Below are 55,664 nucleotides of genomic sequence, written 5' to 3' on the forward strand. Positions count from 1 at the left end.
GGCGGGGGGGGGTGTGGGCAGTCGCGCGTTTGGGGTAGGGTAGTGATCCGGTATCTTGAGGGCCGCCGGGGTGCTGTGGGTTGGGGGGCGGCCGTCGTACGGTGCGGGGCCGGTCAGTGCCCACCGGTGAGTTCGCCGCTGAGCCTGGTGTGCAGACGGGTGCCCGCCTGATCGAGTCCGGTGATCTCGACGGTCTTGCCGCGCTGGGCGTACTTGCTCTCCACGGTGTCGAGCACGGCGACCGAGGAGGCGTCCCAGACACGGGCGTCGGAGAGGTCGATGACGATCCGGTCGGGGTCGCCGGCGTAGTCGAACCGGCCGGCCAGGTCGTCGGAGGAGGCGAAGAACAGCTCCCCGGTCACCCGGTAGACGGCGGCGCCGTCGGTGCCGGTGGCGGCCGTGACCGTGGTGCGGTGGGCGACCCGCCGGGCGAAGACGGCCAGGGCGGTGACGGATCCGACGACGACACCGACGGCGAGGTTGTGGGTGGCGACCACGCACACGACGGTGACAGCCATGACGGCGATCTCACCGGCCGGCATCCGCCGCAGCGTCCCCGGGGCGATCGAGTGCCAGTCGAAGGTCGCGAACGACACCATGACCATGACGGCCACCAGGGCCGCCATCGGGATGTCGGAGACGACCGGACCGAACACGACGCACAGCACCATGAGGAACGCGCCGGCCAGGAAGGTCGACAGCCGGGTACGGGCCCCGGAAACCTTCACGTTGATCATCGTCTGGCCGATCATGGCGCAGCCGCCCATGCCGCCGAAGAATCCGGTGACGATGTTGGCGATGCCCTGACCGACGGACTCACGGGTCTTGTTCGAGCGGGTGTCGGTGATGTCGTCGACCAGCTTCGCGGTCATCAGCGACTCCATCAGACCGACGAGCGCCATGGCGAGGGCGTACGGGGCGACGGTCACCAGGGTGTCGAGGGTGAACGGCACGTCGGGGAGGCCCGGCACCGGCAGCGCGGAGGGCAGGGCGCCCTTGTCGCCGACGGTGGGTACGGCGATCCCGGCGGCCAGTGTGATCACGGTGAGGACGACGATCGAGACGAGCGGAGCCGGGACCACGGTGGTGACCCTGGGGAAGAACACCATGAGGGCGAGGCCCCCGGCGATCAGCGGGTACACGGCCCACGGCACGTTCCGCATCTCGGGCACCTGCGCCATGAAGATCAGGACGGCGAGTGAGTTGACGAAGCCGACCATGACCGAGCGCGGGACGAACCGCATCAGTCTCGCCACCCCGAGCGCGCCCAGGATCACCTGGAGGACCCCGGCGAGGATGACGGCCGCGATCAGATGACCGAGCCCGTGCTCCCGGTTGAGCGGGGCGATCACCAGGGCCACGGCCCCGGTCGCCGCGGAGATCATCGCCCGTCGGCCGCCGACCACCGAGATGACCACGGCCATCGTGAACGAGGCGAACAGTCCGAGCACCGGATCGACCCCGGCGATGACCGAGAACGAGATCGCCTCGGGTATCAGCGCCAGCGCGACCACCAGGCCGGCCAGCACCTCCGTGCGCCACACCTTCGGATCGGTCAGCCAGTCGGGCTTCAGACCGCGCAGGCGCGCGGCCGGGGAGAGAGCGGAGGCGGAGGACACGGGAGAGGGAACCTGTCGTCTCGGGCACGCCCAACGGCGGGCCGGGGCCTACGGGAGGACGCGGAGAAGCCGGGTCGGCTCCCCGCGGGCGGCCCGGGGAGCGGGCCGGAGGTATCGGTCGGAGGGCGCGGCGCCGCGCCCGGAGTCCGGTTACGGAGGCGGGGCCTCACGGCGGGCAGGGGGCGGCGGCGGGCGTCCTGGGCTCGCGCACGCGGTTCTCCTGCAAGAATCGGATCTTCGCCAGGGGCGTGGTGGCCCCGACACGGCAGCGGCGGGAGCCCCCTGAAGGGCCCTCGCCGTCAGCAACTCTACCCTAACGTTAGGGTAGAGATCGGCGGGCGTCGCGCGGGCGCGGCTCCGCCGGGAGGACGAGGGCCCGGAGGAGCACAGGCGTGGACGGCAAGCACATGCAGATCGGCGAGGTCGCCGCGCGGACCGAGCTCTCCCTGCGCACGATCCGGCACTACGAGGAGACCGGCCTGGTCGTCCCCTCCGCCCGCTCCCAGGGCGGGTTCCGGCTCTACACGGAGAAGGACGTCGCCCGTCTGATGGTGATCCGCCGGATGAAGCCGCTCGGTTTCACCCTGGAGCAGATGGGCGATCTGCTGGACGCCACCGACCGGCTGGACGCCGACGGCGGGCTGCCCGAGGGGGAACACCGGGAACTGGTCGAGCGGGTCCGCGCCTTCGAGCAGGCCGCCGCCGAGCGCGTCGCCGATCTGCGCAAGCAGTTGGGCCGCGCCGAGGACTTCGCCGCCACTTTGCGCACACGGCTGGAGCGTGCCGCGGACACCCGGCCCTGACCCGGCCCTTCGCCGGTTCTTCACCTTCGGCCGGGCCGCCGCGGCCCGGCCGGAGCTGTCAGTCCCGCAGGTGGCGGCGTACGACCGGCCCCAGATAGTCCGCCCGGGGCCCGTCGAGGCCGGCCGGCCCGGCCTCGGAACGGATCAGGGCGATCCGCTCCAGCTCCGGCTCCCGGCCCAGGGCACGCTCCGCCGCCGCCATGGCCGCGAACCGTTCGTACAGCAGCGCGGCGGGGCGGCGCGGGGCACGGAAGTGGAAGCCGATACTTCCGTTCTCGCCACGGGTGACCAGCCAGAGGGTCAGCTCCTCGGAGGGCGCGCCGAGGCCCGTCTCCTCGACCAGCTCGCGGGCGGCGTGGCGCCGGAGCGCGGCCAGGTCGAGCGGTTCTCCGGGCGGTGGCGGTTCCATGGAGCCGCCGGGAAGCTGGAGCCGGCCGGGAGAGGCAGTCCACGGCGCCATCCGGCCCACCATCAGCCGTCCGTCGTCCGCCGCCTGGACGACACAGACGAAGACGGAGGAGACCCGGGGCGCGCCCGGGATCCGGCGCAGGACACGGCGGCGGTACGTCGACCGCGCCCAGGTGAGGACCAGGCCGTCCGGCCCGTCCCGGTCCAGCCCCGCGCCCGCCACCGTGGGACCGTCGAAGAGGTGCGGGTTGGCCAGGACCGCCTCGGCCCAGCGCTCGTCCATGGCCAGCCGTTCGGCCGCCGACAGGACGGGCAGGACGGTTTCGACGCAGCGCAGCCGGCCCGGTTCGAAGAGCTCCGGGGTGCGCTGCGAGATCATTCCCAGACCGCGATGTTGCGCCGTACCGGGATCGCGCCCGAGTCCGTGGCGAAGAGTTCGGGCGAGCGGGCCCGGATGCGTTCGACGTCGTCGAAGACGGCGCGCAGGTGGGTGCGCATGGCGGTGCGGGCCAGGGAGACGTCCCCGGCGAGCACCGCTTCGAAGATCTCGACGTGCTGGGTGGCGAAGCCGGCCGGTGAGGCGGTGTCGTAGAGGCCCAGACGGCGCGCGCGGTCGAGGTGGCCCTTGGCCGAGACCACGGTGGCCCAGGCGCTGCCGTGCCCGCTCAGCCGCAGGATGGCCTGGTGGAACGCCTCGTCGAGCTCGAAGAACTCCTCCAGGGCGAGGCCGGGGCGCTGCTGCTCGGCCAGGTTCTCGCGCAGGACGTCGACGAGTTGCGGGTCGAGTTCCGCCGGGAGGTCGTCCAGGGAGGCCAGTTCGACGGCCTCCCTGAGGAACTGGGCGTCGGCCACCTTGGCCGGGTCGACGCGTGAGACGAAGGACCCCACCTGCGGGAAGACCTGGACCAGACCCTCGTGGGAGAGCAGGATCAGACTCTCCCTGACGGGCGTGCGGCTGACTCCGAGGGAGGCCGCCAGCTCGTTCTCGGACAGCGCCGCTCCCGGGGGGAGCTCAAGGGTCAGCACCTTGTGCCGCAGCGTCTCGTAGACAGCGCGGCGACTGGTCCGCTGCCGGTTCGATCGGGCCATGCGCTCATCGTATCGGGCGCTGACACGGCCTGTGCCCGGTCGATGGCGCTGTGCCGTGACGAGGGTGTCGTCCGATGTGGCACGAGTATTGCATCACTGGCCGACCAGTGCTTGTATACCAGCCGTGTCGGCCAGTTGTCCGGGGTGTGAACCGGCGGGCCGGCCGCGTACGGACCTTCGAAGGAGCAGGACTGTGAGCACGACCCGAACCGCCGGGGTGTACGACGCCCTCGCACCGCGGATCCCGGCCGCCCCGCGCGTCACGGCGACGGGCCGGGCCATGGGCGCCTGACCCTGGTCCCCACCCCCGCCCATCCGCTTGCTCGCCCGCCTCGGCGGGAGCCCCGTACTCCCGCCACCCCTCCCCGACAGCACCCCCCAGCACTTCCCCGAACAACGGAGTTCCCATGACGGACACCGCTCGGACGGAGCCCACGGGCCCCGCGACGAGAACGACGCGTGATCTCACCAAGGCCGCCGTATCAGGCTGGCTGGGTACGGCGATGGAGTTCATGGACTTCCAGCTCTACTCGCTGGCGGCGGCCATCGTCTTCAACAAGATCTTCTTCCCCGATGTCAGCCCGGCGATCGGTCTGATCGCCGCCATGGCGACCTACGGCGTCGGCTACGTCGCCCGGCTCGCCGGAGCCGTCTACTTCGGGCGGATGGGCGACCGGATCGGGCGCAAGAAGGTCCTGTTCCTCACCATCCTGCTGATGGGCGCCTCGACCACGCTGATCGGCGCCCTGCCGACCTACGCGCAGATCGGAATCCTCGCCCCGATCCTGCTGGTCGCCCTGCGGCTCGTCCAGGGCTTCGGGGCCGGCGCCGAGATCGCCGGGGCCACCGTCATGCTCGCCGAGTACGCCCCCGCCAGACGCCGGGGCCTGGTCTCCTCGCTGGTGTCGCTCGGCACCAACTCCGGCACCCTGGCCGCGTCCGGGCTGTGGGCGATCCTGCTCGGCGTGCTCAGCGAGGAGCAGCTCCTCTCGTGGGGCTGGCGCCTCCCCTTCCTGCTGAGCTTCCTGCTGATGATCTTCGCGGTGTGGCTGCGCGGCAACCTCAAGGAAAGCCCGGTGTTCGAGGAGCGGCCCGACGTGGTGGACGGCGTCGCCATGACCCGTACCGAGGTCGAGTCCGCCCTGGTCGACTCCTCGCTGGACCGGAAGCAGGAGGGAGTCCTGGAGGCCGGGATCCGCCAGCGCAAGGGCAAGGCGTTCTTCCTCGCCCTCGGGCTGCGGTTCGGTCAGGCGGGCAACTCGGGGCTGATCCAGACCTTCCTCGTCGGCTACATCGCCACGACGCTGCACGCCGAACGCTCGGTGCCGACCGACGCGATCGTGTACGGCTCGCTGCTGGGCTTCCTGACCGTGCCGCTGGTCGGGCTGCTCGGCGACCGCTTCGGACGCCGCCCGATGTACATCGCGCTCACCCTGCTGACGATGGCCTTCGCGTTCCCGATGATGCTGCTCATCACCTCGGGCACCACCTCGGCGCTGATGCTCGGCATGGTCGTCGGCCTCAACGTCGGTGTCCTCGGTCTGTTCTCGCTGGAGAGCGTCACGATGGCCGAACTGTTCGGCTCACGGACCCGCTTCACCCAGCTCGCCCTCTCCAAGGAGATCGGCGGCATCCTCGCCACCGCCATCGGTCCGGTCGTCGCGGCGACCCTCACCGCCGTCACCGGGAGCTGGTGGCCGATCGCCGCGATGCTCGTCGTCTACTCGCTGATCACCCTGGTGTCCGCGTACCTCGCCCCCGAGACCCGTGGGCGCGACCTGGTCCGGCTGGAGGACGCCGTATGAGGGCCGTCGTCGTCCACGGCGCGGGTGATCTGCGGATCGACGAGCGCCCCGATCCCGTACCGGGCGAGGGGGAGGTCCTGCTCGCCCTGGAGTGGGGCGGGATCTGCGGCTCCGACGTCGCCTACTGGAAGCACGGGGCGTCCGGGACCGCCGCGCTCTCGCATCCCCTGGTGCTCGGCCACGAGGTCGCCGGCCGGATCGCCGCGACCGGCAAGGGCGTGGACGGTGCCCGGATCGGCCAGGCGGTCACCGTGCACCCGGCCGAACCGGTCGGCAACGGTCCGCTGCCCGACCGGATCGCCGGACGCACCAACCTCCACCCGCGGATCCGGTACTTCGGCTCCGCGGCCTTCGACCCGCACACCGACGGCGGGTTCAGCGAGTACCGGGTGGTGCGCGCCGCCCAGATACGGCCGCTGCCCGACGGCGTGGACACCGAGCGCGGCGCCCTCGCGGAACCGCTCGCCGTGGCGCTGCACGCCGTGCACCGCGCCGGGGACATCCGGGGCAGGACGGTGCTGGTCAACGGCTGCGGCCCGATCGGGGCGCTGGTCGTCGCCGCGGCGCGGCACCGGGGCGCCGCCGCGGTGATCGCCTCCGACCTCTCCGCGGCCTCGCTCGCCGTCGCCCGCTCCATGGGCGCCGACGAGACCCGCGACCTCGGCTCCGGCGCCACGCTCCCCGACGATGTCGAGGTGGCCTTCGAGGCGTCCGGCGCCCCGGCGGCGCTCGGCCCCGTTCTGCGGGCCACGGCGCGCGGCGGCACGCTCGTCCAGGTAGGGAACCTGCCGGGCGCCGCCGTCTCCGCGGCCCTCGGCGACCTGGTCACCCGGGAGATCAACTGGGTCGGCTCGTACCGCTTCGTGGAGGAGATCGACGACGCGCTGCTGGCGATGCGGGACGGTCTGGACGTCTCCCCCGTGATCAGTCACCGCTTCGACCTCGACCGGGCCGGGGAGGCGTTGGCCGTCGCCGCGGATCGCGCGAGCGGCAGCAGCAAGGTGATGCTCAGACTCGGCGGAAACGGATGACCGGAGCATAATCGAGGGGGCGCGCCGCGGTGCGACCCCGCGCGGCCTCGGAGCGCGCCGGCCGGTCTCCTTCCGGCCGGTTCCCTTCTGCAGAAGCGGCGGCGCGATGACGGACGAAGTGAGTTCCCCCGGAACGCCCCGGGTCGAGGTGACCCCCGCGGCGGCCGAGTTGATCCGGCGGCTGCGGGCGGACCACGGGCCGTTGATGTTCCATCAGTCGGGCGGCTGTTGCGACGGCAGCGCGCCCATGTGCTACCTGGACGGCGAGTTCCGTACCGGCGGCTCCGACGTGCTGCTCCAGTCGCTGGAGGTCGAAGGCGTCGCCGAAGCCGTCCCGTTCTGGATGTCGGTGAGCCAGTACGAGGCGTGGCGCCACACCCGGCTCATCGTCGATGTGGTGGAGGGGCGCGGCAGCGGTTTCTCGCTGGAGGCACCCGAGGGGGTGCGCTTCCTGATCCGTTCGCGGCTGGCCGGGGCGTGAGCGCGCCGCGCCGCCCCGTCAGGGGTTGAGGCTGCTGACCACGCCGGCGGTGGTGGAGATCCCGTTGGCGATGGTCGGCGCCATGCTCGTACCCGCGAGGAAGAATCCGAGCAGGGCGCAGACCAGCGCGTGCGAGAACTTCAGCCCGCCGCTGCGCAGGAAGACCACCGCGAGGATCGCCAGAAGCAGCACCACTGAAATCGAAATGGCCATCGCCAAACCTCCTCCGCCGCACGGGAATCGCGGCTTTCGGCCGCCAGTGTGGCGGAGGAGGGGGCCGGTTCGGCCGACTGGCGTGTCCGCCGTACGGGTGGTTGACGCGGGGTTACGGACGCGCGGTACGCAGAAAGCGTTCGAGGCCGGCGAGGTCGTCCGTGTTGAGGTGGTCCACCCCGGCGGCGAGGAGTTCGGTCCAGAGGGCGTCCCGCGCGGGCCCCGGGGTGTCCGGGGTGGACCAGAAACGCAGCCGCTGCCCGTGTGCATGGGTGGTGTCCGCGATCCGGCGCAGCTCGGCGCGTTCGGCCGCGGGGATCGGTCCCACGCCCTGCCAGGTGAAACTCTGGGTCCAGTTGCCGCTGATGAGCGGTACGAAGGAGGCGGGCGCGGCGGTGCCGAGGTCGTCGAGCCGCCCGTCGTAGAAGGCGTACCGCACGCGCTGCGCCTCCATCGGTTCGCGGGCCGCGCGGTCGCCGGAGATGACCGGGGTGATCGCGCCGGGGCGTACCGAGCCGTGGGCGTAGGTGGTCAGCATCGGTCGGTAGCGGGTGAGTTGGCGGTGGAGTTCGGCGTAGGTGGCGGCGCCGTCCGTCTTGATGTCGATGAGCAGTTGCACCGGCCGGCGGTGACCGCGGTACACGGAGCCGCGGTGGGCGCGCACCCGGGCGGCGAGCGGGTCGAGGTAGAGCGAGGCGAGGGTGCGGGACGGGTCCAGCTCGGTGGCCTCGTGGGCGACCAGCAGTTCGCCGTCGACCAGGAAGATGTCGGCCTCGACGCTGGTGAATCCGTGCGCCAGCGCGTCGAGGAGCGGGCGCGGGTGCAGGTAGTCGTTGTGCGCGTGTGCGTGGCGCAGCGGACGGGGGGTGTGGCCGCCCCCGGACCTGGAGTCGGCCCGCGCGTACGCGGGGGCCGCGACGACCCCCGCGAGCGCGGCGGTGAGCGTGGCGACGGCTCTGCGGCGGGTGGTGAGGGCCATGATGCCTCCGGGGCGGGACGCGACGGGCACGGTCCTGGCGAGTATCGCCCTGTCAGGGGCGGATCAGGGCCGTGCCGCGCAGTGTTCGTCCGCCCGCCATCCGCGATTCAGCCATGTCCGGAGGGGGCTTTTCCGGGCGCCGCCGGGGTCACTCCGGTCCTGGCAGCTCCGTGAGTCCGGCCAGGCGCTCGCGGTGGAGGCCGGGTGAACCGAGCGCGCTCTCGTCGGACTTGGCTCGTTTGAGGTACAGGTGCGCGGGGTGCTCCCAGGTCATCCCGATCCCGCCGTGGAGCTGGACGCACTCCTCGGCGGCGTGGACGGCGACGCGCCCGCAGTACGCCTGGGCGACGGCCACGGCGAGCGGCGCCCCGGGGTCGCCGGTGGCCAGGGCGTCGGCGGCGTTGCGGGCGGCGGCACGGGCCGAGACGACCTCCAGCCAGAGCTGCGCCATACGGTGCTTGAGCGCCTGGAAGGAGCCGACGGGGCGGTTGAACTGGTGGCGTTCGCGGGTGTGCCGGACGGTCTCCTCCAGGCACCACGCGGCGATGCCGAGCTGTTCGGAGGCGAGCAGCCCGGCCCCGGCCAGCAGTCCGCGGCGTACGGCGCTCTCCGCCGTGGCCGCGTCGGCGATCCGGACGCCGCTGCCGGCCGCGACCGTGACGGTGGCGAGTGGGCGGGTCAGGTCGAGCGGTGTCAGCGGCTCGACGGTGACGGCGGGCGACGCGGTCTCGACGGCGTACAGGCCGTCGGCGCGCGGGACGAGCAGTACGTCGGCGCGTACGGCGTCGGCGACGGCGCTCACCGTGACCGCCGTCTCCTGCGCGTGCCCGGTTCCGGCCGGGTCCTCCGCGAAGGGGAGCGGGGCGTCGGGGGCGGTGGTGAGGGGCAGCGCGAGGACGGCGGTGCGAAGTCCGCTCGCCAACGCGGTGAGGAGCCCCGCGACATCCGTGGAGTCGGTGGACTCCCCGTCGCAGCCGAGCAGGGTCTCGGTCGCCACCACCGCGCTGGTGAGGTAGGGCGCGGGGGTGACGGCCCGGCCCAGTTCCTCCAGGACGACGGCGGCCTCGCGGTGGCTCGCGCCCTGGCCGCCCAGCTTCTCCGGGACGAGCAGACCCGCCGCGCCGATCCCGGCGGTGAGCGAGGTCCACAGGGCGGGATCGTAGGGGTCGCCGGACTCGGCGCGGGCGAGGGCGGCCGGGAGGTCGGCCCGGTCGGTGAGCAACGACCGTACGGCGGAGCGCAGTTCTTCCTCGGTGTCCGAGTAGAGCAGGTCGGGGGCGGTCCCGGAGGGGCCGGCCGGTGCGGGCCGGGGAGCGGGGGCGGGCTGGGTGGTCACCGAGTCAGGTCCTTCCAGGGGACGTCCTTGTCGTTGCGCGGCTCCGAGGGCAGGCCCAGGACGCGTTCGGCGACGATGTTCAGCAGGATCTCGCTGGTGCCGCCCTCGATGGAGTTGCCCTTCGAGCGGAGGTAGCGGTATCCGGCGTCGCGCCCGGTGAAGTCGACCAGTTCGGGCCTGCGCAGGGTCCAGTCGGAGTACAACAGGCCCTCCTCGCCGAGGAGTTCCACCTCCAGGCCGCTGATCTCCTGGTTGAGCCGGGCGAAGGCGAGCTTCATCCCGCTGCCCTCGGGACCGGGTTGGCCCGCGACGAGCTGCTGGCGCAGCCGTTCGCCGGTGAGCCGGGCGACCTCGGCCTCCACCCAGAGGGTGAGCAGCCGCTGGTGCAGATCGTGGGTGCGCAGCTCCGGCCGCTCGCGCCAGGTGGCCGACACCGGGCCGATCATGCCGCCTTCGCGGGGCAGGCGGGCGCCGCCGATGGAGACCCGTTCGTTCATCAGGGTGGTCTGCGCGACCTTCCAGCCCTCGCCGATCGCGCCGAGCCGGTGGGCGTCGGGGATACGGACGTCGGTGAGGAAGACCTCGTTGAACTCCGCCTCGCCGGTGATCTGGCGCAGGGGCCGCACCTCGACGCCGGGGGCGGTCATGTCGCAGAGGAAGTAGCTGATGCCCTGGTGTTTGGGCAGGCCGGGGTCGGTGCGGGCGATGAGGATGGCCCAGCGGGCGAGATGGGCGCTGGACGTCCACACCTTCTGGCCGTTGACGATCCAGTCGCCGGAGTCCGGTGCGGCGCCCGCGGCGGCGTTCTCGCGCACGGCCCGGGTGGAGAGCGCCGCCAGGTCGGAGCCGGCTCCGGGTTCGCTGAAGAGCTGGCACCACACCTCCTCGCCGACCCACAGGGGCCGCAGGAAGCGCTCCTGTTGTGCGCGCGTGCCGTACCGCAGGATGGTCGGCGCGGCCATGCCGAGGCCGATGCCGATGCGCCGCGGATCGTTGTCGGGTGCGCCGGCGGCGGCGAGTTCGGCGTCCACGACGGCCTGGAGGGCGCGGGGCGCGTCGAGTCCGCCGAGCCCGGCCGGGTAGTGCACCCAGGCGAGTCCCGCGTCGAAGCGCGCGGTGAGGAATTCGGTGCGTCCGGTGGTGGCCGGCGGATGTTCGGCGAGCAGTTTCCGGGTACGGGAGCGGAGTTCGGCGGCGTCGTTCGTGGCGTCGGTCATCAGGAGGCACCCTCGGGCAGGACGACGATCCGGCCGGTGGTGGTGCCGTCGGCCACCCGCTGCACGGCGTCGGCGCCGCCCTTCATCGCGACGCGCTCGCTGATGAGCGGCCTGATCGCGCCCCGGGCCGCGAGCGCCGTCAGCTCCTCGTGGCAACGCTTCACCGACGCGGGGTCCTTGGCGTGGTAGAGCCCCCAATGGAGCCCCATGATGGTGTAGTTCTTCACCAGCGCGTGGTTGAGGGCGGGGCTCGGGATCGTCCCGCTCGCGAAGCCCACCACGACGATCCGGCCCTCGAAGGCGACGCTCCTGGCGGAGGCGGTGTACGCGTCGCCGCCCACCGGGTCGTAGACGACGTCCGCGCCCCGGCCGCCGGTGGCCTCCTTGACCGCCGCGACGATGTCGTCGGTACGGCGGTCGATCACCACGTCGCACCCCATCTCCTTGGCCACCGCGGTCTTGTTGCGTCCGCCGGCGACCCCGATGACGGTGGCCCCCGCCGCCTTGCCGAGCTGGACGGCGGCGCTGCCCACGCCACCGGCCGCGGCGTGCACGAGCAGGGTCTCCCCCGGCCGGATCGCGGCCCGGCGGTGCAGGGCGAACCAGCCCGTCTGATAGCCGATGTGCAGGGCGGCGGCCTCGGCGTCATCAAGGGTCTCCGGGGCGGGCAGCAGCGCGTCCTCGGCGGCCACGACGTACTCGGCCAGACCGCCGTGGGGCAGCTCGGGCGTGGCGATGACACGGCGGCCGTCCTCGGTCTCGCCGCAGATCTCCACGCCCGGGGTGAAGGGCAGCGGCGGCCGTACCTGGTACTGGCCCCGGCAGAGCAGGGCGTCCGGGAAGTTGATGTTCGCCGCCCTGACCCGCAGGCCGACCTGTCCGGCGCCCGGAACCGGCCGCTCCGTCTCCTCCAGCCGCATCACCTCCGCGGGCTCGCCGTTCCTGTGCACGCGCCATGCCAGCATTCGGGCCTCCACACACGGGGTCGGTACCACGTCCCTGGGCATACTAAGCGGTCGCTTGTGGCGCTGGGAACACCCGCTCAGGACGTCTTGGGCCGGGCCCGTACATGCATGCGCTCCCCCTGCGGACCGAAGAGGCTCAGGAACTCCACCGGCGCGTCCCCTGCCGGGCCGAACCAGTGCGGGACCCGCGTGTCGAACTCGGCCGCCTCCCCCGGGCCCATCACCATGTCGTGGTCGCCGAGCCGCAGCCGCAGCCGCCCGGAGAGGACGTACAGCCACTCGTACCCCTCATGGGTCCGCTGCTCGTCGTCGCAGTGGTCGGGGGAGCTCTCCGCCACCATCTTGTACGCCTGGAGGCCGCCCGGTTGACGGGTGAGCGGCAGCATCGTACGGCCGCCCCGCACGATCGGCTTGGAGCGGATCCGGGGGTCCCCCACCTCGGGCGCGCCGACCAGTTCGTCCAGCGGTACCCGGTGCGCGCGGGCGATGGGCAGCAGCAGTTCGAGACTGGGCCTGCGGCGCCCCGACTCCAGCCGGGACAGGGTGCTCACGGAGATGCCGGTGGCGGCGGACAGAGCGCCCAGGGTGGCCCCGCGCTCGCGCCTGATCCGGCGCAGCCGGGGTCCCACCTGGTCCAGCACGTCGTCGAGCGGAGAGTCTTCGTCCATCCGTACATTGCAGAAACAGCACAGCGGTTTGTCAATCCGGCACCGCTCGCCCGGAGCCGCTCACCTCTTCGCGGAGGCCCGGCGCGTCCTCACGGAGGTCCGGCGCCTCTTCACGGAGGCCCGGCGCGGCGCTCTCCGCCCGCTCGGGGAAGAGAGGGACGGGCCGGATCCTGCGCAGATACGCCTCCGCCTGCCAGATCGCCTCGCGGGCGGTGCGCTGCCCCATCAGGACGCAGAGCGTGTACGCCACATCCTCGAACCGTCTGCGGGTGGTCTCGTCCAGCGGTTCGGCGAGCACCAGCCGTTCCCAGGCCCGGTAGCGGGCCAGGAGATCGGCGACCAGATGTCTGTCGGGCAGCAGCATGTCCACCACCTCCGCTTCCGCGGGACCGCGCCACGCGGGCAGCGTCGCACGGTCCCCTGTCCCCCATTCTCCCCCCGGCACGGCGCGTCCGCGCGACGAGCCCCGCGCGCTCAGTCCTCGCCGCGCGCCAGGGTCAGCAGCCGGTCCAGGACACGGGGCCCGCCGGCGCGCACCCCGTCGTGCTCGAACTCGTCGGTGACCCAGGTGCGCAGGCCGCGGATCGCGCGCGCCGTGCGCAGCGAGTGCTCCGTGTCGACGTACATGTCGTCGTGGTAGACGGCCGCGGCGACGGGCACCTCGTTGGCGGCGAGCCGGGCCGTGTCGTACAAGGCGGGCCAGTCGGTGCGGGCGGCGAACAGCTCCGCGGTCTCCCGCAGGGGGCGCAGCGCCGGGTCGTTGTCGAAGTGCCAGGGGTGGACGGACTCGCCGGTGAAGTAGAGCGGGCCCTCCCCGGCGAGGGTCTTGGCGGCGTCGAACCGGGCGAACTCGCCCTGTACCCGCTCGGCGGCCCAGTCGGTGGCCCGGCCGCCCTGCGCGTAGATCGCCTCGTGGACCAGGGCGTACAGCGGGTGTCCCGCGAAGGAGAGCGAGGAGGCCACGTTCTCCTGGAAGGCGTCGGAGAGGGCGGGGCCCTTGGGCGTACGGACGAAGGCGTTCTCCAGCAGGTAGTGGAGCTGATGGCTGCCGTCGCCGGCGCCGAGCACGATGCCGAGGGACTGGAACGCCTCGGGCGTGAGGGTGTAACCGCCGGGCAGGACGGGCCGGTGCTCGGCCACGTACCGCGCGACGGCGCGGGCCCGCTCGATGTCCTGGGGGTAACGCGCGTAGTGCGCCTCCACCTTGCGCGCGATCCGCGGGTACGCGGCGCGGTAGACCTCGTCCGCGGTGGCGTCCAGGGACGGCAGTCCGCCGGTGATCAGTACGGTGTCCAGGCCCTCGGGCGCGGCGCAGAGGTAGTGCGTGGCGCAGAAGCCGCCGAAGCTCTGGCCCAGTACGGTCCAGGGCGCGCCGCCGGTGAGCAGGGGGCGGATGGTCTCGCAGTCGCGGACGATGGAGTCGGCGCGGAAGTGGGCGAGGTGGTCGGCCTGTTGCCGGGGGCCGCCGTGGAGCGGGAGGGTCTGCCGGTTGACGGGCGTGGAGAGGCCGGTGCCGCGCTGGTCGAGCAGGAGCACCCGGAACTCCTGGAGGGCGCGGCCGAGCCATGCCTGTCTGCCGACGAACCGGCGGGCGCCGAAGCCGGGTCCGCCCTCCAGGTACAGCAGCCAGGGCAGGTCCGCGCCGGCCCGCGCGCTCGACACGACCTCGCGTGCGAACAGTTCGATCCGCTCGCCCCCGGGATCGCCGTGGTCCAGCGGGACCGTGAAGCGGTGGTCGGTGAGGACGACGCCGGGCTGACGGTAGCTGGTCAAGGTGGCTCCTGTTCTCGATCGCCCCCGTGCGGGGCGGTCTCACACCGCCGGGGGCAGGCACGCCGGACATTTCAGCACACGAATGACGGGCGTCCCGCCCCGCCCCGGTGGATACGGACCGGACACGGGGCGTGTTCAGCCGGGGACGGCCCCGGACGGTCGCGGCCCGGTGTGCGCGCGGCCCCGGCCGGTCCTACGTTGAGGACATGATCCGGTTCGAGCAGGTCGGCAAGGTCTACCCGGACGGTACGGCCGCCGTGGACGACCTGTCCTTCGAGGTGCGCGAGGGTGAGCTGGTGACGCTGGTGGGGCCCTCGGGGTGCGGCAAGACGACCACGATGATGATGGTGAACCGGCTGATCGAGCCGACCTCGGGGCGGATCTTCGTCGAGGGCCGGGACATCTCCGGGGTCGACCCGGTCGCGCTGCGCCGCCGGATCGGTTACGTCATCCAGCAGGTCGGGCTCTTCCCGCACCGTACGGTGCTCGACAACACCGCGACCGTCCCCGCGCTGATCGGCTGGAAGAAGGCGCGGGCGCGCGAGCGGGCCGCGGAACTGCTCGACCTGGTGGGGCTCGACCCGGCGACGTACGGTCCGCGCTACCCCGCGCAGCTCTCCGGCGGGCAGCGCCAGCGGGTCGGGGTGGCGCGCGCCCTGGCCGCCGATCCGCCGGTACTGCTGATGGACGAGCCGTTCGGCGCGGTGGACCCGGTGGTGCGCGAGCGGTTGCAGAACGAGTTCCTGAAGCTCCAGGCGACGGTGCGCAAGACGGTGCTGCTGGTGACGCATGACATCGAGGAGGCGGTACGGATGGGCGACCGTATCGCGGTGTACGGGGAGGGGCGCATCGAGCAGTTCGACAGTCCCGGCGCGGTCCTGGGCACCCCGGCGACGCCGTACGTGGCCCGGTTCGTCGGCGCCGACCGCGGCCTCAAGCGGCTCTCGGTGACCACGGTCGAGCCGGCCGACCTGGAGCAGCCGCCGGTCGCCAGGACCGGTGAGCCCGCGCGGGACGCGGCGGCGCGGATGCGCGCGGAGGGGGCCCGCTGGGCGGTGGTGCTGAACGAGGACGGCGAGCTGCACGGCTGGATCGCGGCCGACGCGCCGGCCCGCGCGGGGGTGGCCGGCTCGGAGCCCGGTTCGGTGGGCGACCACGCCCGGCGGATGGAGGCGTGGGTGCCGCTCGGCTCGCCGCTGAAGCAGGCGTTCAGCGAGATGCTCCAGCACGACGCGGGGTGGGTGGCGGTGCTGGACGGGGCGCGCTTCGTGGGGGTGCTGACCCCGGCGAAGCTCCACGAGGCGCTGCGCCGCTCGGTGGACGCGGACGCGCAGGGCATCGGGCGGGGCGAGGTCGACTTCGACTCGGTCTCGGACGCCTAGGGCCGTTCCCGACCCGGTCTCGCACGCCCGGTGTCGACCTCGCCCCGGTCCCGGACGCCCGGGGTCGTTTCGTCCGGATCTCGGCGGGCCCCCGGTCGGCGGCGCGCGCTCGGCGGATTCGCGGTCTTCTACGGTTCGGCCTCCGGTCGTACCGTGTGATCGCCGTTGTCCCTGAGCGATTCAGCCGACCGAGGTGGTCCCGCATGCCCCAGCCCGATCTCCCCCTCGACCAGCTCCGTACCTACCGGAGCACGTCCGAGGAGCCCGAGGACTTCGACCAGTTCTGGGCGAAGACCCTCGCCGAGGCACGCGGCCACGCCCTCGACGTACGGTTCGAACCGGTCGCCACCGGACTGACGACGCTGGACGTCCTCGACGTGACCTTCGCCGGGTTCGGCGGCCATCCGGTCAAGGGCTGGCTGGTGCTGCCCGCGTCCGCCCATGAGCCGCTCCCGGTGGTGGTGGAGTACGTCGGGTACGGCGGCGGGCGCGGTCTGCCGCACAGCCATCTGCTCTGGGGTTCGGCCGGGTTCGCGCACTTCGTGATGGACACCCGGGGGCAGGGGGCCGGCTGGAACGGCGGCGACACCCCCGACCCGGTGGGCAGCGCCTCCTCCTACCCCGGCTTCCTGACCCGGGGCGTCGAGGACCCGCACGACTACTACTACCGGCGGCTGTTCACCGACGCGGTTCGCGCCGTCGAGGCCGCGCGGGCGCACCCGCTGGTCGACGCCGGGCGCACGGCGGTGGTCGGCGCCAGCCAGGGCGGCGGGATCGCCCTGGCGGCGGCCGGTCTGATACCGGATCTGGTGGCGGTGGCGCCGGACGTGCCGTTCCTCTGCGACTTCCCCCGGGCGACGACCATCAGCGCCCGTCATCCGTACCGCGAGGTGGGTCTCTATCTGAAGACCTACCGGGGCCGTACGGAGCGGGTGTGGCGGACGCTCGGCTACTTCGACGGGGTGCACTTCGCGGCGCGCGGCAGCGCCCCCGCGCTGTTCTCGGTGGCCCTGGAGGACGAGACCTGCCCGCCGTCGACGGTGTTCGGGGCCTTCAACGCGTACGCCCATGAGGACAAGGCGATCGAGGTGTACGACTTCAACGACCACGAGGGCGGCGGCGCGTACCAGCAGGCCGCCCAACTGTCCTGGCTGCCGGAGCGGTTGACGGGCGGCCGGCGCGCGGGCTGACGCGGCGGCGGGGCGCCCCGGCCGGCCGGCAGCAGGCCCCGTGACTCCAGATAGCCCCTGGCGACGTCCTCGGGCAGCCGCCGCCAGCCGTCCACCCGCTGGTTCAGCGCGGCCAGGTCCGCGGTCGTCAGTACGGTGTTCAGCCGGTCCAGGGCTTCGGTGACCCCTTTGGCGCCGGCCCTGGCCCGGTTGACGACGGGCACGATGTTGTCGGCGTTCTGGAGGTGCTTGTCGTCCGCGAGCAGCACCAGACCGAACTGGCCGAGCGTCGCGTCGGTGGTCGTGGTGAGCACCATCTGGTCCTGGCCCCGCTGGACGGCCTGTTTGGCCGGTGTGGTGCCGACGCCCTTGGGGTCGATGCCGGTGATGTCGATCCCGTACGTCTTCCTCAGCCCCGGCGCGCAGTACGGGCGCCGTACGCACTCGTCCCCGGCGGCGAGCCGTACCGGCAGCCCGGAGCGGCCCAGGTCGCTCAGGGTCCTGAGGTGGTGTTTCCCGGCGTAGCCGGCGGCGACCGCGAAGGCGTTCTGGTCGACCGCCCGGCCGGGGTCGAGGACGGTGAGCCCGCGCGCCGAGGCGAGGGTGCGCAGCGCCTTCATGGTGGTGGCGAGGTCGGGCGAGCCGACCGGCCGGGCGTCGGGGCCGTGGGCCTTGGCGTTCAGCCAGTCGGCGAAGGTCGCCGCGTACTCCGGTACGACGTCGATACGGCCGCTCTCCAGGGCCGGTTCGTACAGCTCGCGGTTGGTGACCGAGAGGATCCGGGTGTGGTACCCGGCCCGTTCCAGCAGGAGCGCGTACATCTGGGCCAGCAGGTCGCTCTCGGTGAAGCCCGCGGTCCCGATGGTGAGGTGCTTGCTGTCGCCGGGCGGGGCGGTGACGGCTTCGCGGTTCTCCAGGGACGGTCCCGTGGTGCAGGTGGCGGTCGCCAGGAGCAGGACGCCGCAGACGGCGGCGGTACGCAGCGGCCTCATCCCGCGCCGCCCCTCACCCACCGAGGTCCCAGCCGCAGCGCCACCTCGAACGCCCCCTCCACCAGCAGCGCGAGCACGGCGACCAGGAAGGCGCCCGCCACCACCTGGGCCGTGTCGGCGAGGTTGAACCCGGCGGTGATGATCCGGCCGAGTCCGCCGCCGCCGATCAGGGCGGCCAGCGTGGCGGTCGCCACGAGCTGGACGGCGGCGATCCGTACGCCGGTGAGGATCAGCGGCAGCGCGAGCGGCACCTCGACCCGGCCCAGGCACTGGCGCGCGGTCATCCCCATGCCCCGGGCGGCCCTGACGACATCGGGGTCGACGCCCCGCATCCCCACGTAGGCGTTGGTGAGCAGGGGCGGGATCGCGAAGAGGACCAGCGCGATGACCGTCGGCCACTGTCCGTACGCGCCGAGGGGGGTGAGGAGCAGCAGGACCAGGACGGCGAAGGTGGGGACGGCGCGGCCCGCGTTGGAGAGGTTGACGGCGAGGGCGCCCCCCTTGCCGAGGTGGCCGAGGACCAGGGCGACGGGCAGGGCGAGCGCGCAGCTCAGGGCGAGGCAGACGACGGTGAGGTAGAGGTGTTCGGCGAGCCGGTTGGCGATGCCGTCGGTGCCCGGCCAGTGGGCGGGGCTGATGAGCCAGGCCCAGGCGGCGGTGAGGGTGTTCACGCGGGGGCCCGGCGGGTCCAGGGGGTGAGCCGGCGCTGGAGGAGCAGGAGCGCCAGGTCGGCGGCGACGGCGATGACGACGCACAGGACGGAGGCGGTGAGCACCTGCGCCTTGAAGAAGGTGTTCATCCCGGCGTAGATGAGGTTGCCGAGTCCGCCGTGTCCGACGATGGCGCCGATGGTGACGAGGGAGACGGCGGAGACGGTCGCGATGCGCAGCCCGGCCAGCGCGGCGGGCAGGGCGAGCGGCAGTTCGACGGTGAGCAGCAGCCGCAGCGGCCCGTATCCCATGCCGCGGGCGGCCTGCCGGGTCTCCTCGGGGACGCCGCGCAGTCCGGCGAGGATGTTCCGTACGAGCAGGGTCAGCGAGTAGAGCACGAGCCCGGCGACGACGAGCGAGGCGGACAGTCCGTAGACCGGCAGCAGCAGCGAGAACATGGCGAGCGACGGGATGGTGTAGAGGACCGTCGTGACGCCGAGCACGGGGGCCGCCGCCGTCTTCCAGCGCCGGGCCGCGAGCGCGAGGGGCACGGCGATGACCAGGCCGATCAGGACGGCGGCGAAGGTGAGCTGGAGGTGTTCGAGCACCGCGTCCCACAGGATCGTGCGCCTGCTGGAGAGATAGGCGCCGCAGATCCACTCGTTGCGCGCGAGGCAGTCGTCCGGAGGCGCGGTCACCCGTCCATTGCAGCGCCGCCGGGCGCCGGGCGCGCGCCGTGCTGGACCGTACGGGTGGACGCGGGGCGCCGGGGCGGAGCGCGCGGAACCGCCCCGTGACGGCCGCCCGGAAACCTCCGGTTCGATGGCGCATGGACCCAATTTGCGTGAATGATAAGGATGTTGCGTGTGATCACCCGGAAATAGCTCTTACGGGTGAACTGCGCGGAATTACTTGCGTACGGCGTCGATCATCATGGCATGCTCCGATCAAACAGGACCGCTCGCCATCCGTCCCCTTCCACGAGGAGGTACCGCGATGACTCCTTCGGACTCCGTACGCACCTGCCCGGTCCGCCATGACAACGCCCTGGAACCCGATCCCTTCATGACCCGGATGCGGACCGAGGCGCCGGTCGCCCGGGTCCGTATGCCCTACGGGGAGGGCGACTGCTGGCTGGTCACCCGGTACGCGGACGTCCAGACCGTCACCTCGGACCGGCGGTTCAGCCGTGCCGCGCTGATCGGCAGGGACTTCCCGCGCATCACCCCCGCGCCCATCGCCCAGTCCGAGGCGATCAACCTCATGGACCCGCCCACCCTCAACCGGGTGCGCCGGCTGATCATCAAGGCGTTCACCACCCGCCAGGTCGAGGAGCTGCGGCCCTGGACCCAGCGGAGCGTGGACGGGCTGCTCGACGCGATGGAGGAGCGGGGCGCGCCGGGTGACGTGGTCGCCGCCCTCGCCGACCGGTTACCCCTGATGTCGATCTGCGAGCTGCTCGACATACCGGTGGCGGACCGGCGCCAGTTGCGCGACTGGGCCATGGCGATGATGTCGATGAACGCCGCGGACCGCGACTCCGCGGTGGGTGCGAAGGCCGGGCTGCGCGCGTACTTCACCGAGCTGACGGCGGAGCGCCGGCGCGCGCCGGGGGACGATCTCATCAGCGCGCTCGCCACCGCCCGGGTGGGGGACGAGATGCTGGACGAGGCGGAACTGGCCGTCCTGGCGATGCTCCTGGTCGTCACCGGTCACGACACCACCACGTACGACATCAGCAACATCGTCTTCACCCTGCTCACCCACCCCGCGCAGCTTGCGCAGTTGCGGGCCCGCCCCGCACTGCTGCCCCAGGCGATCGAGGAGCTGCTGCGGTACATCCCCTTCCGTCAGGGCGTCGGGATCCCGCGCGTGGCCCTGGAGGACGTCGACTTCGACGGTGTGACCGTCAAGGCGGGCGACACCGTCCATGTCTCGTATCTGACGGCCAACCGCGACGATCTCGTCTACGAGCGCCCCGACGAGCTGGACTTCGAACGGGAGAGCCCGCCCGCCCACATGGCGTTCGGGTACGGCAGCCACCACTGCCTGGGGTCCCATCTGGCACGGATGACCCTCCAGGTCTCCGTCGGCACGCTGTTCACCCGGTTCCCCGCGCTGCGGCTGGCCGTGCCCGAGGACGAGGTGCGGTGGAACACCGACTCCATCTGGCGTTATCCGCTCGCCCTTCCGGTCGCCTGGTGAGGAGCTGACATGGCAACCCTGTGCAGACCTGCGATCGCCGTGCCCGAACATGTCATCACCCGGGAACAGACCCTGGAGTTCGCGCGCACCCTGCACGCCGGACATCCGCAACTGCCGCTGGCCCTGCGGCTGATCGGCAACACCGGGGTGCAGACCCGGCATCTCGTCCAGCCGATCGAGGACACCCTGCGGCACCCCGGCTTCACGGCCCGCAACGCCCTCTACGAATCCGAGGCCAAGGCCCGGCTGCCCGAGGTCATCGAGCGGGCGCTGGCCCACGCGGAACTGACACCCCGCGACATCGACATGATCGTGTACGTCTCGTGCACCGGCTTCATGATGCCCTCGATGACCGCCTGGCTGATCAACACCATGGGGTTCAGGACCGTCACCCGCCAACTGCCCATCGCCCAGCTCGGCTGCGCCGCCGGGGGCACCGCCATCAACCGGGCGCACGACTTCTGCCTGGCGTATCCGCGGGCGAACGTGCTCATCGTCTCCTGCGAGTTCTGTTCGCTCTGCTACCAGCCGGAGGATCTGGGCGTCGGCAATCTGCTCTCCAACGGGCTCTTCGGGGACGCCGTCGCCGCGGCCGTCGTCCGGGGCGAGGGCGGAGCGGGGGTGCGGCTCGCGCAGAACGGCTCGCATCTCGTGCCCGGCACCGAGGAGTGGATCTCGTACGCCGTCCGGGACACCGGATTCCACTTCATGCTCGACAGGCGGGTCCCCGGCACGATGTCCATGCTCGCCCCCGCGATGCGGGACATGGCGCAGCCGTTCGGCTGGGACATCTCCGACCTGGACTTCTACATCGTCCACGCGGGCGGGCCCAGGATCCTGGACGACCTGAGCAAGTATCTGATGCTGCCGTCGGAGACCTTCCGCTACAGCAGGGCCACCCTCACCGAACGCGGGAACATCGCCAGCGCGGTCATCTTCGACGCGCTGGACCGGCTCTTCGAGGAGGGCGGCGTGGCGACGGGGGCCCGCGGGCTCATCGCGGGCTTCGGGCCCGGCATCACCGCGGAGATCTCCCTCGGCCGCTGGACCCGGCCGGAGCCGGCGCCGCTCGCCCCCCGCCTCGACAGCGTCCCCAGCCGCGCGGCGTGAGCGCCCGGGAGAGCCGGCCCGTCCCGTACGGCCCCCGGCTCTCCCGGGCCCGCCCCACCTGTGCCGGTGGCCGGGCCCCGCGGTGATCACAGCCTGGTCCCGGGCGGCCACGGTCGCCTAGGCTGTCCGCCCGTCCGTGTCGCTCCGCGGCCACCCGGCCCGCGGCGGCGCACGCGGCGGACCCGGTCACCCACACAGGAGCTCCCATGACGGCACACCCGCCGCCCCGGCCACGGATCGACACCAGCAAGGCCCACCCGGCCCGCGTGTACGACTGGCTTCTCGGCGGCAAGGACAACTACGCGGTCGACCAGGTGGTCGGCGAGCGAATACCCCCTGAGGCCAAGGGCAACGCGTTACGGAACCGGGCGTACATGCGGCGTGCCGTCGCCTGGGCCGCGCGGCAGGGCATCGACCAGTACCTCGACATCGGTACGGGGATCCCCACCGAGCCGAATCTCCATCAGATCGTCCAGGAGATCATCCCCGCGGCCCGGATCGTGTACGCCGACAACGACCCCATCGTGCTGCGCCACGCCGAGGCCCGGCTCACCAGCACACCGCAGGGCGCCACCGACTACATCCAGGCGGACGTCCGGCAGCCGGAGGCCATCCTCGACCACGCCCGCACGCTGCTGGACTTCGACCGGCCCGTCGCGCTCTGCCTCATCGCGCTGCTGCACTTCGTCCCCGACGAGGACGACCCGTACGGGATCACCCGCACCCTGGTGGACGCCCTGCCCTCCGGCAGCTATCTGATCTTCTCGCACACCACCTTCGACGAACACCCGCAGTACAAGGACGTCGTCACGACCGCGTACAAGGAGGGCGAGATCCCGCTGCGGATGCGGGACCGCGCCGAGGTCGCCCGCTTCTTCGACGGGCTCGACCTGGTGGAACCCGGGCTGGTGACGGCCGCCCACTGGTACAGGGACGGCCCGGCCCCCGAGCCCGAGCCGAGCGGGTTCTACGCGGGTGTCGCGCGCGTACCGTAACCCCGCGCGCCCGCCCCGGACCTGCCACCCGCCCCGAACCCCCCGACGGACCGGGCGACCCCCGGTCCGTCGGGGAACAGGCCCTAGTGGGAGAAGCGGGGCAGCCACTTCACCTGGTAGTCCCGGTGATGGGCGTGTTCCGCGGCCATCTGACGGACGACGAAGCCCAGCCCCACCGCGCGCCCGGAGGCGAACCCGTCGTCGGGGCGGTCCACGTCCAGGGCCGCGACCTCCGCGTACTCGTCGAGCAGTACGCGGCTCGTCTCGACGCGCCGAAGGGTGCACGCCGGATCCTGACGGGCGATGTGGCGGTCGTAGCCGTGGGTGCGCAGGCTGAACGCGATGCTGCCGGTACGGTCGTGGATCTCACCGGGCTGCTCGGGCGGGCACCGCCAGGAATCGCCGCCGGCTTCGCGCGCGATCCGCTCCTCCTCGTCGAGGCGTGCCCGCACGAACGCCATCAGTCCAGCGTTGTGGTCTGTCATCTGGTTCCGGTCCTTCTGGCCATGACGGATCCGCTCCGGGGCGTGCCCGTGCCGGGTCCGTTCCACTCGTCCCGCAGAGCATGCCCCACTTCAGGGGCCGTTCGCTGCGCCGTCCACCCCGGGCGCGCGCCCGGCACGGATCCGGCGGCCTGAAAGTCCCCCGGGGCGGCCCGTCACGTCAGCGGGAAGGCCCGGTCATCACCCGTACGTGGTCGGCCGAAACCGGTGACCGGCCCGCGCCACGGGTAGCCACCTGGAGTACGCGGATCGTGACTCGACGGTGGCCGTGGCGGGCCCCGGGGCTGGAGCGTGATGGACACACGGGAGAGCGGCGGCGGCACCCTGGCCGTGCCGGGGGCCAGGCTCCACTACGAGGTGCGCGGCAAGGGGCCGCTGCTGATACTCATGGCGGGCGGCAACTCGGACGCGGACGTGTTCGGGGGCCTGGCCGCCGTGCTCTCCTCCGGCCACCGCGTCGTCTCGTACGATCCGCGCGGCAACTCGCGCAGCGTGCTCGACGGACCGTCGGCCGACCAGCGGATCGAGGTCCACGCGGACGACGCCTGCCGGCTGCTGGACGCGGTGGCCACGCCGGGCGAGCGGGCGTCGGTGTTCGGAAGCTGCTCGGGCGGGCTCACCGCGCTCGAACTGCTGCGCAGGCACCCGGACAGGGTCGGGGCCGTGGTCGTCCACGAGCCGCCGTCGCTGAGCCTGCTGCCGGACGCCGAGGACCGTCTCGCGTTCATCGACGAGGTCCACGCGCTGTTCCGCGGGGAAGGGGTCGCGGGCGCGATGGCGAAGTTCAGCTCCCTCTTCGGCGGCCGGTCCGCGCCCGTGCTGCCCGAGGCGCAGGACAACAGCGCGTTCTTCCTGGCGCACACCATGCGGCCGTTCACCCGTTTCGTACCCGATGTGGCGGCGCTCGCGCCGATGGCGGCGCGGATCGCGGTGGCGGGCGGACGGGAGTCGCGGACCCATGTGGCGCGCAGGCCCGCGGTGGTGCTCGCCGAGCGGCTGGGGCGGGAGCTGGTGGAGTTCCCCGGCGGGCACTCCGGTTACGCGAAGTGGCCGCAGGAGTTCGCCCGGCTGCTCCTCGCGGTGTTCGACGCGCTGCCCACCGGCCAGGGGCGGGCCCCGTGCGGATCGTGATGGGGGCGCAGAACTGCGGCTTCGGCCCGGCGGCCGAACTCGTCGCGGTCTCCCGGCTGCTGCCCGGCCATCACCGGGTGTTCGTGGGGGACGGCGTGGCGGCCTCGTTCGCCTGCCGCAACGCGGACGCCTTCGACGTCATCCATGTGATGTCCCGCTCGGAGCCGGTCCAGGCCGCCGCTCTCGACGCCCTGCTGGCCTCGTGCGACCAGGTGGTCTCGGTCATGGACGCAGAACTGGCGCTGCGGGCCGTCGTGGCGGGCCGGCCCGTCGTCATGGTGGACAGCCTCTTCGGGTTCTGGCGGGCGGAGCGTCCGCTCGCCGCGATCGGCGCCCTGTGCGCGGGGCTGCCCCGCTCCTCCTTCGCCGCCGCCGACCGGCATCTCGCCCCGCTCTCCGCGCACGAGCGTGTGCTCGCGGCCCATCTGCTCGCCCGGCACGGCATCGTCCAGAACTTCCCCGGCGTCACCGACCGCACGGCCGCGTTCGCGGCGCTGGGCACCGGCCCGGTGACCCATCTGTCCGGACCGCTCATCGATCTGGCCGGGGTGGGCGACGTACCGCGCGGCGGCGCTCCGGAGTACGACCTGCTGATCAACATCGGCGGGTTCAGGAACTTCCTGCTGGACTTCGACGTCAACAACGACTATCTGCGCCTGCTCGACCGGTGGATCCCCGACCTGCTGCGCGACTGGCCCCGCTTCCCGCGCGTCCTGGTCTGCGGCGGACCCTTCGGCGGACGCCGCGAGCGGAGCTACGAGACCGCGGGAAGGCGGGCCGACTGCCGTCTCCTGCCGCAGCGCGCCCTGCTGCGGCAGGTCGCGAGCGTCCCCCACTATCTGCTGGCACCGGGGCTCACCGCCCTCCATGAGGCGCTGGCGCTCGGCCGGCTGCCGCTCGGGCTGCACGAGCAGCACTACGCGCACCTCTTCACCGTACGGGGCCTCGGCGCCACACTCTTCGGGCGCGCGGCCGGACGGTTCGCGGATGTGCTGCCGGGCCGGCGGATTCCCGAGGACGATGTCGCGGGGACCGCGGCCCTCGTACGGACCGCCGCCCGGGTCCGCGCCGACGACACGCTCTACGCCCTGTTCCGGCGCACGCTCAACGAGCGGATCGAGGACCACGTCGCGCTCACCGCGGCCCAGCGGGACCACGGCGTCGAGGAGTTGCGGGGCGTCCTCGGCGGTCCGCCGCTCCCCTCGGTGCTCGCCACGGTCTTCGGGAAGACGGCCGACGGCGCGCGGGTGGGGTAATTCCTTTGCGCCCCGCGGCGCGCGGTCCCAGACTGTGCCGGTGCTGATCCGACGTGAGACCCCCGCAGACCACGCCGCCGTGCGGGCCGTCACCACGGCCGCCTTCGCGACGCCGGAACGACCGGAGACCGTGGAGGCTCCGCTGCTCGACGCCTTGCGCGAGTGCGCCGACTGGCTGCCCGCGCTCTCCCTCGTCGCCGTCCGGAACGGGAGCGGGGACGGGAACGCGGAGAAGGACGGCGGCGGGCGACCGGGGCGGGTCCTCGGGCACGTGGTGTGCACACGGGGGCGGGTCGACGGCGCCCCGGCCCTGCTCCTCGGCCCGCTCGGCGTGCACCCCGACCATCAGGGACGGGGCGTCGGGTCGGCGCTCGTGCACTCCGTGCTCGGCGCGGCGGACGCGCTCGGCGAACCCCTCGTCGCGCTGCTGGGCAGCCCCGCGTACTACGGCCGGTACGGCTTCCGCACCAGCACGGAGTACGGGATCCTGCCGCCCGACCCGTCGTGGGGCGAGCACTTCCAGGTCCGGACGCTCAGCGCGTACCGGGGAACACCGCGGGGCACCTTCCGGCTCGCCGAGCCGTTCGACCACCTCTGATCCCGGCGCCGCTCAGGCCGGCGCGGGCGGGGGCGTCCTGGAACACCGGCCGCCGCCACAATCGGGCCTGGCTTGGCTGGACTTCACCGCAACCCTCCCGGTGGGGCGCTGATCACCGACCGCCCCCGACCCGCGCGCCCCCCTGTCCGCCCCCTTCACCCACCCCCCTCCAACAGCGCCTGAAACGTGGCGCGTTCCTCACGCCGCCCACGGGCCGACCGCCACCTCCGGAGTTCGGGCCCACGCCCCGCACACCGCCGCTGACCACGTACGACGCCGGATCGGACGAGCGGAACGGACGGCCGGGACCACCGGCCGCCCCAACCCCCGGCGCGGTCAACTGCGCCCGGGGCAGGGCGCGTCCACGCGGAAGCATCCGTTCCGGCAGAGGGGCCCCGACCGCGTGCACCGCCGTACGGACGGACCGCCGCCCGGCCCGACGGAAGGCCGTATTCCGGCCGTTGCCGCAGGTTGACACGGAAGGAGACGCCCCAGCAGCATGCGTGATGCCACCGAGCCCCCTGCCGGTGTGCGACCAATCACTCCGGTCCGGCCCCCGCCTTGGCCTGCCCCGCTCCAGCGCGCGGCGGGCCACCCCCTGTGGTGCGCCACACGAGGCGCGGGACCGGATCACGCGCGGCACCAAGCGACAAGATGGAGAAACGTATGGCCAGAACGAGACGTGTCACCGCGTTGCGCCTCCTCGGGGTCGGCGCCGCCGCCCTGGCCTTCACCACCGTGGCGGCCGGCTCCGCGTGGGCCACCGACTGCCCCGGCGGCAAGGGCTGGGACAAGGGCAACCACGGGGGCTACAAGCCCGGAACGGGCGCGGGCACGCCGGTCACCACCGCCGACAAGTGTGAGTTCTCGCTGGACGGCCGCGACTGGTTCTCCCAGATCAAGGTCGACGACATCAGTCTCAAGGCGGCCGACGACGGCAAGGTCCACGTCAAGGTCCGCACCGCCTCCGACGCGGCGAACTGCACGGTCTCGCTCGCCTCGTACCGTACCCACGGCCCCACCTGGGAGACCTCGGGCGAGCAGGTCTTCCACGACTTCGACACCGTCGACATCAAGCAGGGCGGCCAGGACACACTGGACGTGGCCTTCCCCGACGTCGGCTGCTTCGCGCAGGTCGACCTCTACCGCGGCAAGGTCAAGTACGACGGTCTCAAGGACGCCAAGGACGGTTTCGAGCACGGTGATCTGCCGATCGGACCCAGCCGCTCGGTCATCAAGGACAAGCTGATCGCCGCCTGGAACGGCGGCACGAAGAACTGCACCGCGCAGGAGATCCCGCCGGTCCCGACGCCGTCCACGGGCGAGTCCACGCCCGAGGAGCCGCCGGCCGAGGCGACGCCCCCCGCCGCCACACCGTCGGAGCCGGCGACGCCCGGCTCGGACACCCCGGCCCCCGCCACCAGCGAGCCGGGCACCCCCGGGTCGGACACCCCCACGCCGGAGGCCTCCGAGCCGGCGTCGGACACCTCCACGCCGCCGAACACGCCGAGCCAGGCGTCCACCGGTGGCGGTGGCGACCTCGCGGAGACCGGTGGCGGCAATGTCGTCCCGCTCGCCGCGGGCGCGGCCGTGCTGCTGGCCGCCGGTGGCGCGGTCGTGATCGTCACCCGTCGCCGTAAGGCCGTCGCGGGCAACTGACCCGCACGCGCCGTCTTCTTCCCGGCCCCCGCCTCCTCCCGCCCGGTCCCCGGGCCGGGAAGGGGCGGGGGTCGCGCCATGGGCGCCGGGGGTCCGCGCGTCACTCCGCCCGGGGCGGCGCGGCCGTGGTCGTACGGATGACGGGACGCGGGCCACCACGGTCTCCCGGCCGGGACGCCCTCGATCCGGCCCACCGCCCGTGCAACGGTCTCCAGGGTGAGGCGCGGGACGTCCTGGCCGACGGCCCGCCGGGAACGGCCGCACCGGGCGCGCCCCGGCGGTCACCGGCGACGACGCCCGCGCGGCGCTGTCCACCGCCCGCGCGGCGATCGAGTCCGTCACCACCGGCGGGCCGGTCCGGTCGGCGCGGCCGGTGCGGTGATCAGGGGCGGGCGACCCAGTCGTACCAGGCGGCCATCCCCTCGCCGGTGGTCGCCGAGACGGTGAGCACCCGCAGCTCGGGATTGACCGAACGGGCGTACGTGGCGCACTGCTCGACGTCGAAGTCGACGTACGGGAGCAGGTCGGTCTTGTTGATGATCACCAGGTCGGCGGCGGCGAACATGTAGGGGTACTTGAGCGGCTTGTCCGTGCCCTCGGTGACCGAGATGATCACCGCCCGGCTGCGTTCGCCGAGGTCGAAGAGGGCGGGGCAGACCAGGTTGCCCACGTTCTCGACCAGGATCAGCGAGCCCGGCTCCGGCTCCAGCGCGGTGAGCGCGTCGCGCATCATCTCCGCGTCGAGATGGCACCCGGCGCCGGTGTTGACCTGGACGACGGCGCCGCCCGCCCGGCGGATCCGCTCGGCGTCGAGCGCCGTCTCCTGGTCGCCCTCGATCACCGCGACCGGACGGCGCCCCGCGAAGTCCCTGAGGGTCCGTTCGAGGAGGGTGGTCTTGCCCGCGCCGGGCGAACTCATCATGTTCACGGCCACGATGCCCCGTTCCGCGAGCCACGCGCGGTTGCCCGCGGCCAGGTCGTCGTTCTTGCCGAGGACCTTCTGTTCGAGGGTGATGGTCTCACCGGCGCCGGCGTTCCCCCCGACGGCCGACGGGTGGTCCCGTACGGCGGTGTGGTCATGGCCGTGACCCGGACGCAGCCGTTCGTGGCCGTGCGGGTGGGTGTGCGGTACGGCGATCCTCGTCCCGCCGTCCTCTCCGCTTCCGCCGACGCAACCGCAAGTACCGCACATGTGGTCAGCCCACTCTCATCGAGACGATCTGCAGCTCCCGCCCCGACGTGACATCCACGTCGGCGCTGCCGCACGGACACAGCAATACAAGATCGGCCAGGGTGAAGTCCCGCTCACACGCCCGGCAGTGCGCCGTTCCGGGGGGCTGGTCGATCTCCAGCACCGCGCCCTCCGCGACCGTGCCCGCGGTGGTGAGGTCGAAGCAGAACCGCATCGCGTCGGGCACCACGGCGGTCAGCGCGCCCACACGGATCCGGACGGTGCGCACGGGTCGTCCCGCGGCGCGTTCGCACACCGCGTCGACCACGCTCCGGGTGATTGACAATTCATGCATCAAAGGCCAGCTTTCCGTACTCACCCATTCGCACCGGTCCGGCCGAGGCGAAAGGATGGTCACCCGAAACAATCTCGTGTTGACAGAACAACCGGGCGGATTCTAGATGGTAGCAAGGTGAGTGTCGCCACCCTCACTGGAATCGGGCGGTCCCATCCCGGAAGGCAGCGGGCTATGCCGACAGAAGAAGCCGTGAAAGCGGAGAACACTCTCATCCATGTCCTGTGGATCAACGCGGGACTGAGTTGCGACGGGGATTCCGTGGCGCTCACCGCCGCGACGCAGCCCAGCATCGAGGAAATCGCGCTCGGCGCGCTGCCGGGTCTGCCGCAGATCGCCGTGCACTGGCCGCTCATCGACTTCGAGTGCGGCCCCACCGGCGGCGCCGACGACTTCCTGGAGTGGTTCTTCAAGGCCGACCGGGGCGAACTCGAACCGTTCGTCCTGGTGGTCGAGGGGTCGATCCCCAACGAGAAACTGCACGAGGAGGGGTACTGGTCGGGCTTCGGCAACGACCCGGCGACCGGGCAGCCGATGACCACCAGTGAGTGGCTCGACCGGCTCGCGCCCAAGGCCACGGCGATCGTCGCGGTCGGTACGTGCGCCACGTACGGCGGTATCCACGCCATGGCGGGCAACCCCACCGGCGCCATGGGCGTGCCGGACTACCTGGGCTGGGAGTGGAAGTCGAAGGCGGGCATCCCGATCGTGTGCGTCCCCGGCTGCCCCATCCAGCCGGACAACCTGTCGGAGACGCTCACCTATCTCCTCTACATGGCCACCGGCCAGGCACCGATGATCCCCCTCGACGAGTCGCTCCGTCCGACGTGGCTGTTCGGCCGTACGGTGCACGAGGGGTGCGACCGGGCGGGCTACTACGAGCAGGGCGACTTCGCGACGGAGTACGGGCAGCCCGAGTGCATCGTCAAACTGGGCTGCTGGGGTCCGACCGTGAAATGCAATGTGCCCAAGCGCGGCTGGATGAACGGTATCGGCGGCTGCCCCAACGTCGGCGGAATCTGCATCGGCTGCACCATGCCGGGATTCCCCGACAAATTCATGCCGTTCATGGACGAGCCGCCGGGTGGAAAGCTCTCCACGAATGCCGTCGGACTGTACGGCTCGACGATGCGCCGCCTGCGGAGCATCACCACGCACACCCTCGACCGCGAACCCAAATGGCGTACCCGCGGCCGGAAACTGACCACCGGCGCCACCCGCACCTGGTAACGCACCGAAAAGGAGAAAGAGGCGGCCTCATGACGACGACGAGCCAGGGCAGAGACGATCTGGTGGAGATGGCGTGGGACCCCATCACCCGTATCGTCGGGAGTCTGGGCATCTACACGAAGATCGACTTCAAGCAGAAGACCGTCGCCGAGTGCCACAGCACCAGCTCGATCTTCCGCGGCTACTCGGTCTTCATGAAGGGCAAGGACCCGCGCGACGCCCACTTCATCACCAGCAGGATCTGCGGGATCTGCGGTGACAACCACGCCACCTGCTCCTGCTACGCGCAGAACATGGCGTACGGCGTGAAGCCCCCGCACATCGGCGAGTGGATCGTGAACCTCGGCGAGGCCGCCGAGTACATGTTCGACCACAACATCTTCCAGGAGAACCTGGTCGGGGTCGACTACTGCGAGAAGATGGTCGCCGAGACCAACCCCGGCGTCCTCGAACAGGCCAACCGCACCCCCGCGCCGCACGCGGACGCCCACGGGCACCGGACCATCGGCGACATCATGCGCGCGCTGAACCCGTTCACCGGCGAGTTCTACCGCGAGGCCCTTCAGGTCAGCCGGATGACCCGCGAGATGTTCTGCCTGATGGAGGGGCGCCACGTCCACCCCTCCACGCTCTACCCCGGCGGTGTGGGCACGGTCGCGACCATCCAGCTCATGACGGACTACCTCACCCGTCTCCAGCGCTACGTGGAGTTCATGAAGAAGGTCGTGCCGCTGCACGACGACCTCTTCGACTTCTTCTACGAGGCGCTGCCCGGCTACGAGCAGGTGGGCAACCGCCGGATCCTGCTGGGGTGCTGGGGCTCCTTCCAGGACCCGGAGCACTGCAACTTCGCCTACCGGGACATGACCGACTGGGGCCGGAAGATGTACGTGACCCCGGGCGTCGTCGTGGACGGCAAGCTGGTCACCACCGACCTCGTGGAGATCAACCTGGGCATCCGCATCCTGCTCGGCTCGTCGTACTACAACGACTGGGAGGAGCAGGAGATGTTCGTGACCCACGATCCGCTCGGCAACCCGGTCGACCGGCGGCACCCGTGGAACCAGCACACCAACCCGCAGCCCCAGAAGCGCGATCTGGGCGACAAGTACAGCTGGGTGATGTCGCCGCGCTGGTTCGACGGCAAGGAGTACCTCGCGCTCGACACCGGCGGCGGACCGCTCGCCCGGCTGTGGACGACCGCCCTGGCGGGCCTGGTCGACATCGGCTACATCAAGGCCACGGGCAGGAGCGTGCGGATCAACCTCCCCAAGACCGCCACCAAGGGCCCCGTCGAGTTCGAGTGGCACGTCCCGCGCTGGAGCAACACCATCGAGCGCAACCGGGCGCGCACCTACTTCCAGGCGTACGCGGCGGCCTGCGCGCTGCACTTCGCGGAGAAGGCGCTCGTGGAGATCCGGGCCGGCCGCACCAAGACGTGGGAGAAGTTCGAGGTACCGGAGGAGGGCATCGGCTGCGGCTTCACCGAGGCCGTACGCGGGGTGCTCTCGCACCACATGGTGATCAGGGACGGCAAGATCGCCAACTACCACCCGTACCCGCCGACCCCGTGGAACGCGAGCCCGCGCGACAGCTACGGGACGCCCGGGCCCTACGAGGACGCGGTGCAGGGCCAGCCCATCTTCGAGGAGAACGACCGGGAGAACTTCAAGGGCATCGACATCATGCGCACCGTGCGCAGCTTCGACCCCTGTCTGCCCTGCGGGGTGCACATGTACCTCGGTGAGGGCAAGAAGCTGGAGCTGCTGCACTCGCCCACGCAGTCCGCGGGCAGTGAGTGACGTGGTGGAGGAGCAGACGGAGCGGCGGGGGACGCGCGAGCCGGCGCCGTCCGAGAGCTGGCGGACGACCGGGGAGCGTATCGACGCCCTGATCTCCGCCGGCGCGGCGGGCGGCCCGGCGGCACGCGAACGCGGTGAGGAACTGGTCCGCCTGGTCACCGACTTCTACGGCGCCGGACTGGAGCGGCTGCTCGATCTCGTCCACGAGCACGGCGGTCTCGGCGAGACGGTGCTGGCCGCGCTGGCCGGTGACGAACTGGTCTCCGGTGTGCTGCTGGTGCACGGGCTCCACCCGTACACCGTGGAGACCCGGATCGAGAACGCGCTGGAGAGCGTACGGCCGTATCTCGGCTCGCACGGCGGCGACGTGGAGCTGATCGGCGTCACGGAGGACGGGGTGGTACGGCTGCGGCTGCTGGGCAGTTGCGACGGCTGCCCGTCCTCGTCGGCCACACTCGCGCTCGCCGTACGGGGCGCGGTGGAGGCGGCGGCGCCGGAGATCACCACGATCGAGGTGGAGGAGGCGGCGGGGACCCCGGACGCACCGGGTCCGCTGCTGCCGGTGGAGACGCTGTTCGCGCGGCTGCGCGAGCCGGGTGAGGACAGCGCGGACGCCGGTGGCGGCGACGCCGCGGACTCCGGATCCGGTGCGGACTCCGGCGGTACGGCGGCCAGTTGGCAGCCCGTCCCGGAGCTGCTCGCCCTGGAGTCCGGCGGGGTCGAGCGTCTGAGCGCCGCCGGGTTCCCGGTGGTGGCCTGCCGGATCGGCGCCGATGTGTTCGCCTTCCGCGACCGGTGCGCCCGGTGCGAACAGCCGATGAGGGGCGCGACGCTGGCCCGGCGGCTGGGCGGCGGCGCGGAGGACGGAGTGCTGCGCTGCTCGGCGTGTCGCGCGCACTACGACGTACGGCGGGCCGGTGCCTGTCTCGACCCGGACGCCGACGGCGCGCATCTGGACCCCCTGCCCGTGCTGGCGGACGGGGCCTCGGTCTCGGTCGCCGTGCCGTGCGCGCCCGCGGTCGCGCCATGAGCGCGCCCACGGGCCCTTCCCGGTCCCCGGCCGCCACCCTGCTGCGGCTCACCCGCGACCGCCCGGCGCCCGTCACCGGCGAACGGTGCGACATGTGCGCCGCGCCGGTCGGCGAGGAGCACCAGCACGTGGTGAACCTGGAGAGCCGGGGCCTGATGTGCTGCTGCCGCGCCTGCTACCTGCTGTTCACGGAGGACGGGGCGCGGCTGCGCTACCGCGCCGTGCCCGAGCGGTATCTGAGCTTCGACGGGCTCCCGCTCTCCGCGCGGACCTGGGACGAGTTCGGGATCCCGGTGGGGCTGGCCTTCCTGTTCCGCAACTCCGCGCAGGAGCGCACCGTCGCGTTCTACCCGGGGCCTGCCGGCGCCACGGAGTCCGAACTGCCGCTCGACGGCTGGACCACGCTGGTGGCCGCCGTTCCCGAACTGGCGGTGGTGCGCCCCGATGTGGAGGCGCTGCTCGTACGCCGTCCCGGACCGGGCGAGGGCGAGGAGCGGGCCTCGTGCCATCTGGTGCCCATCGACGCGTGTTACGAACTGGTCGGCCGGCTGCGCACGTTGTGGCGCGGCTTCGACGGCGGCCAGGAGGCGCACGGCGCCATCGACGCGTTCTTCGAGCGGGTCGGGGCGCGCAGCAGGCCCGCGCGCCCCGAGCCGGCCGCCGCGGAGGGGTCCTCATGAGCCTTCCCGATCCGCCCGGCCTGGAGTTCTCCGTACGCAACATCGTCGCCGAGCCGTACAGCGCGGCCCCGCAGCTCACCGTACGGCTGCGGATCGAGGACGGCTCCGGCGAGCCGGTCCACGCGATCGTGCTGCGCTGCCAGGTCCGCGTCGAACCGCAGCGCCGCCCGTACGACCAGGCCGAACAGGACGGTCTGCGGGGCCTGTTCGGCGAGCGAGAGCGGTGGTCGGACACACTGCGGCCGTTCCTGTGGATGCAGTGCAACACGACGGTCCAGGGGTTCACCGGTGCCACCGAGGTGGATCTCGCGCTGCCCTGCACCTACGACTTCGACGTCGTCGGCTCCCGCTATCTGCACGCGCTCGGCGCGGACGGGACGGTACCGGTCAGTCTGCTGTTCTCGGGCACCGTCTTCGCCCGTGGCGCCGAAGGCGGTTCGGGGCTCGGGGTGCGTCAGGTGCCCTGGGACCGTGAGGCGCGCTACGACCTGCCGGTCGCGGTGTGGCGGCGGCTGATCGGGTACCACTTCCCGCACTCCGGCTGGATCAGGCTGGATCACGACATGCTCGCCGCGCTCGCGGACTTCCGTGAGCGACGCGGGCTGATCAGTTGGGACGAGACGGTGGGTACGTTGCTGGCCGGCGCGGGGGCGGAGACGGGCGCGGGAGTGTGCGCCGCTGCCGCCTCCGGAGATCTCGACGAGGTGGTCCGGTGACCGGGACGGCTCCGGTAGGCCTCGACCGGGTGCGTGAGGTCGCCGACGCGGTGCTGTACGAGGGCTACCTGCTGTACCCGTACCGCGCCAGCGCCCACAAGAACCGCTCCCGCTGGCAGTTCGGTGTGCTCGGGCCGCCCTCCGCGACGCCCGGGAGCTTCGCCGAGGAGCCCGGCATGGCGATGGAGTGCCTGCTCGCGGTCCCGGACGGCGCGCCGGGACCGGCGGAGGTGACGGTGCGGCTGCGCTTCCTCCAGCACCAGGTGCGCGAGGTGCGCCGGCTGGCCGAGGACGGCCGTCATGTCCCCGTCGGTGAACTCGTCGTGGCCGGTACGGCGGTGCTGAGCTGGGACGAGGCGGTCGAGCGGGAGATCGACCTGGGGTCGCTCCCGCTGACCGGGGAGAGCGATCAGCTCCGTAGGGTTCCCGGGGGCGAGGAGACCGAGCCCCTGACGGACCCGGACGGGGTGACGGTCGGCTCCCTCGTACGGCGCCGTGAGCCGCTGGCGGCCCGGGTCCGTACCCGGGTCACGGAGGACGACGGATTCCTGCGGCTGTCGGTCTCGGTGGAGAACGAGCACGCCGGGACCGTCGCGGGGAAGGACGCGGCGATCCGCGTCTCGCTGATCGGCACGCATCTGCTCCTCCAGGCCGGCGGCGCCAGCTTCGTCTCGCTGCGCGAGCCCCCCGAGGCCGCGGCCGGGGCGGCGGCCCGGTGCGCGCAGCACCGCTGCTGGCCGGTCCTGGCGGGGGCGAAGGGCTCCACGGACACGGTGATGGGCGCGCCGATCATCCTCTACGACCACCCGGAGATCGCCGAACAGAGCGCGGGCGCCCTCTTCGACTCGACGGAGATCGACGAGATCCTGACGCTGCGGGTGATGACGATGACGGACCGGGAGAAGGCGGAGGCCCGCGCCACCGATCCCCGCGCCCGCGAGATCATCGACCGCTGTGACGCGATGTCACCGGGGGACCTCCAGCGCCTCCACGGTCTGCTGCGCGACCCCCACGCCCCGGCCCCTGCCGCCGACACCGACGCGCGGAACGCCGCTCCCGCCGCCTTCGACACGGGCGGCGTGCCCTGGTGGGACCCGGCGGCGGACGAGGCCGTGTCGCCGGGGTCCGACCATGTGGTGATCGACGGGGTCGAGGTCGCGCGGGGCAGTCTCGTACGGGTGCGTCCGGCCCGTCGCGCCGACGCGCAGGACCTGTTCTTCGACGGTCAGGTGGCACGGGTGACGGCCGTGCTCTCGGACGTGGACGGCGCGGTGCATGTCGCCCTCGTCCTCGTCGACGACCCGGCGGCCGATCTGCACGACTGGTACGGCCGCTACTTCTACTTCGCCCCCGAGGAGCTGGAACCGCTGCCCGTCGGCGGTTTTGGCCGTACCGTCCCCGATCCCCTGTCACCGGAGTTCCGGAAGGAGAACCCATCGTGCGATCCCTCGGACTGATCACCACGGGTGTGGCCGCCGTCCTGGCGGCGGCCGTCGTCGCCGTCGGCGTGCGCTCGATCCCCGACATCCGCAGGTACCTCAGAATGCGCTCCATGTGAGCGCGCCGCGTGAGCGGGAGGAGCGTCCGGCACCCCGGCCGGGCGCTCCCTCGGCGCGGCGGGCCGTACGCCGCCGGGCCGGGACGCCCGCATGACCCGGGGCGTGCTCGTCGCGGGCATCGGCAATCTCTTCCTGGGCGACGACGGGTTCGGCCCCGAGGTCGTACGGCGGCTCGCCGCCGAGCCCGGGCCGCCGCTGCCCGCAGGAGTCCGGATCACCGACTACGGGATCCGGGGCATGCACCTCGCGTACGACCTGCTCGACGGGTACGACGCGCTGGTGCTGGTGGACGCGTACCCGGGCGGCGGGGAGCCCGGCGAGCTGACGGTGCTGGAGATCGGACCGGACGACCTCGGTACGGGTGAATTCGACGCACATGGCATGAATCCGGTCGCGGTGCTGGCGAATCTGGACCAACTAGGCGGTACTCTCCCGCTGACTCACCTCGTGGGCTGCACGCCCGCCGGTGTCGACGAGGGCATCGGTCTCAGCGAAGCGGTCGCCGCCGCCGTCCCCCGGGCGGTGGCGGCGGTGCGGACGCTGCTCCACCGGCTGCCGGCCACCGGACCCGCGCCCTCGTCCCCGGTGTCACCGGAGCCCGGCTCCGCCCTCACATCCGCGTCCGACCGGCCTCGGAGGTCCTGAACATGTGTCTCGGCATTCCAGGGCGGGTCGTGGAGACCGTCGAGGGATACGCGGGCCAGCTCGCCCTCGTCGATGTGGAGGGCGCCCGGCGCCGGGTCAATGTCGGCATGCTCGACACCCCCCCGGCCGTAGGTGACTGGGTGCTGCTGCACATGGGGTTCGCCCTGGAGGTCATCGACGAGGCGAAGGCGGCGGAGGCGCTGGCGGGGCTGGAGATGATGGGCAGCGGTGCCCGTCCCCGTACGGCGGAGGTTCCGGCACCTCAACAGCCCCGTGTCCGGCGCCGGTTCGAGGTGCGCGGTGTGGTCCAGGGTGTGGGGTTCCGCCCCTTCGTCTATGTCCTCGCCGCCGAGCTGGCCCTCGTCGGCTCGGTGTCCAACACCGGCGCGGGTGTGCTCGCCGAGGTGGAGGGCGAACCCGGGGCGGTGAACGAGTTCGGCCGGCTGCTGCGGGAGCGGCCGCCGCCGCTCGCGGTCGTGGAGTCCGTCGCGGAGACGGAGCTCGCGCCGTGCGGCGGCGCCGGGTTCACCATCGAGGACTCCCGCACGGGCGAGCGGGCCCGCACCCTGGTCTCCCCCGACATCGCGACCTGCCAGGACTGCCTGGCCGAACTGCGCGACCCGGCCGACCGGCGCCACCGCCACCCCTTCATCACCTGTACGCACTGCGGGCCCCGGTTCACGATCGTCACCGGTCTGCCCTACGACCGCGCGGCGACCACCATGGCGGCGTTCGAGATGTGCCCGGACTGCCGTACGGAGTACGGGGATCCGCGCGACCGGCGGTTCCACGCGCAGCCGATCGCCTGTCATGCCTGCGGCCCGCGTCTCGAACTGCTCACCGGGGACGGCGGCGCACCGCTCCACGGCGAGGAGGCGCTGCGGGCGGCGCGGCGGCTGCTCGCCGAGGGCCGGATCGTCGCGGTCAAGGGGCTCGGCGGCTACCACCTGGCGTGCGACGCCCGCGACGAGGCGGCGGTCGCCCGGCTGCGCCGGCGCAAGGACCGGGGCGGCAAGCCCTTCGCCGTCATGGTCGCCGGCCTCGGTGTCGCCGAGGAGCTGGTGACCCTGACCGAGGGCGGGAAGGCGCTGCTCACCGGTGCGCGCAAGCCGATCGTGCTGCTCCCCCGCCGTACGCCCGCCGCCGGACGGGGGATCGCCGGGGCCGTGGCGCCCGGCAGCCCGGATCTCGGTCTGATGCTGCCGTACACCCCGCTGCACGTTCTCCTCCTCGGTCTCGACGGCGACGCCCCCGGCCCCGACGCGCTGGTGATGACGTCCGGCAACCGCTCCGGCGAGCGGATCGTCACCGACGACGCGCGGGCGCTGACGGAGCTGGCGCCGCTGGCCGACGCGTGGCTGCGGCACGACCGGCCGATCCGGGTGCCGTGCGACGACTCGGTCAGCAGGTTCGTCGCCGGCGCCGAGCTGCCCCTGCGCCGGTCGCGGGGGTACGCGCCGCTCCCCCTCGCGCTGCCCTTCGAGGTCCCGCCGCTGCTCGCGGCGGGCGCCGATCTCAAGAACACCTGCGCCGTGGGCGAGGGCGGGTACGCCTGGGTGAGCCAGCACATCGGCGATCTGGACGACCTCTCCACGGTGGAGGCGCTCACCCTCACGGCCGACCATCTGGGGCTGCTGACCGGTGTCGAGCCCGAACAGCTCGTGGCCGACCGGCACCCCGGCTACCGCTCCGGAGTCTGGGCCCGTACCCACGCCAGGGGCCGGGCGGTGCGTACCGTGCAGCACCATCACGCGCATATCGCGTCCGTGATGGGCGAGCACGGTCTGAGTCCCGGCGAGAGCGTCATCGGCTTCGCCTACGACGGCACCGGGCACGGCGGCGACGGCGCGGTGTGGGGCGGCGAAGTGCTGATCGCGGGCTACAAGTCGTTCCAGCGGGCCGCGCATCTGGCGTACGTACCGCTGGCGGGCGGCGACGCGAGTGTGCTGCGGCCCTACCGGATGGCGCTCGCGCATCTGCGGGCCGCCGGTGTCACCTGGGACCCGGAGCTGCCGCCCGTGGCGGCCTGCCCGCTCGCCGAACAGCGCGTGCTGGCCCACCAGTTCGCGACGGACTTCGGCTGTGTGCCGACATCGAGCATGGGCCGGCTCTTCGACGCGGTGGCGTCGCTGGCGGGGGTCGTCCACGAGGTCGCGTACGAGGCGGAGGCGGCGATCGCGCTGGAGGGGCTGGCGCGCGCGGCGCCGCCGGAGCCCGCCGGGAACGCCTACGCCTTCGGCACCCGGGCGGCGGCGGGCCCCGGCGAGCCGGTCCTCGCCGACCCCGGCCCGGTGATCCGCGCGGTGGTCTCCGACGTACGGGCGGGCGTCGCACCGGAGTTGATCGCGGCACGCTTCCACACGGCCGTCGCCGGGCTCACCGCGGACCTCGCCGACCTGTGCCGGACGCGGACCGGGCTCGGGGTGGTGGCGCTGGGCGGCGGGGTCTTCCAGAACGCCGTCCTGCTCGACACCACACAACGCGCCCTTGAGGAGCGGGACTTCACCGTGCTGCGTCCACGTCTGCTGCCGCCCAACGACGGCGGTCTCGCCTTCGGCCAACTGCTGGTCGCGGCGTCCGGCGGCTGACACCACTCCCCCGAATCCACCCGATGGCCCGCAGAGTGAGGAAGACACCATGTGTCTGGCAGTTCCGGGGCGCGTCCTGCGCACCGCGGAGGTCGACGACGCCCTGATGGCGGAGGTCGACTTCGGCGGTGTGCGCAAGGAGGTCTGCCTCCAGTACGTACCCGACGCGGCGGTCGGCGAGTACGTCGTCGTCCATGTCGGCTTCGCCATCCAACGACTCGACGAGAAGTCGGCCCAGGAGACCTTGGCCAACTTCGAGAAGCTCGGACTCCTGGAGGAGGAGTTCGGCGACGGCTTCGAACTGGCCGCCCGACAGCGTGACGCGGTGGAAGGAACCGACCGGTGAAGTACCTCGACGAGTTCAGCGATCCCCAACTGGCGGAAAGGCTGCTGGAGCAGATCCACGCGGCCTCCACCCGCCCGCTCGCGATGATGGAGGTCTGCGGAGGCCAGACCCACTCGATCATCCGGCACGGCATCGACCAACTGCTGCCGGATCGGATCGAGTTGATCCACGGCCCCGGCTGCCCGGTCTGTGTCACCCCGCTGGAGATCATCGACCGGGCGCTGGCGATCGCCGCCCGCCCCGAGGTCATCTTCTGCTCCTTCGGCGACATGCTGCGGGTGCCGGGCAGCAGCCAGGACCTGTTCACCGTGAAGAGCGCGGGCGGTGACGTACGGGTGGTGTACTCGCCGCTCGACGCGCTGAAGCTGGCCCGCGAGAACCCCGACCGGGAAGTCGTCTTCTTCGGCATCGGCTTCGAGACGACGGCCCCCGCCAACGCCATGACGGTCCACCAGGCACACCGTCTGGGGGTGCGCAACTTCTCCCTGCTGGTCTCGCACGTCCTCGTACCGCCCGCGATCGCCGCCATCATGGAGTCCCCCACCTGCCGTGTCCAGGCGTTCCTGGCAGCCGGGCATGTGTGCAGTGTGATGGGGACGTCGGAGTACCCGGCGCTCGCGGAGAAGTACCGGGTCCCCATCGTCGTCACCGGCTTTGAACCGCTCGACATCCTCGAAGGCGTCCGCAGGACCGTCCTCCAGTACGAGCAGGGCCGGTACGAGGTGGAGAACGCCTACCCCCGCGCCGTACGCGCCGAGGGGAACCTGCCCGCCATGGAGATGCTGCGGGACGTCTTCGACGTCACCGACCGGACCTGGCGCGGTATCGGGACGATCCCCGCCAGCGGCTGGCGACTGGCCGAGAAGTACCGGGAGTTCGACGCCGAGGCGCGGTTCGACGTGGCGGAGATCCGTACCGCCGAGTCCTCGCTCTGCCGGTCCGGGGAGGTCCTTCAGGGGCTGATCAAGCCGCACGAGTGCCCGGCGTTCGGCAAGGAGTGCACCCCGAGGGTCCCGCTGGGCGCCACGATGGTCTCCTCCGAGGGCGCCTGCGCCGCGTACTACACGTACCGCCGACTGGAACTGGTCGATGCGAAGTGACTGAGACGAAGAACCAAGTGCCCGCCCCCGCCGTCGCGCTCCCCCTGGAGACCGGCGCCGGGCTGGACTTCGAGGGCTGGTCCTGCCCGGTCCCGCTGCGGGAGACCCCCGCGGTCGTGATGGGGCACGGCGGCGGCGGGGCGATGTCGGCCGAACTGGTCGAGCACCTGTTCCTCCCGGCGTACGGCTCCGCGGCGTCCTCCGAACTCGGCGACTCCGCCGTGCTCACCGTCGGGGACGGCACCCGGCTCGCCTTCTCCACCGACTCGTTCGTGGTGAAGCCGATGTTCTTCCCCGGCGGCTCCATCGGTGACCTCGCGGTCAACGGGACCGTCAACGACCTGGCGATGTCGGGCGCCGTACCGCTCTTCCTGTCCTGTGCGTTCATCCTCCAGGAGGGCACCGCGCTGACCGAACTCGGCCGGATCGCCCAGGACATGGGTGCGGCGGCGCGGGCGGCGGAGGTCCGGCTGGTGACCGGGGACACCAAGGTCGTCGACAGCGGCAGCGGCGACGGTGTGTACGTCAACACCTCGGGGATCGGTGTGATCCCCGAGGGTGTCGACATCGGCCCGCACCGCGCGGCGCCCGGTGACGCCGTACTGATCAGCGGCGACATCGGGGTGCACGGCATCGCGGTGCTGAGCTGCCGGGAGGGACTGGAGTTCGGTACGGCGGTGGAGAGCGACACCGCGGCCCTGCACGGCCTGGTCGCCGCGATGATCGCCACCGGCGCCGGGATCCATGTGCTGCGCGACCCCACCCGCGGCGGGGTCGCGGCCTCGCTGAACGAGATCGCCACCGCCTCGGGTGTCGGTGTCGAACTCGTCGAGCGGGAGCTGCCCGTACCGGAGACGGTGCGCGACGCGTGCAGCCTGCTCGGGCTCGACCCGCTCCAGGTGGCGAACGAGGGCAAGCTGATCGCCGTCGTCCCGGCCGAGGCCGCCGACCGGATCCTCGCGGCGCTCACCGCCCACCCGCTGGGCCGGGGAGCCCGCCGCATCGGCACCTGTGTGGCCGACCACCCCGGCATGGTGGTGGCGCGGACCGGCCTCGGCGGCTCCCGGGTGGTCGGGCTCCCGGTCGGTGAGCAGTTGCCGAGGATCTGCTGAATGAGCGAACGGGGCGCGCTCCTCTTCGCGCGGTACGCCTACCCGCCCAACGAACTCGGCTACTGCGGGCCCGCCGACTCCGGGGCGCTGCTGCGTCCGGAGGAGCCGGCGGGCATCGAGCGGCACGCCCGCCGGTTCGAGGGCGCCTGGTGCTACCTCGAACTGCTCGCCGAACGGGCCGGGCTCCGGGGATGAGCGAGGAGGTCGTGTGGGGGGGGGGGGGGGGTGTGGGCCACAGACAACAGGACCAGAACCCCCCCCCCGCGCGGCGCGTGCGGGGGTGGGTGGGGTGGTGGGGCGCCGCGCGGCCCGCGCCGGGGTGGGGGGGGCGTGAGTTCCCACACAGAGCAGGGCGCGGGCCGGGCGCCCCTCGCCCCCCTCCGTGCCCCGCGTCACACCCCGGTGGCGTACTGGATCGGCAACGAACTCCTGGACCTGACCACCCCGGACGCCCTGCTGGACCGGTTGCGGGACCGGTTCGCCGGCCAGCAGGGCGGTACCTGGCGCGAGGCGTCCGACCGCGCCCTGGCGCACCACAGTTTCCAGGTCTTCGACGTGTACCCCTGGGCCGCTCTGCTGCGTACCCCGGCCACCCCGACGGCGCTCTCCGTCCTCGACCGGTGCCGGATCCGTACGGGTGTGGTCCGCTCGGTCAGCGGCGGGAGCGCCACCGTCGAGTCCCGCCCGCTGCGCTGGACGGGGACGCATCTGGCCCCGGGGGCACCCGTACGGGAGTCCGTGCGCTGGTCGGCGGGGGGCAGGTCGCTGCTCCCGGGGCTCGCCCCCGGTGATGTGGTGGCGCTGCACTGGGACTGGGTGTGCGACGTCCTCACGGCGCCGCAGGCGGCGCGTGTCGAGTCGACGGAGGTACGCCAGCTCACGGCCCTGGGGCTGGCGCGCCTCCCCTGACGTCCGCGCGGACGACGCCGGTCCTCACGCCGGTCCTCGGCGTGTCCGGAAGCGGAATGCGCCCGGTGCGTCCACGGTGGGAGTACGGGTACGAGCCGATACGGAGGCGCCATGGGAACCGAGGAGACCGGGGCAGGACTGCGCTGCCTGGTGACAGGAGCGACGGGGTACATCGGCGGGCGCCTCGTCCCCGAGCTGCTGGAGGCGGGCCACGCGGTGCGCTGTCTGGCCCGTACGCCGGAGAAGCTGCGGGACCATCCGTGGGCGGGGCAGGTCGACATCGTCCGGGGGGACGTGACCGACGCGGCCTCGGTCGGCGCGGCGATGGAGGGGATCGACGTCGCCTACTACCTGGTCCACGCCCTCGCCGGCGGGCCGGGCTTCGAGGAGACGGACCGGACGGCGGCGCGGATCTTCGGCGAGCGGGCGCGGGCCGCGGGCGTACGCCGCATCGTCTACCTGGGCGGGCTGACCCCCGACGACATCCCCGTGGACGAGCTCTCGCCGCATCTGCGCTCCCGCGCGGAGGTGGGCCGGATCCTCCTGGACTCGGGCGTACCGACGACCGCGCTGCGCGCCGCGGTGATCATCGGTTCGGGCTCGGCCTCCTTCGAGATGCTGCGCTACCTCACCGAGCGCCTTCCGGTGATGGTCACCCCGAGCTGGGTGTCGACGCGGATCCAGCCGATCGCCGTCCGCGACGTGCTGCGCTACCTGGTCGGCAGCGCCCGGATGCCCGAGGACGTGAACCGCGTCTTCGACATCGGCGGCCCGGACATCCTCACCTACCGCGACATGATGCAGCAGTACGCGCGGGCCGCCGGGCTGCCGCACCGGCTGATCGTGCCCGTCCCGGTGCTGACGCCCCGGCTGTCCAGTCACTGGATCGGCCTCGTCACCCCGGTCCCCCGGTCGATCGCGCGGCCGCTCGCGGAGTCGCTGCGCTACGAGGTCGTCTGCCGGGAGCACGACATCGCGCACCATGTCCCCGATGTGCCCGGCAGGCCCATCTCCTTCGACCGGGCGCTCGCGCTGGCCCTCCAGCGGGTGCGCGAGGCGAAGGTCACCACCCGGTGGTCCTCGGCGTCGGTTCCCGGGGTGCCCAGCGATCCGCTGCCCACCGACCCCGACTGGGCCGGTGGCAGTCTCTACGCCGATGTGCGGGAGCGGGACGTGGACGCCTCCCCGAGGGCCCTGTGGCGGGTCGTCGAGGGCATCGGCGGCGACCACGGCTGGTACTCGTTCCCGCTGGCCTGGGCGGTCCGGGGGTGGCTGGACCGGCTGGTCGGCGGGGTGGGGCTGCGCAGGGGCCGCCGGGACGCCGAACGGCTGCGCGTGGGAGACTCGCTGGACTTCTGGCGGGTCGAGGAGATCGAACCGGGACGGCTGCTGCGGCTGCGCGCCGAGATGCGGCTGCCGGGTCTGGCGTGGCTGGAGATGTACGTGGTGGAAGGGGAGGGCGGCGGTTCCCGCTACCGCCAGCGCGCTCTGTTCCACCCGCGCGGGCTGCTGGGGCACGCCTACTGGTGGAGCGTCTCCCCCTTCCACGCCCTGGTCTTCGGCGGGATGGCGCGCAACATCGCCCGCGCGGCGGACCAGGTGACGGAACCCGCGCAGGCCGTGTCCGTGCCGTCCCGGTGACCGTTGCACCCACTGGCCCCCGCCGGGACCGGGGTAAAACCCGTCCGTCCGGCACCCTGAAAACAGGAGCAGCATGAGCGTCGCCGTCGTCCTCTTCACCTCCGATCTGCGTCTGCACGACCACCCGGCCCTGCGCGCGGCGCTCGCCTCGGCCGACGAGGTGGTCCCGCTCTTCGTGCGGGACCGGCGCATCGAGGAGCTGGGCTTCGGCGCGCCCAACCGCCGGGCGTTCCTCGCGGACTGCCTCCGCGACCTGGACGCGGAGCTGCGGGACCGCGGGGGCCGGCTGGTGATCAGGTCGGGTGACGTGGCCGAGGAGGTCTGCCGGGTCGCCGCCGCGACGGGGGCGCGGGAGGTGTATCTGACGGCCGGTGTGAGCCGGTACGCGGTACGGCGCGAGGAGCGGCTGCGCGAGGCCCTGGAGGCCGACGGGCGCCGGCTGCACGCGCACGACGCCGTGGTGACCGCCGTGGCGCCGGGCGCGGTCACCCCGGCGGGTTCGAAGGCCGACCACTACGCGGTCTTCACGCCGTACTTCCGGCGGTGGTCCCAGGAGAGGATCCGGGACCCGCTCGCCGCGCCGCGCACCGTACGCGTACCGCGGGACGTCGGGTCGGACGCCCTGCCGTCGCGCGCGGAGGTCAGCGGTGTCTCGGAGGGGCTCGCCGAGGGCGGGGAGCGCGCGGCGCGGCGCTGTCTGGCGGCCTGGCGCCGTTCGGGGCTCGCCCGGTACGAGGACCTGCACGACGACATGGCGGGCGACGCCACCTCGCGGCTCTCGCCCCATCTGCACTTCGGCACCCTCTCCTCCGCCGAGCTGGTCCACCGGGCCCGGTCGGCGGGCGGCCCCGGCGCGGACGCCTTCGTACGGCAGCTCTGCTGGCGGGACTTCCACCACCAGGTCCTGGCGGCCCGCCCGGCGGCGGCCCATGACGACTACCGCACCCAGCACGACCGGTGGCGCGCCGACGCGTCGACGGAGGCCGAGACCGAGGCGTGGAAGGCGGGGCGCACCGGCTATCCGGTGGTCGACGCGGCGATGCGGCAACTGCGCCACGAGGGGTGGATGCACAACCGGGGGCGGCTGCTCACCGCGAGCTTCCTCGTCAAGACGCTGTACGTGGACTGGCGCGTCGGCGCCCGTCACTTCCTGGACCTGCTGGTGGACGGCGACATCGCGAACAATCAGCTCAACTGGCAGTGGATGGCGGGCACCGGGACGGACAGCCGCCCCAATCGCGTACTGAACCCGGTGACACAGGGGAAGCGGTACGACCCGGACGGCGCGTACGTACGGCGCTGGGTGCCCGAACTGCGGGGGATCGACGGCGGCGCGATCCACGAACCGTGGAAGGCACGCGGGCGCGCGGCGCGGGACGCGCCCGGTGACTATCCGGAGCCCCTGGTGGAACTGTCGGAGGGGCTGGCCCGGTTCAAGCAGGCCCGCGGCCGGAGCTGAGCGCCGCGCGGGCGGCGGCTGTCGCCCGGGCCGTCGCGGGGCCGGAAGCGACCGGAAGCGGAGTACCCGGTCGCCCTGCCCGGCCCGGCGCGGGAAGCGGCCGTACACCCGTAGACGGCGGCAGCGGCGCACGGCGGCGGCCCCCGGGCCGCTTGGCCGTGCCGTCAGCCGCCGTGGAGCGCTTCCTTGATCGCGGCGACGGCGATCCCGCGGGCCACACGTGTGGCGTGGCAGTCGCGGAGGCTGTCGAGCATCAGGAAGTCGTGCACCATGCCCAGCACGCGCACGGCGGTGACCGCGACCCCGGCCTCCCGCAGACGCGCCGCGTACGCCTCGCCCTCGTCCCGCAGCACATCGGCCTCGTCCGTGATCACGAGGGCCGGGGGCAGACCCCTGAGGTCGTCCACGGAGGCGCGCAGCGGGGACGCGTAACGCTCCTCGCGCTGGGCGTCGTCGGTCGTGTACTGGTCCCAGAACCAGAGCATGCCGTCCCTGGTGAGGTAGTAGCCCTCGGCGAACTGCAGATAGGAGGCGGTGTCGAAGTTCGCGTCGGTGACCGGGTAGAGCAGCACCTGCGCGGCGAGAGGGACGTCTCCGCGGTCCTTGGCCATCTGCGCGAGAACCGCCGACATGTTGCCGCCGACGGAGTCGCCGCAGACCACCATGCGCGAGGCGTCGAGCCCGTGCGCGGCGCCCTGGGCGACGACCCACCGGGCGACGGCGTAGTTCTGCTCGATCTGGGTGGGGTACCGGGCCTCGGGGGCCCGGTCGTAGACGGGGAACACCGCCGCCGCGCCCGCGCCGACGGCCAGTTCCCGTACGAGGCGGTCATGGGTGTTCTCGTCGCCGAAGACCCAGCCGGCACCGTGGATGTAGAAGATCACGGGCAGGGGCCCCCCGGCGTGCGCGGGCTTGACCACGCGCACCCGTACGGTGCCCCATGCACCGGCGTCGACGGTGATCCACTCCTCGTCGACGCCCGGCCGGTCCACGCCCTCGCCGGTCTGGAGGCCGGCGAGGAGGTCGCGTCCCTGCGCGGGAGGGACCTCGTAGATACGGGGGTGGGCCGCGGTGGCCTCGGCCAGTTCTCTCGCCGCGGGCTCCAGTGCGGGAGTGGGCGGCGGGGGCTGTGCCTTCATGCTGTACCTCCACGTATGAGGAGCCGCCGGCGCGGGAGGGCCGACGGCGCCGGTCCCCCGGCGTCGCCTTCCAGACTTACGCGTCCGCCTGCCGCACGCATCACGGGCGGCGCCCCGTACCCGTACTCCGGAGGCGCCCGGCCACCGGAGTACGGGTACGGGCGGAGGTCAGTGGAGTGCCGGAACCATCAGGTAGAGGCCGTACACGACGGCTCCCGCGCAGGCCGTGAAGCACAGCGCGGCGACCGCCTTCCTCAGCAGGGCCGACGGCTGTGCCGCGCGGTCGGAGGGGGTGCCCACGCGGGGGGTCCCCGGGGGCGCGAGGGCGCGGACGCCCAGCGAGAACACGGTCACGATCCCGACCGTGGCGCCGACGCCGATGAGGGCCACTTCGCCCAGGCTGCTCCAGTTGGGAGCCATGTGGTCCGCCCTCTCAGACTTTCGCTCGGGCGGTGTCCGAGCTCAGGGTCACGGTGTGCGCGTCGTTCACATTGCGGGCCGTGACCGGGTGCCGGCGGGAGACGACCACGATGAACGCCGCCACGGAGGACGCGACCAGGGCGACGAGGACGGTGCCGATCGTGCCGCCGTGGACGACCATGACCGCGGCGAGCGCGCCGACGGCCGCGGCGGCGGGCAGGGTCACGCACCAGGCGATGGCGATACGCGCGGCGACCCCCCAGCGCACTTCGGCGAGCTTGCGGCCCAGGCCGGCGCCGAGAATGGCGCCGGAGCAGACCTGGGTGGTGGAGAGGGCGAAGCCCAGGTGGGCCGAGGTGAGGATCACGGTCGCGGAGGACGACTCCGCCGTGAAGCCCTGCGGCGCCCTGATGTCGGTGAGGCCCCTGCCCATGGTCCTGATGATCCTCCAGCCGCCCAGACAGGTGCCGAGGGCGATCGTCAGCCCGGCGGACACGATGACCCAGAGCGGCGGCCCCGAACCGGGGGCGAGCGCGCCGACGGAGATCAGGGTGAGCGTGATGACCCCCATGGTCTTCTGGGCGTCGTTGGTCCCGTGGGCCAGGGAGACCAGCGAGGCGGAGGCGATCTGGCCGAGCCGGAAACCGCGGTCGACCGAGGACCCCCGGCCCCGGGCCGTCAGCCGGTAGGCGAGCGTGGTGGAGAGCAGCGCCGCGAGCCCCGCCACCAGCGGCGAGGCGATCGCCGGAAGGATGATCTTGTCAATCACCTGGTCGAAGTGGACCCCCGCCCGTCCTGCCCCCACCCACACTGCTCCGATCAGCCCGCCGAAGAGCGCGTGCGAGGAACTGGACGGCAGCCCCAGCAGCCAGGTCGTCAGATTCCACAGGACCGCGCCGATCAGCCCGGCGAACACCATGGCCGGGGTGACCAGATTGTCGCTGACGATGCCGTTGGAGATCGTCCTGGCCACCTCGGTCGACAGGAACGCGCCCGCGAGATTGAGCACGCCGCTGACCAGGACGGCGTACCTCGGGCGCAGCGCCCCCGTGGCGACGGAGGTCGCCATCGCGTTCGCCGTGTCGTGGAAGCCGTTGGTGAAGTCGAACACGAGAGCGGTCAAGATCACTGCAGCCACAAGGAACGTGATGTGGTCCATCCGACGGATACAACCGCAGCCGGTGGACCCCGTTCACCGGGCGCAGCGAGAACGTCTCAGGCTTCCCACCAACGGCGCAGCCTCCTCGCCCCTGGGACCCCGCGGGGCCCGGAAGGAGGAACGGATGGCCGACCCGCCGCCCGGGGCTCCCGGAGCGCCGGCCCTGCCGACCCGCCGGGCGGTGAGCGGTCCCCGCGTCAGGCGTACGGCAGCAGCGCGCGCAGTTCGGCGGTGTCGATGACCTGGGCCCGGGACGGGAACACCTTGTCGAGCAGGACCCGGTGGGTCTCGGCGTCGGGGTCGGCCACGCCGTCGGACAGGACATAGAGGCGGTAGTCACGGTCGGCGGCGTCGATGAGCGTGGACAGGACGACACCGCCGGTGCTGATGCCGGTGAGCACCAGGGTGTCGATGCCGCGGTCGCTCAGCCGCTCGTGGAGATCGGTGGTGGAGAACGAGCCGTACCGGACCTTGCGTACGACGATGTCGCCGTCCTCGGGTGCGAGCCGTTCGTCGATCCGGCAGGCGGTGTCCTCGTGGTGCAGCGTCTTCGCCTCGGAGACCGCGCTGAAGGACGCGTTGGTGCCGGGGACCGCCGCCCAGTCGTCCTCGGTGAAGGCGACACGGACGTGGCCTATGGTGCCGCCCGCGGCGCGGACGTCGGCGATGGCGCCCGCGACCCGCTCGACGAGGGCGTCGGCGCCGGGGGCGCGCGGGACGATCCCGTTCTGGAAGTCCATGGCCAGCAGGGCGGTCCGCGCGGGGACGAGGGCGGACGGGGCGGTGGTGCTCATGTGGGGTGCTCCTTGGTGGGGGTGGTGGGGTTCCGCGCCGGTGGGGTGGGGCGTGCCGCGGCCCATCAGCCGTCGGTCGAGGAGGGTCAGCAGCAGGACCGCGAGGCCCGCCGCGACCAGCACCATGCCGAGGACGTGCAGCCCGTGGTCGGTCACGCCGTCGCGGAAGACGATGCCGCCGATCACGGCGGAGACGATGGATCCGAGGTAGCCGAAGGTCCGGAAGAGACCGGAGGCGGTGCCGATCCGGTCGGGGGGCGCCGCGAGGTAGAGGGCGGTCTGGTTGCCGACCGTGGTGGTGGCGGAGGTGACGCCGAAGACCAGCGACACCAGGACGAGCGCGATCGCCGGACTGTGCGAGGTGAGCAGCATGATCCCGACGGAGCCGAGCAGCATGGTCACCGCCGAGGCGATCAGCGGTCCGCGCACCAGATTACGGCCGGCGATCGGCCGCGAGAGCAGCGCGGACACGGCGCCCATCGGCAGCAGCAGGAGCCCCGCCTCCACGGTGGAGATCCCGTGCGCGGCCTCCATCCACTGCGTCAGGCCGTACAGCACGGAGTAGACACCGAGCAGGGTGAGGGCCTGGCGCAGATAGGTACGGGCGAGGGCGCCGTTGGCGGCGAGGCCGCGGAAGTCGAAGAACGGGGCGGTCCTCCGCAGCTCCCACACCACCGTGGGCACGGCGGCGAGGACGAAGACGGCGAGCGCGGCCCACTCCACCCGGGGCAGGCCCGTCAGGAAGACGACCAGCGCGCTCATCGATCCGGCGAAGCCGAGGATGCCGGGCAGGTCGATCCGGTCGGCGACGGTACGGAAGCCGCGGCGCGCGCGGTCGGGCCCGGGATCCGCGGGCAGCCGGCGCAGCGCCATGGCCAGGGCGATCACGGTGACCGGGATGTTGATCAGAAAGGCCCACCGCCAGCCGGCGGCGCCCACGAGGAGCCCGCCGAGCGGCGGGCCGACGGCGGCGGTGGCCATGCCCGCGACCGCGAGACCGCCGAGCACCCCGCCGGGCGGCGCGTCCAGGCCGGCCTCCTCGGCGCGGCGCCGTATCAGCACCATCGCGCAGGGGAAGGCGGCCGAGGTGCCGATCCCGACCAGTACCCGGGCGACGGTCAGCGTCGCCAGATCCTGGCCGAGGCCGCCCACCAGCCCGCCGAACAGGACCAGCACGATGCCGGAGAGAAAGATCCGGCGCGGTCCCAGCACCTCGGCCAGCTTGCCCGCCGTGGGCTGCGCGACGGCGCTGGCCAGGTAGAGCGAGGAGATCAGGACGGCGGTGCTGCCCACGGAGACGTGCAGTTCGGCGGAGATGGGCACCAGGGCGGTCGCGATGATGGAGCTGTTGACCGGGTTGAGGGCCGCGCCCACATACAGCGGGGCGGTGAAGGTCCAGGCGAAGGGCTTGTCGCCGGGGCTGTCCGCCGTGGAACCGGTCCGTACGGCGGCCGCCCTCATGGGGCGCCGTCGCCCGGGTCGGCAGCGGCGAGACGCTCCAGCAGCTCGACGGCCTTCTCCATGTCCTCCCACTCGTCGGGCGCGACGACCTGGTCGATGGCGCGCGCCAGAAAGGCGGCGCGCCCCGCGAGCAGCCTCTCGACGAGCGCGGTCGCGGCCGGATCGGCACTCATCAGCTTCTTGCGCCCGTCCCCCGGGTCCGGCTCGCCGTGGATCAGCCCGGCGGCCTTCAGCACCGCCAGGCTCTGCGCGATGGACTGCGCACTGACATGCTCCAGCGCGGCGAGCCGGGCCGCGGTGACAGGGCCTTCCCGTACGACACCGGCCAGCACGCCGAGCTGGGTGAGCGTGAGACCGGTGGCGTGCTGCCCCGATTCCACGCGCAGCCGGGCGCGGAGCCGCTTCATCGCGTCGTTGAGGCGTTGCGCGGTCGCGGCGGAGCGCTGCGGCCCGGGGTTCTCGGTCATGCCCTCACGGTAAAACCGCACAAGTAACTTCGCCAAGTTACTTGTGCGGTTTTTGCCTTCCGCCCAGGACCCGTGACGGCGTCACCGTACGGATTCAGGGCCGGTCCGCCCCGTCGGGAACTCCTGGACGCCCAGGACGCGCAGCAGTTCCAGTCGTTCGCGGGTCTCGGTGTCCGCCGGGGTGAGCACCAGCAGTTGCTGACCCTGGTCGGGCGTGACCAGGGTCTCGCAGTCCATCCGCAGGCTGCCCACCCTCGGGTTCAGGAAGGTCTTGCGGTCGGCGCGGCGGACCGCCACCTCGTGTTCGTCCCAGAGCCGGCGGAAGTCGGCGCTCGCGGGCCGCAACCGGTCGACGAGTCCGGCGGCCGTGGGGTCGCCGGACCGGCGGCCCACGGCGGCGCGCAGATCGGCCACGAGACGGCGGGCGTGGTACTCCCGCTCCTCGGGCGGGCAGACGGCGCGGGCATCCGGGTCGGTGAACCAGCGGTGCACGGCATAGCGCCGGTCGCCCGAGAAGCCGGTGAGATCGCCCGCGAGCAGCAGGGCCGCCCGGTTCTGGGCAAGGATCTCGCCCAGGTCGGACAGGACCAGGGCCGGGGTGTCACCGAGCAGGTCGAGCATACGGATCAGACCGGCGCGGGCCTGTCCGGCCACCCCTTCGGCGGGCGGAGGCCGGTGGCCGGCCAGGTGGAACAGATGGTCGCGCTCGTCGTCGGAGAGTCGCAGCGCCCTGGCGAGCGCGCCGAGCAACTGCGTCGAGGGCCGGCTGCTGCGGCCCTGCTCGATGCGTACGACGTAATCCACCGACATTCCGGCGAGGAGGGCCACCTCCTCCCGGCGCAGGCCGGTGGTGCGGCGCCGGGGGCCGTCGGCGATGCCGACCTCGGCCGGGCGGATCGCCTCGCGGCGGCGGCGCAGGAAGTCGGCGAGCTGGTCACGTTGCATCACCCCAGGGTCCCTCGCGCCGGCGCGCCGATCCAGGGAGCGGCTCTCCCATGATGAACGCTCCGCTCCCGTGGATCGCGGGACGGGCGCAGGGTGGGTGGCAGACCGACGACGAAGGAGAAACATGATGCGGACCCGAACCCTGGGCAGCACCGGTCCGGCCGTCTCCGCGCTGGGCCTGGGCGCGATGGCCATGTCGGGCGCTTACGGCACGGCCGACCGCGCGGAGAGTATCGCCACCGTGCATGCCGCGCTGGACGCCGGCGTCACACTGATCGACACCGCCGACTTCTACGCCATGGGCCACAGCGAACTGCTGCTCGCCGAGGCTCTGCGGGGCCGGGACCGCGACAGCTACCGGCTGAGTGTCAAGTTCGGCATGCTGCGGGGGCCCGGCCCCGTGTTCGGCGGGTACGACGGCCGCCCCGAGGCGGTGAAGAACTTCCTGGCCTACTCGCTGACCCGGCTGGGCACCGACCACATCGACATCTACCGTCCTGCCCGGCTGGACCCCGCGGTGCCGATCGAGGAGACGGTGGGCGCGGTCAAGGAGATGATCGACGCCGGGTACGTGCGCCACCTCGGTCTCTCGGAGGTCGACGCGGCGACGGTCCGGCGGGCCCATGCCGTACATCCGGTCGCCGACCTCCAGATCGAGTACTCGCTGATCTCCCGTGCGGTGGAGGCGGAGGTCCTGCCCACGCTGCGTGAACTCGGCATCGGCCTCACCGCGTACGGGGTCCTCAGCCGGGGCCTCATCTCCGGGCACTGGTCCGCCGGCCGTGCCATGGAACCCGGCGACGGCCGCGGCCTCAGCCCGCGCTTCACGAGCGGGAACGTGGAGCACAACCTCACCCTCGTGGAGGCGCTGCGCCGGGTCGCATCGGCGAAGGGGTGCACGGTCGCCCAACTGGCCATCGCCTGGGTGGCCGCGCAGGGCGAGGACATCGTGCCGCTGGTCGGCGCCCGTACCCGCGAGCGGTTGTCCGAGGCGCTGGCCTCGACGGAGCTGGCCCTCACGGCGGACGACCTCGCCGAGATCGAGAAGGCGGTCCCACCGGGCGCGGCACGCGGCGACCGCTACCCGGCGGCGTTCATGTCCGGCCTCGGCGTGGGGAACTGAACCCGGCGCCCGGCTGCCCGCGCGGCCCGGACCCTGTTGATCGGTCGAGAGGCGGCGGCGAGCTGCGACAAGGCCGATGACGGGGTCCGGGGCGCGTACCTCGGCGGTTCGGCCGTCGGGGCGTCGGAGGACGCCGAGCTGTCGGCCTCCTCCGACGTCGGCATCGTCGCCGTCACCGCCACCTGCCACCGGCGTCCCCGCGGTCGAGCCGGGGAAATTCCGCTACCGGGCGCCCTGCTGGAAGTGAGCTGTCCGGACCAGGACGACCATCGCGAGGCGCGGTTCCGGGTCGTCGCCGCCTTCCCGCGCTGTCACACCGTCCTGGCCGCGGAAGCCTCCCGGTTCCGCCGGTTCCTGCCGGCTCCGGGTTACCGCCGAGGACATCCCGCCTCGCCGACAACCCGGCAACCCTGCAACCCGGCATCGCCGCCTGACGTCCGGCGGCAGAAGCCGGGCCGTCAGCTTCTGTCCCTGTCCTCGGTGAGGGCCGCCCGGATCCGGCCGAGCCATTCGGCGGCCAAGCGGCGCCCGTCCGGGAGTTGGTCGTCCCGGTCCCAGCGCCACGTCGTGATCATCGCGAGTACGAGGATCCGGCACTCCCGCAGCAGGTCCCGATCGACGCCGGGACAGTGCCGGGCGACCTCTTCGGGGGCATGGGCCAGGTCGAATTCGACGGGCCCACGGCAACATGTCTCCAGGTCCATGAAGAGCAGCCCGTTCTCCGTGGAGAGCACATTGCCCGGGTGCGGCTCGCCGTGCAGTAGCTGTTCGGGGGCGCCGCGCTCGTCGATCGCCCGTCTCAGGCTCCGCAACGTGTCGCCGAGCAGTCGCCGGTCCGCGTCGGCCAGTTCCGGGGTGCGGTCACGGTCCGCCACCAGTCGTCGGGCGTGCTCGACGCGATCCGTGAAGCGCGGCGCCGGCACGTCGAGCGCGCGCATACTGGCATGCAGCCGCTGGAGCGCGTCGGCGTAGTCGGCCGGTGGGATCTCTCGGGGTGTCACGGGCGCGTAGTACGTCCAGAGCGTGACCGTGAAGCCGTCGCGCTCATGGACGCGTGGCTCCACCCGAGGGTCGAGAACGGCCACCGGGCACCCGGCTCCGGCGAGCCGCTGGGCGAGCTCGACTTCGACCTGTGCGGCCTGATGCGCCACGGGCGCCACCCGGGCCAGCACGTCACAGGGCAGCAGGCGCAGTGTGAGCCTGTTCGAGTCCTGAAGAACGATCGCGTCGTCCACGCTCAGGCCGAGCGAGGAAGCGGTCGCCATGGCCGCGGCCACCGCACGCGTGACCTCCGATGTCCGCACTGTCGTCCGACCTCTCTCCCTTGAGCCATGGACCGTTGACCATGAGCCGTTGAGCCTGATCCGCCCCTTCGGCGGCCCCGTCGCGAGAGCGCCATCGCCTACGCGGACGGCGGGCTGTCCGCCGTGTGCAGGGCGCGTGCCCGCTTGAGGGCGGCGTCGAAGTCGCGCTGGGTGCCGTCACACCAGTGCAGCAGATCGGCGAGGACCTGGTGCAGGGTCTCACCGGGGCTGCGGCGCCAGCCGTCGCCCGAGAGCGTGTACGTCTCCAGAGCAGCGTTGGCACGCCTCACCGCGGCATCCCGCGCGTCCGTCGTCACCGGTGTCGTCCTCTCCGTGGAAGCCCGCGTCTGCAGGAAGTCCGAGAAAACTATAGCGAGCTGTATATTTACAGCGCATTATATTTTCGAGCGGAGCGGGCGGGAGCGGAAGCGCATGGAGACCCACACAAACGGGCTGCGTACGGTCACAGCCG

Annotated in this window: 55 protein-coding genes and 1 pseudogene (1 of these 56 cut by a window edge); 31 read left to right on the forward strand and 25 right to left on the reverse strand. The window is 72.6% G+C overall.

Going from position 1 to position 55,664, the window contains the following annotated elements; genetic code table 11:
- Positions 1-113: 113 nt before the first annotated feature.
- Positions 114-1,619, reverse strand: coding sequence for a SulP family inorganic anion transporter (locus ACFXPK_RS04885; protein WP_385071685.1), 1,506 nt, complete (start codon positions 1,617-1,619; stop codon positions 114-116).
- Between the two features lie 392 nt (positions 1,620-2,011).
- On the opposite strand from ACFXPK_RS04885, the gene ACFXPK_RS04890 reads away from it, so the two are divergent.
- Positions 2,012-2,422 carry a MerR family transcriptional regulator gene (locus tag ACFXPK_RS04890; RefSeq protein WP_385071688.1) on the forward strand — a complete coding sequence of 137 codons (411 nt, stop codon included), beginning with the start codon at positions 2,012-2,014 and terminating at the stop codon, positions 2,420-2,422.
- A 58-nt stretch (positions 2,423-2,480) separates the two neighbouring features.
- Here the strand turns inward: ACFXPK_RS04890 and ACFXPK_RS04895 are convergent, their stop codons facing one another.
- Complete coding sequence (locus tag ACFXPK_RS04895) at positions 2,481-3,209, reverse strand: NUDIX hydrolase (RefSeq protein ID WP_385071691.1); 729 nt, start codon at positions 3,207-3,209, stop codon at positions 2,481-2,483.
- Positions 3,206-3,919: a GntR family transcriptional regulator gene (locus ACFXPK_RS04900; protein ID WP_385071694.1), complete on the reverse strand. Its 714-nt coding sequence runs from the start codon at positions 3,917-3,919 to the stop codon at positions 3,206-3,208. Before ACFXPK_RS04900 ends, ACFXPK_RS04895 begins: the two co-directional genes overlap by 4 nt.
- Before the next feature lie 407 nt (positions 3,920-4,326).
- Between ACFXPK_RS04900 and ACFXPK_RS04905 the strand changes: the two genes are divergently transcribed.
- The 3 genes from ACFXPK_RS04905 to ACFXPK_RS04915 all read left to right on the forward strand — a co-directional run bounded on the left by ACFXPK_RS04905 (position 4,327) and on the right by ACFXPK_RS04915 (position 7,236).
- Positions 4,327-5,724: an MFS transporter gene (locus ACFXPK_RS04905; RefSeq protein WP_385071697.1), complete on the forward strand. Its 1,398-nt coding sequence runs from the start codon at positions 4,327-4,329 to the stop codon at positions 5,722-5,724.
- Positions 5,721-6,755, forward strand: a complete 1,035-nt coding sequence (locus tag ACFXPK_RS04910; protein WP_385071700.1) for an L-idonate 5-dehydrogenase — start codon at positions 5,721-5,723, stop codon at positions 6,753-6,755. The genes ACFXPK_RS04905 and ACFXPK_RS04910 overlap by 4 nt, the downstream gene beginning before the upstream one ends.
- A gap of 106 nt (positions 6,756-6,861) precedes the next feature.
- A complete protein-coding gene (locus tag ACFXPK_RS04915) occupies positions 6,862-7,236 on the forward strand; it encodes a DUF779 domain-containing protein (RefSeq protein ID WP_384997802.1) in 375 nt (124 codons plus the stop codon).
- An 18-nt stretch (positions 7,237-7,254) separates the two neighbouring features.
- Here the strand turns inward: ACFXPK_RS04915 and ACFXPK_RS04920 are convergent, their stop codons facing one another.
- From ACFXPK_RS04920 to ACFXPK_RS04955, 8 genes are all read right to left on the reverse strand, one after another.
- Positions 7,255-7,449 carry a hypothetical protein gene (locus ACFXPK_RS04920; protein ID WP_365816244.1) on the reverse strand — a complete coding sequence of 65 codons (195 nt, stop codon included), beginning with the start codon at positions 7,447-7,449 and terminating at the stop codon, positions 7,255-7,257.
- A gap of 112 nt (positions 7,450-7,561) precedes the next feature.
- A complete protein-coding gene (locus ACFXPK_RS04925) occupies positions 7,562-8,428 on the reverse strand; it encodes a phosphatidylinositol-specific phospholipase C/glycerophosphodiester phosphodiesterase family protein (protein ID WP_385071703.1) in 867 nt (288 codons plus the stop codon).
- 148 nt (positions 8,429-8,576) lie between these two features.
- A complete protein-coding gene (locus ACFXPK_RS04930) occupies positions 8,577-9,764 on the reverse strand; it encodes an acyl-CoA dehydrogenase family protein (RefSeq protein ID WP_384997807.1) in 1,188 nt (395 codons plus the stop codon).
- Positions 9,761-10,981 (reverse strand): acyl-CoA dehydrogenase family protein, encoded by a 1,221-nt coding sequence (locus ACFXPK_RS04935; protein ID WP_385071706.1) that lies wholly within the window; start codon positions 10,979-10,981, stop codon positions 9,761-9,763. The genes ACFXPK_RS04930 and ACFXPK_RS04935 overlap by 4 nt, the downstream gene beginning before the upstream one ends.
- Positions 10,981-11,946: an NADPH:quinone oxidoreductase family protein gene (locus tag ACFXPK_RS04940; protein ID WP_385071708.1), complete on the reverse strand. Its 966-nt coding sequence runs from the start codon at positions 11,944-11,946 to the stop codon at positions 10,981-10,983. The genes ACFXPK_RS04935 and ACFXPK_RS04940 overlap by 1 nt, the downstream gene beginning before the upstream one ends.
- Before the next feature lie 77 nt (positions 11,947-12,023).
- Entirely contained in the window at positions 12,024-12,614 is a 591-nt protein-coding gene (locus ACFXPK_RS04945; RefSeq protein WP_384997813.1) for a helix-turn-helix domain-containing protein, read from the reverse strand.
- A gap of 31 nt (positions 12,615-12,645) precedes the next feature.
- Entirely contained in the window at positions 12,646-12,978 is a 333-nt protein-coding gene (locus tag ACFXPK_RS04950; RefSeq protein ID WP_385071712.1) for a DUF5133 domain-containing protein, read from the reverse strand.
- A gap of 110 nt (positions 12,979-13,088) precedes the next feature.
- Positions 13,089-14,387: an alpha/beta fold hydrolase gene (locus ACFXPK_RS04955; protein WP_385071715.1), complete on the reverse strand. Its 1,299-nt coding sequence runs from the start codon at positions 14,385-14,387 to the stop codon at positions 13,089-13,091.
- Between the two features lie 206 nt (positions 14,388-14,593).
- Between ACFXPK_RS04955 and ACFXPK_RS04960 the strand changes: the two genes are divergently transcribed.
- Entirely contained in the window at positions 14,594-15,769 is a 1,176-nt protein-coding gene (locus tag ACFXPK_RS04960) for an ABC transporter ATP-binding protein (protein ID WP_384997819.1), read from the forward strand.
- A gap of 203 nt (positions 15,770-15,972) precedes the next feature.
- Complete coding sequence (locus ACFXPK_RS04965; RefSeq protein ID WP_385071719.1) at positions 15,973-16,959, forward strand: acetylxylan esterase; 987 nt, start codon at positions 15,973-15,975, stop codon at positions 16,957-16,959.
- A 20-nt stretch (positions 16,960-16,979) separates the two neighbouring features.
- Here the strand turns inward: ACFXPK_RS04965 and ACFXPK_RS04970 are convergent.
- From ACFXPK_RS04970 to ACFXPK_RS04980, 3 genes and pseudogenes are all read right to left on the reverse strand, one after another.
- Positions 16,980-17,930: pseudogene (locus ACFXPK_RS04970) on the reverse strand (ABC transporter substrate-binding protein); the annotation flags it as partial.
- Positions 17,927-18,601 carry an ABC transporter permease gene (locus tag ACFXPK_RS04975; RefSeq protein WP_384997824.1) on the reverse strand — a complete coding sequence of 225 codons (675 nt, stop codon included), beginning with the start codon at positions 18,599-18,601 and terminating at the stop codon, positions 17,927-17,929. The gene ACFXPK_RS04975 and the pseudogene ACFXPK_RS04970, both read right to left, overlap by 4 nt.
- Positions 18,598-19,278 (reverse strand): ABC transporter permease, encoded by a 681-nt coding sequence (locus tag ACFXPK_RS04980; RefSeq protein ID WP_384997826.1) that lies wholly within the window; start codon positions 19,276-19,278, stop codon positions 18,598-18,600. The genes ACFXPK_RS04975 and ACFXPK_RS04980 overlap by 4 nt, the downstream gene beginning before the upstream one ends.
- A gap of 298 nt (positions 19,279-19,576) precedes the next feature.
- Here ACFXPK_RS04980 and ACFXPK_RS04985 point away from each other — a divergent pair, with 298 nt between their 5' ends.
- The 3 genes from ACFXPK_RS04985 (at position 19,577) to ACFXPK_RS04995 (ending at position 22,890) form a co-directional block, all read left to right on the forward strand.
- Positions 19,577-20,785 carry a cytochrome P450 gene (locus ACFXPK_RS04985; RefSeq protein ID WP_384997828.1) on the forward strand — a complete coding sequence of 403 codons (1,209 nt, stop codon included), beginning with the start codon at positions 19,577-19,579 and terminating at the stop codon, positions 20,783-20,785.
- Between the two features lie 9 nt (positions 20,786-20,794).
- Positions 20,795-21,895: a type III polyketide synthase gene (locus ACFXPK_RS04990; RefSeq protein WP_384997830.1), complete on the forward strand. Its 1,101-nt coding sequence runs from the start codon at positions 20,795-20,797 to the stop codon at positions 21,893-21,895.
- Between the two features lie 206 nt (positions 21,896-22,101).
- Positions 22,102-22,890, forward strand: a complete 789-nt coding sequence (locus ACFXPK_RS04995) for an SAM-dependent methyltransferase (RefSeq protein ID WP_384997832.1) — start codon at positions 22,102-22,104, stop codon at positions 22,888-22,890.
- Positions 22,891-22,973: 83 nt separating this feature from the next.
- Here ACFXPK_RS04995 and ACFXPK_RS05000 read toward each other — a convergent pair whose 3' ends face one another.
- Entirely contained in the window at positions 22,974-23,375 is a 402-nt protein-coding gene (locus tag ACFXPK_RS05000; protein ID WP_384997834.1) for a DUF6221 family protein, read from the reverse strand.
- Between the two features lie 312 nt (positions 23,376-23,687).
- Between ACFXPK_RS05000 and ACFXPK_RS05005 the strand changes: the two genes are divergently transcribed.
- The 4 genes from ACFXPK_RS05005 (at position 23,688) to ACFXPK_RS05020 (ending at position 28,037) form a co-directional block, all read left to right on the forward strand.
- On the forward strand, positions 23,688-24,524 hold the full coding sequence (locus ACFXPK_RS05005; protein ID WP_385071724.1) for an alpha/beta fold hydrolase: 837 nt from the start codon (positions 23,688-23,690) through the stop codon (positions 24,522-24,524).
- Positions 24,512-25,780, forward strand: a complete 1,269-nt coding sequence (locus tag ACFXPK_RS05010) for a hypothetical protein (protein ID WP_385071727.1) — start codon at positions 24,512-24,514, stop codon at positions 25,778-25,780. The genes ACFXPK_RS05005 and ACFXPK_RS05010 overlap by 13 nt, the downstream gene beginning before the upstream one ends.
- A gap of 40 nt (positions 25,781-25,820) precedes the next feature.
- A complete protein-coding gene (locus ACFXPK_RS05015; RefSeq protein ID WP_385071730.1) occupies positions 25,821-26,378 on the forward strand; it encodes a GNAT family N-acetyltransferase in 558 nt (185 codons plus the stop codon).
- Between the two features lie 666 nt (positions 26,379-27,044).
- Positions 27,045-28,037, forward strand: coding sequence for an LAETG motif-containing sortase-dependent surface protein (locus ACFXPK_RS05020; RefSeq protein WP_385071732.1), 993 nt, complete (start codon positions 27,045-27,047; stop codon positions 28,035-28,037).
- A 382-nt stretch (positions 28,038-28,419) separates the two neighbouring features.
- Here the strand turns inward: ACFXPK_RS05020 and hypB are convergent, their stop codons facing one another.
- Both hypB and ACFXPK_RS05030 read right to left on the reverse strand, forming a co-directional pair.
- Positions 28,420-29,229, reverse strand: coding sequence for a hydrogenase nickel incorporation protein HypB (gene hypB, locus ACFXPK_RS05025; RefSeq protein ID WP_385071735.1), 810 nt, complete (start codon positions 29,227-29,229; stop codon positions 28,420-28,422).
- Positions 29,230-29,233: 4 nt separating this feature from the next.
- The gene (locus ACFXPK_RS05030) at positions 29,234-29,563 is read right to left on the reverse strand and encodes a hydrogenase maturation nickel metallochaperone HypA (protein WP_385006166.1); all 330 of its coding nucleotides are present in this window, start codon (positions 29,561-29,563) and stop codon (positions 29,234-29,236) included.
- A gap of 174 nt (positions 29,564-29,737) precedes the next feature.
- On the opposite strand from ACFXPK_RS05030, the gene ACFXPK_RS05035 reads away from it, so the two are divergent.
- The 16 genes from ACFXPK_RS05035 (at position 29,738) to ACFXPK_RS05110 (ending at position 46,380) form a co-directional block, all read left to right on the forward strand.
- Entirely contained in the window at positions 29,738-30,793 is a 1,056-nt protein-coding gene (locus tag ACFXPK_RS05035) for a hydrogenase expression protein HypE (RefSeq protein ID WP_385006168.1), read from the forward strand.
- Between the two features lie 29 nt (positions 30,794-30,822).
- Positions 30,823-32,595, forward strand: a complete 1,773-nt coding sequence (locus ACFXPK_RS05040) for a nickel-dependent hydrogenase large subunit (RefSeq protein WP_385006170.1) — start codon at positions 30,823-30,825, stop codon at positions 32,593-32,595.
- Positions 32,588-33,625 (forward strand): NifU family protein, encoded by a 1,038-nt coding sequence (locus ACFXPK_RS05045; protein WP_385071739.1) that lies wholly within the window; start codon positions 32,588-32,590, stop codon positions 33,623-33,625. Before ACFXPK_RS05040 ends, ACFXPK_RS05045 begins: the two co-directional genes overlap by 8 nt.
- Positions 33,622-34,305 (forward strand): DUF5947 family protein, encoded by a 684-nt coding sequence (locus ACFXPK_RS05050; protein ID WP_385071742.1) that lies wholly within the window; start codon positions 33,622-33,624, stop codon positions 34,303-34,305. The genes ACFXPK_RS05045 and ACFXPK_RS05050 overlap by 4 nt, the downstream gene beginning before the upstream one ends.
- A complete protein-coding gene (locus ACFXPK_RS05055) occupies positions 34,302-35,021 on the forward strand; it encodes a DUF6084 family protein (RefSeq protein ID WP_385071745.1) in 720 nt (239 codons plus the stop codon). The genes ACFXPK_RS05050 and ACFXPK_RS05055 overlap by 4 nt, the downstream gene beginning before the upstream one ends.
- Positions 35,018-36,478, forward strand: a complete 1,461-nt coding sequence (locus ACFXPK_RS05060; protein ID WP_385071748.1) for a hypothetical protein — start codon at positions 35,018-35,020, stop codon at positions 36,476-36,478. Before ACFXPK_RS05055 ends, ACFXPK_RS05060 begins: the two co-directional genes overlap by 4 nt.
- Positions 36,460-36,579, forward strand: coding sequence for a DUF6893 family small protein (locus ACFXPK_RS05065; RefSeq protein ID WP_385071750.1), 120 nt, complete (start codon positions 36,460-36,462; stop codon positions 36,577-36,579). Before ACFXPK_RS05060 ends, ACFXPK_RS05065 begins: the two co-directional genes overlap by 19 nt.
- 91 nt (positions 36,580-36,670) lie before the next feature.
- Positions 36,671-37,225 (forward strand): hydrogenase maturation protease, encoded by a 555-nt coding sequence (locus ACFXPK_RS05070; protein ID WP_385004923.1) that lies wholly within the window; start codon positions 36,671-36,673, stop codon positions 37,223-37,225.
- 2 nt (positions 37,226-37,227) lie between these two features.
- Positions 37,228-39,813: a carbamoyltransferase HypF gene (hypF, locus tag ACFXPK_RS05075; RefSeq protein WP_385071753.1), complete on the forward strand. Its 2,586-nt coding sequence runs from the start codon at positions 37,228-37,230 to the stop codon at positions 39,811-39,813.
- Positions 39,814-39,862: 49 nt separating this feature from the next.
- The gene (locus tag ACFXPK_RS05080) at positions 39,863-40,159 is read left to right on the forward strand and encodes a HypC/HybG/HupF family hydrogenase formation chaperone (protein ID WP_385004927.1); all 297 of its coding nucleotides are present in this window, start codon (positions 39,863-39,865) and stop codon (positions 40,157-40,159) included.
- A complete protein-coding gene (gene hypD, locus ACFXPK_RS05085) occupies positions 40,156-41,259 on the forward strand; it encodes a hydrogenase formation protein HypD (protein ID WP_385004929.1) in 1,104 nt (367 codons plus the stop codon). The genes ACFXPK_RS05080 and hypD overlap by 4 nt, the downstream gene beginning before the upstream one ends.
- 119 nt (positions 41,260-41,378) lie before the next feature.
- A complete protein-coding gene (hypE, locus tag ACFXPK_RS05090) occupies positions 41,379-42,371 on the forward strand; it encodes a hydrogenase expression/formation protein HypE (protein WP_385004943.1) in 993 nt (330 codons plus the stop codon).
- On the forward strand, positions 42,372-42,566 hold the full coding sequence (locus ACFXPK_RS05095) for a DUF6390 family protein (protein ID WP_385071757.1): 195 nt from the start codon (positions 42,372-42,374) through the stop codon (positions 42,564-42,566).
- Between the two features lie 135 nt (positions 42,567-42,701).
- On the forward strand, positions 42,702-43,280 hold the full coding sequence (locus ACFXPK_RS05100; RefSeq protein ID WP_385071760.1) for a DUF6390 family protein: 579 nt from the start codon (positions 42,702-42,704) through the stop codon (positions 43,278-43,280).
- Between the two features lie 111 nt (positions 43,281-43,391).
- The gene (locus ACFXPK_RS05105) at positions 43,392-44,921 is read left to right on the forward strand and encodes an SDR family oxidoreductase (RefSeq protein ID WP_385071762.1); all 1,530 of its coding nucleotides are present in this window, start codon (positions 43,392-43,394) and stop codon (positions 44,919-44,921) included.
- Between the two features lie 73 nt (positions 44,922-44,994).
- Entirely contained in the window at positions 44,995-46,380 is a 1,386-nt protein-coding gene (locus ACFXPK_RS05110) for a cryptochrome/photolyase family protein (protein ID WP_385071765.1), read from the forward strand.
- A gap of 164 nt (positions 46,381-46,544) precedes the next feature.
- On the opposite strand, the gene ACFXPK_RS05115 is transcribed toward ACFXPK_RS05110, so the two are convergent.
- The 6 genes from ACFXPK_RS05115 to ACFXPK_RS05140 form a co-directional block, all read right to left on the reverse strand.
- The gene (locus tag ACFXPK_RS05115; protein WP_385071768.1) at positions 46,545-47,519 is read right to left on the reverse strand and encodes an alpha/beta hydrolase; all 975 of its coding nucleotides are present in this window, start codon (positions 47,517-47,519) and stop codon (positions 46,545-46,547) included.
- 168 nt (positions 47,520-47,687) lie between these two features.
- Positions 47,688-47,939: a hypothetical protein gene (locus tag ACFXPK_RS05120; protein ID WP_385006499.1), complete on the reverse strand. Its 252-nt coding sequence runs from the start codon at positions 47,937-47,939 to the stop codon at positions 47,688-47,690.
- Positions 47,940-47,952: 13 nt separating this feature from the next.
- Entirely contained in the window at positions 47,953-49,098 is a 1,146-nt protein-coding gene (locus tag ACFXPK_RS05125; protein ID WP_385071771.1) for an anion permease, read from the reverse strand.
- Positions 49,099-49,295: 197 nt separating this feature from the next.
- Positions 49,296-51,353 carry an MFS transporter gene (locus ACFXPK_RS05130; protein WP_385071773.1) on the reverse strand — a complete coding sequence of 686 codons (2,058 nt, stop codon included), beginning with the start codon at positions 51,351-51,353 and terminating at the stop codon, positions 49,296-49,298.
- Positions 51,350-51,820: a MarR family winged helix-turn-helix transcriptional regulator gene (locus ACFXPK_RS05135; protein ID WP_385071776.1), complete on the reverse strand. Its 471-nt coding sequence runs from the start codon at positions 51,818-51,820 to the stop codon at positions 51,350-51,352. The genes ACFXPK_RS05130 and ACFXPK_RS05135 overlap by 4 nt, the downstream gene beginning before the upstream one ends.
- An 81-nt stretch (positions 51,821-51,901) precedes the next feature.
- Positions 51,902-52,765: a helix-turn-helix transcriptional regulator gene (locus ACFXPK_RS05140; protein WP_385006505.1), complete on the reverse strand. Its 864-nt coding sequence runs from the start codon at positions 52,763-52,765 to the stop codon at positions 51,902-51,904.
- A gap of 127 nt (positions 52,766-52,892) precedes the next feature.
- Here ACFXPK_RS05140 and ACFXPK_RS05145 point away from each other — a divergent pair, with 127 nt between their 5' ends.
- The gene (locus tag ACFXPK_RS05145) at positions 52,893-53,888 is read left to right on the forward strand and encodes an aldo/keto reductase (RefSeq protein WP_385071779.1); all 996 of its coding nucleotides are present in this window, start codon (positions 52,893-52,895) and stop codon (positions 53,886-53,888) included.
- 458 nt (positions 53,889-54,346) lie between these two features.
- On the opposite strand, the gene ACFXPK_RS05150 is transcribed toward ACFXPK_RS05145, so the two are convergent.
- Both ACFXPK_RS05150 and ACFXPK_RS05155 read right to left on the reverse strand, forming a co-directional pair.
- On the reverse strand, positions 54,347-55,153 hold the full coding sequence (locus ACFXPK_RS05150; protein WP_385071782.1) for a phosphotransferase: 807 nt from the start codon (positions 55,151-55,153) through the stop codon (positions 54,347-54,349).
- Positions 55,154-55,290: 137 nt separating this feature from the next.
- Positions 55,291-55,482: a hypothetical protein gene (locus tag ACFXPK_RS05155; protein WP_385071785.1), complete on the reverse strand. Its 192-nt coding sequence runs from the start codon at positions 55,480-55,482 to the stop codon at positions 55,291-55,293.
- Positions 55,483-55,624: 142 nt separating this feature from the next.
- Here ACFXPK_RS05155 and ACFXPK_RS05160 point away from each other — a divergent pair, with 142 nt between their 5' ends.
- A protein-coding gene (locus ACFXPK_RS05160; RefSeq protein ID WP_385071788.1) for a HipA family kinase crosses the window boundary here: on the forward strand, positions 55,625-55,664 show its start. Its footprint extends 764 nt past the window's final position; only the first 40 of its 804 coding nucleotides appear in the window; its start codon is at positions 55,625-55,627; the stop codon falls past the right edge of the window.

This window comes from Streptomyces sp. NPDC059142 (assembly GCF_042755665.1).
In the GTDB taxonomy this organism is placed as follows: Bacteria; Actinomycetota; Actinomycetes; order Streptomycetales; family Streptomycetaceae; genus Streptomyces.

Bases quoted from the DNA above. Each gene is read 5' to 3' on its own strand.
- ACFXPK_RS04895 (WP_385071691.1), bottom strand. From the start codon at position 3,209: ATGATCTCGCAGCGCACCCCGGAGCTCTTCGAACCGGGCCGGCTGCGC.
- ACFXPK_RS04900 (WP_385071694.1), bottom strand. From the start codon at position 3,919: ATGGCCCGATCGAACCGGCAGCGGACCAGTCGCCGCGCTGTCTACGAG.
- ACFXPK_RS04905 (WP_385071697.1), top strand. From the start codon at position 4,327: ATGACGGACACCGCTCGGACGGAGCCCACGGGCCCCGCGACGAGAACG.
- ACFXPK_RS04910 (WP_385071700.1), top strand. From the start codon at position 5,721: ATGAGGGCCGTCGTCGTCCACGGCGCGGGTGATCTGCGGATCGACGAG.
- ACFXPK_RS04915 (WP_384997802.1), top strand. From the start codon at position 6,862: ATGACGGACGAAGTGAGTTCCCCCGGAACGCCCCGGGTCGAGGTGACC.
- ACFXPK_RS04920 (WP_365816244.1), bottom strand. From the start codon at position 7,449: ATGGCCATTTCGATTTCAGTGGTGCTGCTTCTGGCGATCCTCGCGGTG.
- ACFXPK_RS04925 (WP_385071703.1), bottom strand. From the start codon at position 8,428: ATGGCCCTCACCACCCGCCGCAGAGCCGTCGCCACGCTCACCGCCGCG.
- ACFXPK_RS04935 (WP_385071706.1), bottom strand. From the start codon at position 10,981: ATGACCGACGCCACGAACGACGCCGCCGAACTCCGCTCCCGTACCCGG.
- ACFXPK_RS04940 (WP_385071708.1), bottom strand. From the start codon at position 11,946: ATGCTGGCATGGCGCGTGCACAGGAACGGCGAGCCCGCGGAGGTGATG.
- ACFXPK_RS04945 (WP_384997813.1), bottom strand. From the start codon at position 12,614: ATGGACGAAGACTCTCCGCTCGACGACGTGCTGGACCAGGTGGGACCC.
- ACFXPK_RS04950 (WP_385071712.1), bottom strand. From the start codon at position 12,978: ATGCTGCTGCCCGACAGACATCTGGTCGCCGATCTCCTGGCCCGCTAC.
- ACFXPK_RS04960 (WP_384997819.1), top strand. From the start codon at position 14,594: ATGATCCGGTTCGAGCAGGTCGGCAAGGTCTACCCGGACGGTACGGCC.
- ACFXPK_RS04965 (WP_385071719.1), top strand. From the start codon at position 15,973: ATGCCCCAGCCCGATCTCCCCCTCGACCAGCTCCGTACCTACCGGAGC.
- ACFXPK_RS04985 (WP_384997828.1), top strand. From the start codon at position 19,577: ATGACTCCTTCGGACTCCGTACGCACCTGCCCGGTCCGCCATGACAAC.
- ACFXPK_RS04990 (WP_384997830.1), top strand. From the start codon at position 20,795: ATGGCAACCCTGTGCAGACCTGCGATCGCCGTGCCCGAACATGTCATC.
- ACFXPK_RS04995 (WP_384997832.1), top strand. From the start codon at position 22,102: ATGACGGCACACCCGCCGCCCCGGCCACGGATCGACACCAGCAAGGCC.
- ACFXPK_RS05000 (WP_384997834.1), bottom strand. From the start codon at position 23,375: ATGACAGACCACAACGCTGGACTGATGGCGTTCGTGCGGGCACGCCTC.
- ACFXPK_RS05005 (WP_385071724.1), top strand. From the start codon at position 23,688: ATGGACACACGGGAGAGCGGCGGCGGCACCCTGGCCGTGCCGGGGGCC.
- ACFXPK_RS05020 (WP_385071732.1), top strand. From the start codon at position 27,045: ATGGCCAGAACGAGACGTGTCACCGCGTTGCGCCTCCTCGGGGTCGGC.
- hypB (WP_385071735.1), bottom strand. From the start codon at position 29,229: ATGTGCGGTACTTGCGGTTGCGTCGGCGGAAGCGGAGAGGACGGCGGG.
- ACFXPK_RS05030 (WP_385006166.1), bottom strand. From the start codon at position 29,563: ATGCATGAATTGTCAATCACCCGGAGCGTGGTCGACGCGGTGTGCGAA.
- ACFXPK_RS05035 (WP_385006168.1), top strand. From the start codon at position 29,738: ATGCCGACAGAAGAAGCCGTGAAAGCGGAGAACACTCTCATCCATGTC.
- ACFXPK_RS05040 (WP_385006170.1), top strand. From the start codon at position 30,823: ATGACGACGACGAGCCAGGGCAGAGACGATCTGGTGGAGATGGCGTGG.
- ACFXPK_RS05050 (WP_385071742.1), top strand. From the start codon at position 33,622: ATGAGCGCGCCCACGGGCCCTTCCCGGTCCCCGGCCGCCACCCTGCTG.
- ACFXPK_RS05055 (WP_385071745.1), top strand. From the start codon at position 34,302: ATGAGCCTTCCCGATCCGCCCGGCCTGGAGTTCTCCGTACGCAACATC.
- ACFXPK_RS05070 (WP_385004923.1), top strand. From the start codon at position 36,671: ATGACCCGGGGCGTGCTCGTCGCGGGCATCGGCAATCTCTTCCTGGGC.
- hypF (WP_385071753.1), top strand. From the start codon at position 37,228: ATGTGTCTCGGCATTCCAGGGCGGGTCGTGGAGACCGTCGAGGGATAC.
- ACFXPK_RS05080 (WP_385004927.1), top strand. From the start codon at position 39,863: ATGTGTCTGGCAGTTCCGGGGCGCGTCCTGCGCACCGCGGAGGTCGAC.
- hypE (WP_385004943.1), top strand. From the start codon at position 41,379: ATGGGGCACGGCGGCGGCGGGGCGATGTCGGCCGAACTGGTCGAGCAC.
- ACFXPK_RS05095 (WP_385071757.1), top strand. From the start codon at position 42,372: ATGAGCGAACGGGGCGCGCTCCTCTTCGCGCGGTACGCCTACCCGCCC.
- ACFXPK_RS05105 (WP_385071762.1), top strand. From the start codon at position 43,392: ATGGGAACCGAGGAGACCGGGGCAGGACTGCGCTGCCTGGTGACAGGA.
- ACFXPK_RS05110 (WP_385071765.1), top strand. From the start codon at position 44,995: ATGAGCGTCGCCGTCGTCCTCTTCACCTCCGATCTGCGTCTGCACGAC.
- ACFXPK_RS05115 (WP_385071768.1), bottom strand. From the start codon at position 47,519: ATGAAGGCACAGCCCCCGCCGCCCACTCCCGCACTGGAGCCCGCGGCG.
- ACFXPK_RS05120 (WP_385006499.1), bottom strand. From the start codon at position 47,939: ATGGCTCCCAACTGGAGCAGCCTGGGCGAAGTGGCCCTCATCGGCGTC.
- ACFXPK_RS05125 (WP_385071771.1), bottom strand. From the start codon at position 49,098: ATGGACCACATCACGTTCCTTGTGGCTGCAGTGATCTTGACCGCTCTC.
- ACFXPK_RS05130 (WP_385071773.1), bottom strand. From the start codon at position 51,353: ATGAGGGCGGCCGCCGTACGGACCGGTTCCACGGCGGACAGCCCCGGC.
- ACFXPK_RS05135 (WP_385071776.1), bottom strand. From the start codon at position 51,820: ATGACCGAGAACCCCGGGCCGCAGCGCTCCGCCGCGACCGCGCAACGC.
- ACFXPK_RS05140 (WP_385006505.1), bottom strand. From the start codon at position 52,765: ATGCAACGTGACCAGCTCGCCGACTTCCTGCGCCGCCGCCGCGAGGCG.
- ACFXPK_RS05145 (WP_385071779.1), top strand. From the start codon at position 52,893: ATGCGGACCCGAACCCTGGGCAGCACCGGTCCGGCCGTCTCCGCGCTG.
- ACFXPK_RS05150 (WP_385071782.1), bottom strand. From the start codon at position 55,153: ATGGCGACCGCTTCCTCGCTCGGCCTGAGCGTGGACGACGCGATCGTT.